The sequence below is a fragment of the Achromobacter maghribensis genome (assembly GCF_057334215.1).
On the sequence record NZ_JBHFII010000014.1, the window covers coordinates 1 to 56,484 of the forward strand.

Genomic DNA, 56,484 nt, shown 5'->3' on the forward strand with positions numbered 1-56,484 from the left:
GGCCCGAAGCAAATCGTGCGTAGCTGTGCTCTCAATTGAAATAGCCCGCCGGAGCGGGCTTAGTCGCTGTGGCGACTGGGTACTGCTGTACCACGGGGGCATAGCCGTAATGGGCGCGCTACCGACCTCGACTTACGAGCGATGTGCTCACCGGATCACCGCTGTCCCTTGGATCACGATGCCAGGCTCAACGGAGATTCCGTGTTGGGGGTATGCAGGATAAACAGGTACGGCCGGTTGAACGTAGCGAGGAGGCTTGCACTTACGCTCCTCCTTGTACTCGCCGTTCTCTTTCCACTTTCTCTCAACCTTGCAGTTTCCATCCCAGTACTCTTCTTTGTGGTCACCGCCGCCGTAATAGCCGCCATGCTGGCGCCGGCCATTGCCAGATTCGTCCTTCCAGGGGTCTGCGCTCACCCCGAAGGACATCGCAGCCAAAAGGGCAGCGCACACGCAGTAGATTTTTTTCATTTTTGATCCTCACGAGCGGAAATATCCAGATTGATCATATTCCGCCCGCCCCCTGGCAATCCCTGCGGGGCGTTACCAAAAGCTGCATCAGATGGGTCGGTAAGCCTATGGCGGCTTGGTTCCCGCGACAACTCGCAATAGGAGTTACACGCAAAAGTCGAACACCAGCACAGGCCGCCGTCCACCCGTTCCCAACCTCATCAACGGAGTTACCCATGGTCGCCATGATCATCCGTTTCATCGAAGAACTGATCGACGCCTTCAACTTCGGCAGCAGCATCAGCAAGTAGCACCAAGCCCGCCCCGCCTCACCGGGGCGGCTTTGGAGAGCGGGCCGGTAGCCCGGGAAACCTCCTGAAAGTCACTTTCAGCGCCGGTGACGTTGCGACGCCGGCCCGCTCTCCGAAGCCGCAGTACCAATGCAGATCCCGCCAAGGCAGAAAACCCGTGGCGCCTGCGACTCGCCGCCAGACGAGAGATAAAGACCTTGGCTCCGCGCCTACATAGCAGGGCTTGGCAAGCCGCGGATAAGGCCAGGAGCGGTCAGCAGCCACCTGACGCCGGATAGCGTAACCGGCGACCAGCAACCACCGCGCACCCCGCGCACATCCCCATGCCCTCAACTATCCCCGCCTTCTGGTGGGGCCTGGCCCTGCTTGCCCTGGCGGCGGTGGCGCTGGTCCCTGCCTGCGAATACCTCAACCGCCGCTATGTCGCGGCTGATCCCTGGAAAGCATCATGAACGCAATCACTGCAACCGCGCCTGCCGCGCGCCGCCGCAAGCTGCCGTCCATCACACAAGCGGCGTGCAAGCTGACCAACCTCATTGCCCCGCGTGACCACGCAGGCCAGGGAAATTGGAGCCAGGACGCGGACATTCCTCCCGTGTGGGCTTGGGCCGCCGGCATCGGCTTCGCGGCGTTCGTTCTCTTCGGACGCCAGATCCTCGGCTGGCTCCTGAGCTTCGCTATATGAACGGCATCGAATTCATTTTGCGGGATCGCGCCGCCTGGGTGCCCAAATTGCCTATCCCGCGCAGCCGATTCCGCTGGGTTGATTCGAAGCCCAAACCGCTCACCCGCTTCGAAATCGAATTCATCCGGTCGGCAAAGGGAACTCTCAACAGCGCCGACCTGGCACGGTGCTACGAGGTCACCCCGCAGACGATCCGAAACATCTGGGAAGGCCGACGCCATCCCGCTATTCCCTCTGGCAAACGGCCTGGCCGTCGACCAAAACAGCAGTAACCCAACGGAGTCCGTTATGTGGTTCAAGAACCTGAAGATCTACCGCCTGTCCGCCGCCTGGTCGTTGTTCGGCAATGACCTGGAAGCCGCCCTGGCGCGCCAGGCCTTCGCCCCCGGCAACAATCTCGAAATGCAGTCCATCGGGTGGGTTCCGCCCCGTGCGAATGGCGGTCTGGCTCACTTCGTCAACGGCCAAATCCTGCTGTCCTTGCGCGCCGAAAAGAAGCTGCTGCCCGCTTCGGTCATCAACCAGGTCGCCAAGGCCCGTGCCGAAGAAATCGAAGAACAGCAAGGCTACAAGCCCGGCCGCAAGCAGATGAAGGAAATCAAGGAGCGCGTGACCGACGAACTCCTGCCCCGCGCCTTCAGCATCTACCGCGATACACGCGTCTGGATTGACCCGCTCCATCGCTGGCTGGTGATCGACGCGGCAGCGTCCAGCAGGGCTGACGAGGTGATTGGCATCCTGGCGAAGTGCATCGACCCGTTCCCGCTGGAAAACCTGTACGTCGCACAATCGCCGACGAGCGCCATGACGGGCTGGCTGGCCGAAGACGAAGCCCCCGCCAACTTCACCATCGACCAGGACACCGAACTCCGGTCATCCGGCGAAAGTGGCGCAGCCATCCGCTACATCAAGCACTCCATCGACGCCGCGGACGTAGGCCGGCACATCCAGTCCGGCAAGCAATGTACCCGCCTCGCCATGACCTGGGCTGACCGGATCTCGTTTGTCCTGACCGAGGCACTCGACGTAAGGCGCATGCGCCCCCTGGACGTGCTGAAAGAAGGCAACGAAGGCGTCGCCGCCAACGACGACGAGAGGTTCGATTCCGACATGATGTTGATGACGGGCGAGCTGGCGAAGATGATGACCGAGCTGGTCGGCGCGCTGGGCGGTGAAAGGCGGCTCTGATCAAAGTTTCGGCCGGTTCGGCCTGTGAAGAAACTCATCTCACGCACCAACGAGAGCAGCTTCAGGTACTCCTAACTTCTGGCAACGGGCAACTGCTTGAGCCTCCATAAGCTGCGCGCTCGCATGCAGCTTTTCAAGCGTGTCAATTACGCGAGGATGATCATCCCAGAAATTGGTCGGTGTTAGATAGCTAGCCAAGCCGGCTACAACAGGACGAACGTTAGGCTTACCTTTGTGACGATCGTCGGCCTCCGCGTGAAGCAGTGTGGCGACCTCGAACAATTGACCCGCAACATAGATGCGAAGCGTTCCCGAAAGACCTGTCTTGAGCTGGCCTAACTGTTGGACATAGCTTGCGAGGATAGCCGGCTTCGGAAGCGTGCCGCCTTTCTTCCAGCGTCGAGCCAACTCTAACAGTGCGTAGCTGGTCTGTTGAACTGCTTGCGCAAGCGCGAATTCACCAATAGCTCGATCCCGGTCTAACTCTCGGCGACGATCCCAATTTTGATACAGGGGCACGGCAACTGCAGCGACGGCCGCACCCACAGTACCGAAGGCCGTCATCAAGTCCCACCATTTCGCCGCCGCCGTTGCATCCGTCACAGTAGAGAACGCCATACCCATCCAGGCGCCCAGCAACATGAGGCCGGCGCCTATGCATAGCTGTGCATGTTTCATTTTTTCTCCCCAAGCGGCAGGAATCGTACCCCATCACCGTAGGAGTGTCAGCATGACCCATCCCCCCGCATCGTTTAAGACGATGATCAAGGACGGCACGATTAAACGCGCCGACGCAATGAAAGCCCGCTACGGCGATATCCACGTGAAACCCGGCTTTAACCTCCGGGATCTGGATGAAGAGTACGAGGCCGGCGTTGAAGATTTGACTGCCTACATCATGGCCGGCGGCACGCTTCCGGCTTTGGAGGTGGTGGTGTCGCCCGATGTCTCCGGCGTTGAACTGGTGGACGGCCACCGCCGCTATGACGCCATCGGCCGTGCCATCGACCGAGGCTTCCCCATCGAATGGGTTTCCATCGTCGCGTTCCAAGGGAACGTAATCGACCGAGAGGCGCGGATCTTCACAAGCAACCGAAACGCCCCGCTGCGGCCCCTGGAAGCCGCACGCGGTTTCAAACGCTTTCGTGGTGCCGGCCTGGACAGCGCGGAAATCGCCACCATCGTCCATTGCAGCCGAACTCACGTCGAAAACTATCTTGTCTTGGCCGATGCCGAGCGCGACGTGCAAGAACTGGTGCGCTCCTGCCAGGTCGCCGCAGACGTGGCAATCGAAGCCGTCCGCAAGCTGGGCGCCAAGGCCGGAGAATTCCTAGCCGGCAAGGTCGGCCAGGCCAAAGCCGCCGGCAAGGCCAAAGTCACCGCCAGCACCGTCCACGGCCGCGCCCTGCCCCGCAAGGTCGTATCCCCGCTCATCAGCGGCGTGGACGCCTTCATCAAGGGACTAGACGCCAACCAGCGCGCAACCCTCCTAGACATCCAGGAAGGCCGCGTAGCGACCGAAACCATCACCATCCCGACCGCCGCCCTCCTGGAACTGTTCCAGGCACACAGCGCCGTCGAGACCGTCCGCGCCAAACAGGCCGATAAGCAGCGCCGCCTGGCGGAAGCCGCAGCAGCTGCCAGCCAGGCCGAAATCCCCACCGAACAGGAAGCCACCGCATGAGCGCCCTCACCGAAAACGAGTTTCTGAAAGACGTTGAACACCATGTCGTCGAAGTGATCCGCGATGACGGCCTCCACCGCCACATCAGATTCCACAAGCCCGGCACGATGTGCATGCACTTCGATCTGATCACCTGGCCGGGATATCTCTGCTACACGGGCGATAAGGGCACCTACGTGTTCAGCCGCCTCCAGGACATGTTCGAGTTCTTCCGCACAGATCGCGAATACGCCCAGCGTCGCGGCCGCCGGCTCTCGGTGAACCTGTCGTACTGGTCGGAAAAGCTTCAGGCCGTAGATGGGAGCCGCCGTAACGGGAGTGCCCAGGAGTTCAGCGAAGAAAAGATGCGCCGCGTCATCAACGGAATCCGTCTGCGGTGGATCCGAGATGCCCGCAACGAAGGCACGCTCACGAAAGACCAACGCCGCGAACTGTGGGAGGCCGTCGATGAAGATGTGTTTGCTCGCCTGAACGACGATGGCGAACACGCGGCTTACATTGCGGCCCGTGACTTCAGCTGGACTGCGGACGGCTTGCGGTCTTCCTACAGCTACGGCAAACGAGCGTGGTGCTTCGAAGACCTGTGGGACTACGACTTCACCGATTACACCCATCGCTTCCGCTGGTGCTGTTTCGCGCTGGCCTGGGGTATCGAGCAATACGACCTCAGCAAAGAGGCGGTAACAGCATGACCGAACAGAACGACGCCGCCCAGGCGGCAACCAAGGAAATCCACAAAGCATTCGAACTCAGCTACGCGGCGGACGCAGACGACCCGGCCAACGCTACCGAACTGAGCCACTTCGCCAACGGCTGGCGCGCCTGCATCATGTCCAAGCTGCGCGCGGAGGGCGTGCAGGCGGGCAAGGTTGCCGGACATTCTGAGGTCGCGCGCTGCACGGCCCCCTCGATGCGGAAGAATCACGTTGATTGTGAAGTCCCTACCATCTACCAGGATTCAAATCACGGCGACTTTTCGACCGCGGGATTCCGCAACCTGCTTTCTGGCCGCACATCGCGCTGCCTCGACATCCGGATAGACGACATGCGGTCGCGCCACGAGCTGCCATTCCGCTCCCCCAACGCTCAGATGGACAACATACCCATCACCGGTTCCCGAGGGTGCGATGCGATAAATGGAACGAACGCCATGCACGATAATAGTGCCGTCCAACATAATTGGTCCTTCGTGATCTGGAGAACTGCGGCCCCTTTGCGTGTTAAGGGTGACATCTCGCTGTTGGTTCCACAAGCCGGTAGAAATACCTACTGGTACGCCAGAGAGCTGGAATGCCTCGCGATGAAGGAGCTTCAGGCAAGCGCCCCTGTAGCCGCACCGAGCGATGAAACGCTGCGATTGGCAGGCGTCATAGCGGACAAGATTGAGGACGGCACGCTGTTTCAGGCCGGCATCTACTCGCGCCGCGAGCTGGCCGATAGGGTCCGCGCCGCCGTGGCCGCGCCCCCGACGAACAATTGACGGAGCCGACATGGCCGCACTCTACATCCTCGCCGTCCCGCTCGGGATCATCCTGGGGGCCGTTCTCGGCCTGACCCATCGACCCAAGCACCAACGCAAGGCGCCGCATCAGAGCATGTATCGATGACCGGCGCAATACGACAACCCACAAGCACTTTCTTGAAGCCCGCCTAGCCGCGGGCTTCGTTCTAGAGGGGCACATGCAAAAGCGCGGATTCAATACTCAGGAAGCCCAGGCATACCTGGGCGTGAAGCGGAAATTCTTCGACACCAATCTCGCGCCCCTACTTTCAGGCAAGGGCACGCGCGCAGGGACGGCCACGATTTATGAACGGACCGACCTGGACGCGGCCTGGGACGCATACAAGGAAGGGGCTAAACTGCTGGCGGGTAACGAGCGTCCCCCAGTTCTACAAGGAGCATCATCATGGGGCGTTCAAACAAGGCTGGCATCCAAACGGCGTCCGACGGCACGTTCGACGTCGATGCCAAGTACAGGAAGCGAAGAATTCGGAAGCGTGGTTTCGCTAGTCAGGCAGAAGCGGAAGACTTCCTGATTCAGCAGAAGGAGGCTATTCGCGTCGCCGGCACTGAGGGATTGCGCCCCAAAGTGACGTTAGCGAAAGCCGCCGCTCGATATTTGCTGGAAAAGGCCGACACACCATCGGCCGAACCTGCGTCATATGCGCTAGAACCGCTTATCGCGCAAGTTGGCTCTTTAACATTAGATCAACTCGATGACGACGCGCTCGCCGCATTCATAGACGACCGCAAGGCCTATGGCTGGGCCGACAAGACGGTCAACAACAGCCTCGAATGCGTCCGGGCGATTTGCAACCGTGCTGCAAAAAAGTGGCGATTTCCCAACCGGCTGACGTGGCTGGAGTCCGCCCCCCACATCAGCTTGCTCCGCCTTCGTGACCAGCGCCCCCCGCGGCCGATCACCTGGGCGGAACAGGAGACACTACTTACACACTGCCCGGGGTATCTCGCAAAGTTGGCCCTCTTCGACCTCAACACTGGAGTTCGAAAGAACGTTTTGGCCAATCTCCGCTGGGACTGGGAAATCCAATTGGAGATTGTCCCAGACGTCATATCCTCCATCTTCATCGTTCCACGCGAGTATGTGAAGGGCCGTAAGCACGAACGCATAATTGTCTGCAATTCGATAGCCCAAGGGATAGTGGAAAGCCAAAGGGGTAAGCATTCCGAATTGGTGTTCACTTACGTCAAGGATTTGCCCAAATGGGCACGACTGGCTAAAGGTCCCCACCGGCTAGGCTGGCAGGTGCCGGAACGCCCGCACAAGCCGCTTGCCATGCGATTTGAGTACGCATGGAACAAAGCTCGTGCCGCGGCGGGGCTTGGAGACCTGCACTTGCATGACTTGCGCCATACCGTGGGGATGCGCCTGCGGGCGGCTGGGGTCTCAGATCGGACCCAAAATGAGATCCTTTGGCACGGCGGCGGGGGCATGACCGAGCACTATGCTGTTGCTCAGTTGCGAGAGATTTACAAGGCCCTTGAGGCTATCCGTCAGCCCGGCGCAGACGGGGAATCCCTCAACCTTCTGGCGATCATGCGGGATATGCGGCAGCGTCAAGTCACCCAAAAGTCACCCACGCTTCGTATCGCCGCCTGAGGCAATTTTCCTAAGTCATTGAAATAACTGAAAGTAATGTAAAGGCATAAGGAAATCCCCATTAGGGAATTTGCTTATGCCTTTTAACTATTTGCAGCGCGCATACTTGCCGGGCAAGAATTCGTCCTGAGCATAAAGCAACGCAGATGGAATTACGTCAACTCGAGGCCTTCGCGGCCGTCATGTCTACGGGCAGCGTCACCGCTGCCGGGCGTTTGCTTGGGCGCTCGCAGCCGGCCATCAGCCGCCTGTTGCAAGAGCTGGAAGCCGAGATCGGCTATGCCTTGTTCAACCGCAGCGGACCGCGCGTCACGCCTACCGAACAGGGCTTTCTGCTGTATGACGACGTAGAACGCGCGCTGGCCGGCTTGCAGCAGATTCGCAGCCGCGCCGAAGAAATTGCGCGGGGCCAAGCCAAGCCGCTGCTGCTGGCGGCAACGTCGGCGCTGGCCGCAGGCCTGCTGCCCGACGCGCTCAAGCGCATCGAATCCCAAACGGGCGCCACGCGCGTGCAAGTGCGCAGCGCCTCGCCCGAACGCGTGGTGCACGCGGTGCTGACCGGCGCCGCGCAACTGGGCGCCACCAGTTTGCCGCTGGAACATCGCGGCCTGACGGTGCATTGGATTGCCCAAGCGCCCTGCGTCGTGGCACTGCGCGACGGCGATCCGCTAGCCGCGCACGACGTGGTGCCCGTTCATCTGCTGGCCGGCCGCCGCCTGATCACCATGGCCAACCCGTACCGGCTGCGTCGCCGCCTGGACGCCGCACTGGCGCCGGACGGCAATGCGCCGGGCACAATCGAAACCAATTCGTCCGTCAATGCCCTGGCCGCCGTGCGCGCCGGGCTGGGCGTGTCGGTGCTGGAACCGATCACCGCTTACGGCGTCCCGATGCCGGGCGTGGCGATCCGCCCCATCGACCTGGACATTCCTTTTTTCTTCGGGGTCATCACCCCGCAATCGCAACCGCAATCGCAACCGTTGACGCCCGCCTGCCAGGCCATGGCCGACGCCCTGGCCGAAGCCGCCGCCGCCCTGCTGCCCGGTTTTGTGCTGCACGACGCCTGCGAACACGCGGCGCTGTTGCAGTCGATCTACGGTGATGACGCCCCTGTTTTGGACACCCCCACACTATGAATCTGCCCATTGCCACCCCGCCGCAAGGCCTGGATGCGCTGGAAGCGCGTCTGCGGCAAGACCTGTCCTGGCTGGAAATTCCCGCCAAGAACTGGGTTGCGCCCCGTCTGGTTGATGGACAACAGGTACTGGACGTTGTCGTCATCGGCGGCGGCATGGCCGGCCTGGCCGCGGCCGCGTCGTTGACGCACCTGGGCATCACCACGCCCATCTTCGATCAGGCGCCCGAAGGCTACGAGGGCCCGTGGGCCACCACCGCCCGCATGGAAACGCTGCGTAGTCCCAAGCAGCTGACCGGCCCCGCGCTGGGCTTGCCCGCGCTGACGTTCCGCGCCTGGTTCGAAGCGCAATTCGGCACCGCCGAATGGGACGCGCTGGACAAGATTCCGCGCCTGCAATGGATGGACTACCTGCGCTGGTATCGCCGCGTGCTGAACCTGGACGTGCGCAACAAGCATCGCGTGCTGTCCGTGCAACCCCGCGCCGACCGCCTGGTGCAACTGGACATCGAATCGCCCGCCGGACGCAGCACCGTGCTGGCCCGCCGCGTCGTGCTGGCCACCGGCCGCGACGGCCTGGGCGGCGCCTATGTGCCTGACTTTGCCCAGAAACTGCCGCGTGACCGCTGGGCGCATTCGTCCGACGTGATGGACTACTCCACGCTGGCCGGCAAGCGCGTCGGCGTCGTCGGCGCGGGCGCGTCCGCCATGGACAGCGCCGGCACCGCGCTGGAAGCCGGCGCCGCCAGCGTGGACCTGCTGATCCGCCGCAACGACATCCCGCGCGTGAACAAAGGCAAAGGCGCGGGCAACCCCGGCCTGACCCACGGCCACCTGACCCTGCCCGACGAATGGAAGTGGAAGATCCGCCACTACATCAACGCCGCGCAAGTGCCGCCCCCGCGCGGCAGCACCTTGCGCGTGTCGCGCTTCCCGAACGCCCGCTTCAACCTGGGCTGTGGCGTGCAAGACCTGGCAATGGTGGGCGACGACATCCACGTCACCACGCCCAAGGGCGTGTTCGTGCTGGACTTCCTGATCTTCTCCACGGGCTTTCGTATCGACTGGACCGTGCGCCCGGAATTCGCGCCGCTGGCGCCTCACGTGCGCAACTGGGGCGACCGGTTCACCCCGCCCGCCGGCGAAGAAGACCAGGAACTGCATGACTCGCCCGACCTGGGCGCCGTCTTCGAGCTGCAAGAAAAACTGCCCGGCGCCTGCCCGGGTCTGGACCGCGTGCACTGCTTTTCCTACCCCGCCGCGCTGACCCAAGGCACGATCTCGGGCGACATCCCCGCCATCAGCGACGGCGCCAAGCGCCTGGCGCAAGGCATCGCCGGCCTGTTCTACCGCGAAGACGTCGAAACGTACTACGCGAACATGGAAGCGTTTTCCGAACCGGAAGTGTTCGGCGATGAATGGACGCCGGCCCCGCCGCCCGCGGCAATCGCCACCCCGGCCTCGCAAGCGGAGACCACGCAATGACCGGTTGGTTGATACGCCGTGTCGCGCAAGCGGCGGTGGTGGTGTTGCTGATGACGCTGATCGTCTTCGTGGGCCTGCACGCCATCGGCAACCCCGTGGACATCCTGATCGGCCAGGACGTGGACCAGGTGGACCGCGCCCGCATCATCGCGGAACTGGGCTTGGACAAACCGCTGTGGCAGCAATACCTGGGCTTTCTGAACGGGGCGCTGCATGGCAACCTGGGCAACAGCTTCGTCTACAACATTCCCGCGATTGAACTCGTCATCCAGCGCCTGCCCGCCACGCTGGAACTGGCGATCAGCGCCCTGGGCCTGGCCGTCATCATCGGCCTGCCGCTGGGCTTGATTGCCGGCCTGTACCCCGATAGCCGCTTTTCCAAAATGATCATGGCCGGCAGCATCGTCGGCTTCTCGCTGCCCACGTTCTGGGTGGCGCTGATGCTGATCATGACGTTCAGCGTGTCGCTGGGCTGGCTGCCCGCCAGCGGCCGGGGGCAGACGGTGGAATTCCTGGGCTTTCAGTGGTCGTGGCTCACCGCCGACGGCTGGCGCCATTTGATCTTGCCCGCCCTGAACCTGTCGCTGTTCAAGATTTCGCTTGTCATCCGCCTGACCCGCGCCGGCGTGCGCGACGTGATGCCGCTGGACTTCGTGAAGTTCGCCCGCGCCAAAGGCTTGTCGCCGTTTCGCGTGGTCTGTGTGCACGTGCTGCGCAACACGATGATCCCGCTGGTGACCGTGCTGGGGCTGGAGCTGGGTTCGACCATTGCGTTCGCCGTCATCACGGAAAGCATTTTCTCGTGGCCGGGCGCTGGCAAACTGATCCTGGACAGCCTGAACGCGCTGGACCGCCCCGTGATCGTGGCCTACCTGATTGTGGTCGTGTGCCTGTTCGTCACGCTGAACCTGATCGTCGACATTCTTTATAAAGTGCTGGACCCCCGGGTACGGCTGGAGGGCTCGGCATGAGCACCACTGCAACCCCCGAGAAGGTTCCCGCCCTGCGCCGCGAATCGCCCTGGCGCCGCAACCTGACCGAATTCCTGTCGTCCAAGACGGCGGTGTTCGGCCTGGCCGTGGCCACGCTGCTGATCCTGGCCGCCATCTTTGCGCCGTGGATCTCGCCGCAGAACCCGTATGACCTGCTGCAAATCGACGTGCTGGATTCCCGCATGCCGCCGGGTTCCATGAACGGCCTGGACACCTTCCACTACTGGCTGGGCACCGACGGCCAAGGGCGCGATCTGCTGTCCGGCATTCTGTACGGCCTGCGCATCAGCTTGATGGTGGGCGTGGGCTCGGCCGTTATCGCCGGCATCGTCGGCACGCTGCTGGGCCTGCTGGCCGCCTACGCGGGCGGCAAGGTCGACGCCTTCATCATGCGTTTGGTCGACCTGATCCTGTCGTTCCCGTCCATCCTGGTGGCCATGATGATCCTGGCCTTTCTGGGCAAGGGCGTGGGCAACGTGGTGCTGACGCTGGTGATTCTGGAATGGGCCTACTACGCCCGCACCGCGCGCGGCCAGGCGCTGGTGGAACGCCGCCGTGAATACGTGGAAGCCGCCCGCTGCCTGGACATTCCCAACTGGCGGATCATGTTGAAGCACATTCTGCCCAACTGCCTGCCGCCGCTGATCGTCATCGGCACCTTGCAGATTGCGCGCGCCATCACGCTGGAAGCCACCTTGAGCTTTCTGGGCCTGGGCGTGCCGGTGACCGAACCGTCGCTGGGCCTGCTGATTTCCAACGGCTTTCAATACATGCTGTCCGGCGAATACTGGATCAGCTTCTACCCCGGCATCGCGCTGCTGATCACCATCGTGGCCATCAACCTGGTGGGCGACCGCCTGCGCGACGTGCTGAACCCAAGGACTCACAAATGACCGACCGCACCGCTACCGGCGCGCCGGCCACGCTTGAAGTGCGCAACCTGCGCACGCACTTCCATACCCGCGCGGGCGTGCTGCCCGCCGTGGACGACGTGTCGTTCACGCTGGAGCGCGGCAAGATCCTGGGCCTGGTCGGAGAATCCGGCTCGGGCAAATCCGTGACGGGCTTTTCCATCATGGGTCTGGTCGACGCCCCCGGCCGCATCGTCGGCGGCGAAATCCTGTTCCAGGGCCGCGACCTGACCAAGCTGGCCCCGCGTGACTTGCGCAAGTTGCAAGGCAACCGCATCGCCATGATCTTTCAAGATCCGATGATGACGCTGAACCCGGTCCTGCGCGTTGACGTGCAGATGATCGAAACCGTGCGCGCGCATAACAAGATGAGCAAGGCACAAGCCCGCACGCTGGCCCGCGACACGCTGGGCATGATGGGCATTCCCAGCCCCGAAGAACGCTTGCTGGCCTATCCGCACCAACTGTCTGGCGGCATGCGCCAGCGCGTGGCTATCGCCATCGCCATGCTGCATCGCCCTGACCTGATCATTGCCGACGAACCCACCACCGCGCTGGACGTCACCATCCAGGCGCAGATTCTGTCTGAAGTCCAAAAGCTGGCGCAGCAGCACGGCACCAGCCTGATCTGGATTACGCATGATCTGTCCGTGGTGGCGGGCCTTGCTGATGACGTGGCCGTGATGTACGCCGGCCGCATCGTCGAACACGGCAAGGTCGACGACGTGCTTGACCGCCCGCAGCACCCCTACACCGTCGGCCTGATCGACAGCCTGCCCAGCAATAACCTGCGGGGCCAGCGCCTGCGCCAGATTCCCGGCATGACGCCCAACCTGCTGCACCTGCCCGCCGGCTGTGCGTTTTCCGCGCGCTGCTCGCGCGCCACCGCCGCCTGTGGCCAGCAACCCGGCATCACTCAAGCCCTGCCCGAACACGATGTGCGTTGCTTCCATCCGACTATCCAGATCCACAACGAGGTGACGGCATGACTGTATCCGCCGCCCCCACGCCGCTGATTGACCTTTCTCAAGTCAGCAAGCGCTTTGGTGAAAGAAAGGTCGGCGCAGCCGGCCGCGCCATGCAAAAGCTGGGCTTGTCCAAGCCGCCCGCCATCACGCGCGCGGTCGACAACGTGGACCTGATCGTGAACCCCGGCGAAGTCGTCGGCCTGGTTGGTGAATCCGGTTGCGGCAAGTCCACCCTGGGCCGCATCGCCGCAGGCTTGTTGACGCCGTCCGGCGGTGAAGTGCGCATCAACGGCGTGCGCCCGTCCGACATGAACTCGGCCGCCGCCCACGCCGCGCGCCTGACCGTGCAGATGATTTTCCAGGACCCCTACGCCAGCCTCAACCCGCGCCTGCGCGTGGACGAGATCGTGGGCGAAGCGGCCCGCATCCACGGGCTGGTCGACAACTCGGGCTTTGACGACTACGTCAGCGCCCAGCTGGAACGCGCGGGGCTGGACCCTGCCCTGCGCCAACGCTACCCGCACCAATTCAGCGGCGGCCAGCGCCAACGCATCGGCATTGCCCGCGCGCTGGCCGTGCAGCCGTCCATGCTGGTGTGCGACGAAGCCGTGGCCGCACTCGACGTGTCCATTCAAGCGCAAATCCTGAACCTTTTCATGGACCTGCGCGAAGAACTGAACCTGACGTATCTGTTCATCAGCCATGACCTGGGCGTGGTGGAACACCTGTCTGACCGCGTCGTCATCATGTACCTGGGCCGCGTCGTGGAAACGGCCACGGTGGACGAAGTGTTCCAGCGCCCCAACCACCCGTACACGCAAGCGCTGCTGGCGGAAATTCCCAGCCTGAAGTCGCGCCACAAGATCTTTACCGCGATCAAGGGCGAGATTCCCAGCCCGCTGAACCCGCCCGGCGGCTGCCATTTTCATCCGCGATGTCCGCATGCGATGCCGCACTGCAAGACCGAGGTTCCCACGTTGAAGGGAATCGCCATCAACCATTTAAGCGCCTGTCATTTGAACGACATGGCCTGAACCTAATTGGCCGCGTTGTTCTTGATGCCTTTATTGGCCTGAATGACAACGCAGCCTTCGGAACACTTAACTCGTTCCCCCCCTACCAAGGACCCCGAACATGAAACGCTTGATTCTTTCGACCCTGACCGCCGCCATCCTGGGCGCCTCTGCCGCCGCGTCCGCCGACAACCTGTCGATCGGCTTCGCCGACCCGCTATCGTCCCTGGACCCGCAGCTGAACAACCACGCCGGCGACCGCTCGGTGGCCCTGCACTTCTGGGATCTGCTGATCGAGAACAAGTGGAACAAGCTGCAACCCGGCCTGGCCGTCAGCTGGAAGCCGCTGGACCCCACCACCTGGGAATTCAAGCTGCGTGAAGGCGTCAAGTGGCAAGACGGCACGCCCTTCACCGCCGACGACCTGATCTATTCCTACACCCGCGCGCGCGCCGTGCCGGGCAGCGTGGCCACCTACGCCGGCTACCTGCGCACCATCGACACGATGACCGCCAAAGACCCGCTGACGCTCATCGTCAAGACCAAGGCGCCCAACCCCGACCTGCCGCTGAACCTGGCATCCGTGCACGTCGTCAGCAAGCACGTCGGTGAAAAGTCCACCACCGAAGATTACAACTCGGGCAAGGCCATGGTGGGCACCGGCCCGTACAAGTTCGTGTCCTACACGCCGGGCGACCGCGTCATCATGGAACGCAACGACGGCCACTGGGGCGAGAAGGCCACCTGGGACAAGGTCAATTACCGCTACATCAACAACGCCGCCTCGCGCACCGCTGCGCTGTTGGCCGGTGACGTGGACGTGATCGACAAGGTGTCGGTGTCGGACCTGGCCAAGCTGCAAAAGGCCCCGAACATCGCGGTGTACCCGTACGACGGCCTGCGCGTCATGATCCTGCAACCCAGCTTCAACCCCGCGCCCAACCAGTACATCACCGACAACAATGGCAAGCCGCTGGACAAGAACCCGCTGCTGGACCTGCGCGTGCGTCAGGCGCTGAACCTGGCCATCAACCGCAAGGCCATTTCCGACCGCATCCTGCAAGGCGCCGCCACCGAAGCCAACCAGTGGATGCCCAAGGGCACCTTCGGCTACAACCCCGACGTGAAAGACATCCCCAACGACGTCGCGCAAGCTAAGAAACTGCTGGCCGAAGCGGGCTTTCCCGACGGCTTCAAGCTGACCATGCACGTGCCGAACGACCGCTACCCGCAAGGTCCGGAAACGGCCCAGGCGGTTGCGCAGTTCTGGACCCGCGTCGGCGTGAAGACCCAAGTGGAAGTGGTGCCATGGGCCGTGTATTCGGGCCGCGCCAACAAGAACGAATTCGCCGTCAGCATGCTGGCGTGGGGCAACGGCACGGGTGAAGCCAGCTACGCGCTGGTCAACATCCTGGCCACCGTCGACGCCAAGAAGGGCCTGGGCGCGTCCAACTGGGGCCACTACACCAACCCCAAGGTAGACGCCGCGCTGGAACAGTCCACGTCGGAATTCGATGTGGCCAAGCGTGAAGCCATCCTGCGCGACTCGGTCAAGCTGGTGTCCGACGACGTCGGCATCATCCCGCTGTTCCACTACAAGAACATCTGGGCCACCAAGAAGGGCTTGAAGGTGACGCCGATGACCAGCGACCGCACGGCCGCCATGATGGTCACCAAAGAACCCGCCGCCGCTGCCGGTAAATAAGCCATGGCGCCGACCCTGACCATCACCCCCGCGGACGCCTTGATCGACGTTCCGCGCCAGATCCGGGTGGAAAACGTGGCACCCGGCCAAACGGTGCAAATCACCGCGCGCACCCGCCGCAACGGCGTGCTGTGGCAAGCCCAGGCCGCCTACACGGCGGGCGAAGACGGCGCCGTCGACCTGACCCGCGACGCGCCCGTCTCGGGCGACTACACCGGTTTGTCGCCCATGGGCCTGATCTGGTCGCAAGCCCCGGTGGACTCGCCCAGCCGCGAACACTTCAACCACCCGGTGACCGATGCGTTGGTTACCGATGTGGTTGCACGTGTGGGTGCGGTTGAACGCGGTGCTGAAGCCGGCGCTGTAGCCGACATGCAGGCACAAGCCACGTTCACGCAACGCTTGGCGCTGGACGGCGTCACGCGCCACGAGGTCCGCGAAGAAGGTCTGGTCGGCACGCTGTACCTGCCGGCAGGCAGCAAGCCCGGTTCGCACCCCGCCGTCATGATCCTGAACGGCTCGGGCGGCGGCATCAACGAACCCCGCGCGGCGCTGTACGCATCGCGCGGCTACGCCGCCTTTGCGCTGGCGTACTTCAAAGCGCCGGGCCTGTCCGACTACATCTCGAACACCCCGCTGGAATACTTCCAGACCGGCCTGCGCTGGCTGCGCAAAAAGGTCCAGCCCAAGCACGACTTCGTCGCCATCAGCGGCCAGTCGCGCGGCGGTGAACTGGTGCTGCTGCTGGGCGCAACCTTCCCCAAGGAAGTGTCCGCCGTCGTCGCCTACGTACCCGGCGCCGTCGTCCACAGCGGCCAGAACGCCTGCGACCCCAAGATCGGCCGCGAAGGCCCCACGTGGTTGCTGGGCGGCAAGCCCATCCCCCACGTCTGGGAGAACAACCGCACCGCCACCTGGGCGCCGTTTGACGAAGGCCCATCGCCGCATCGTCACGAGAAAGCCATCCTGACCGCGCTGCAAGACCCCGACGCCGTCGCCCGCGCCCGTATTCGCGTGGAAGACATCGAAGGCCCGGTCATGCTGCTGTCCGGCACCGACGACGGCTCGTGGCCGTCCAGCCTGTATTCAAAGATGGTGCAGGACAAGCTGGTCGACGTGAAACACCCCTACCCCGTCGAATGGCTCGACTACGAAAACGGCGGCCACTCGATCCTGTTCCCGTACGTGCCCACCACCCAGCTCGTCTACGCCCACCCCGTGTCGGGCAAGATCAGCACCAGCGGCGGGAATCCGAAAGACAACGCACGCGCCGACCAGGAATCGTGGGAAGGCGTGAAGAAGTTTTTGGACGCGGCGGCGAAGGCGCGTGCGGTTGCGGCTTCGGCTCCTGCACATTCGGCAAGCACTTCCGGCAACGCCGGCTGATCAGACACCAAGGAGAACATCCCCATGGCACAACAACCCATCGTCTATGACGCGGTCAATGATCTGGTCGACAAGCTCGTCGGCCTGACCCCCGGCAGCAAAACTTTTGAAGTCCGCCACCAACGCGAAAAAGTCGCCGCCGCCACGCAAGGCAGCTACGACGCCCTGTTCGACCCGGCACTCCCCGGCCTGTCGCTAGCCGAACGCCTGCTGGTCGCGCTGTACGCCACCCGCATCAGCCTGTCGCCGCTGCTGGCCTCGCACTATCGCGCACGCTTGGCGGAAACGGACGCAGCCCCCGCCGACATCGCCGTCGCGGAATCCGGCAAGCCGTCAGACGCCTCCACCCCGCGCCTGGCTGCCGTGCTGGAATTCACGCGCAAGCTGATCGAAAACCCCGTCGAAGGCGACGAAGCCGCACTGAAGACCCTGCCCGCAGCCGGCGTCACCACGCCCGCGGTGGTCACCCTGTCGCAACTGATCGCCTTCCTGTCGTACCAGACCCGTCTGGTCGCCGGCCTGGCCGCGATGAAAGACCTGGAAGGCCAAGCCCCCCGCGCCGCCGCCGTCCCGCCCGCGCCCTTCGAACCCAACACCGCCGCCACCGAACCCGGCGCCGTCATCAAGGCCCACGGCTTCACCAACGAAGTGCTGGAGTGGAAGGCATGGCTCGACGTCGTCAACGTCGACACCGCCACCCCGGAACAAGTCGCCGTCCTGGAAGAAAGCCACCCCAAGGCCAAGGTCTCGGACTACTACCTGTTCCTGGTCCACCAACCGGAAATCCTGCGCCAGCGCTCCACCGCCTTCAACGCCATCATGTACGCCCCAGGCGGCCTGTCGCGCGCCGAACGCGAGCTGGGCTCCACGGTCGTCTCGCGTGTGAACGGCTGCGTGTACTGCGCATCCGTCCACGCGCAGCGCTTCGAACAACTGGCCAAGCGTAATGAAGTGATCGCGCAAGTGTTCGAAGACCCCTACACCGCCGGCACCACGGCGCGTGAACTGGCGATTGCCCAGTTCTCAATCCAGATCACCGAAGCCCAGGCCGACGTCAACGCCAACAGCATCCAGACATTGAAGGATGCCGGCTTGAGCGAAGGCGAAGTGCTGGACCTGCTGCACTCGGACGCGATCTTCGCCTGGGCAAATCGTTTGATGCTGAACCTGGGCGAACCGGTTTTTGCCACCGTAGGCTAAGACCCGCTTTCCCGCCGCCCTGCGGCCACGTCAGCGTTTTCGTTAAACTGACGCTTTCCGCGCCACTACGCGCCCCGCCCCGTGCGGGGCGCTTTGCCTTTCCCATGTCAGAAAAAACCCACGACATCCGCCCCGGCCAGTCGATCGAACTCCTCAAAGCCCTGCACATCCTGACCCGCGACGGCAAGATGAACCAGGACAGCCGCCGTAAGCTGAAACAGGTCTATCACCTGTTTCAGTTCATCGAGCCGTTGCTGAAAGACGTCCAACAAGAACGCGGCGCGGTCACGCTTGCGGACCATGGGGCTGGTAAGTCGTATCTGGGGTTCATTCTGTATGACTTGTTCTTCAAGGAACAGAAAGACGCCGTCGGGAACGGGTCCCATATTTATGGGATCGAGACTCGCGAAGAACTGGTGAAGTCGTCAGAGGAACTGGCGAAGCGGCTCGGGTTTGGCGGGATGTCGTTCTTGAATCTGTCGGTGGCGGAGTCGATTACGTCGGATAAGTTGCCGGCGACGATTGATGTGGTGACGGCGTTGCACGCTTGTAATACGGCAACGGATGACGCGATTCACTTTGCGTTGGAGAAGAAGGCGAAGTACATCGTGGTGGTGCCTTGCTGCCAGGCGGAAGTGGCTTCGGTGCTAAGGAAGAATAAGGGCAAGGCGCTGGCTGATCCGCTGGCGGAGATTTGGCGGCATCCGCTGCATACGCGGGAGTTTGGTAGCCAGATTACGAATGTGCTGCGGTGTTTGCAGCTTGAGGCGCATGGGTATCAGGTTAGCGTGACGGAATTGGTCGGGTGGGAGCATTCGATGAAGAATGAGCTGATCGTGGCGCAGTATAAGAATCTGCCGACCAGGAAGCCTGCGGAGAGGCTGACGGAGATGTTGGAGAGGATTGGGTTGCAGGAGTTGAAGGATCGGTTTTTTGTGCCGGTGGCTGCATGAATATGACGAAGGGCTCTGCGGAGCCCTTTGTGCTTTCTGACTGTCGTTTGGGGCGAGACAAAAACGTCACTCGCATCGTTGCGGCTTACAGAGCGTTCCGCCGTATACTCGCCCTGCGGTCACACCAATGACCGTCCGGTTTGACAGCTGGAAATGACAAAAGGCGGACTGCCGCTGCAATAGCGGCATTTTTACGTCCGTAGGCCGACGCACGTCCCTGCTATGGGCGGGCCTTGGCTGGGGCACGCTCGCGTGCGCCGGTTTCTTTTGTCACCGGTCTGTCAACCCGGCCTTGCGCCCGCCCACCCCGATTGACAGCGGGGCGCGGGTCTAACGACAAAAGAGGCTGCTATGAACGATCACCCTTATACCTATGACCGCTGGGCCACGCCGGATGATCCGGAGTTTGCTGTTGTGCGGGTGGATGATTTGAGGAAGATGGAGCGGGCTTGCCAGGGGATTGGGGCTATTGCTCGGATCGTGGGAAATGGGGTGAGTGAGGCGGGGGATACGAGGGAGCACCCTATGGATACGTGGGTGATGTCGAACTTGATGGGTGGTGTTGAGGAACTTTGTGGTCATCTTGTCGGACTCGTAACCACATCGATAAATGAACCAAAGTAGAGTCCATGCAGTCGATTTAGCTTATCCAACTACCGCACTAGAAATATCATCACGTCGAGCCCACATATGCCGTGTTAGCACTTGGCGTCTATGTAATTTCCAACACAACAAGCCCTGCTGAACTAGATCCATTGAGCTTTCTCTTCGCGAAAGAATGGATCTAGTCTTTTTACCCATAGCAGAAATTCAGCGGTTGGGGCACAAGAATCCCCCCTCGGCTTGACAGTAAAAATTCAATGCAGCGATCAGTGCTCTTTACAGGGATACGCCTTGCGACTTAATCGTCCGCCTTGGAGGCGCGGCCCTTGCCATACCGATCACCACATCGGCGAGGGATCTGTAATCTCGCAATGCTCGGAAGAATGTGCAGGAAATACTATTTGGTGTTAGATCCTTACTCATATAGCTCAGAAGAAGATCACTGGCCTTCGTCCTCGCCTGATCTCTTGTCACCACATCGCCACTTCGAAATGCCGTAACTGTAAAATTTACGAGGTGTGCAATTTCATTGCGAAAGCGCTCTTGAATTCCCAGTTTTTTTATATGATCCATCACAATTTTTTGTTCTTGTGGGCATTTTCTAGCAGGCACCAAAGTTAGGGTTGCGATCGGGTCTCGAAAATCACGGGGCACTAAACGCCACACGATTCGGCTGACGAACTTATCGAAATACGGATGCAGAACTCGTTCAGGTGGCGACGAGTTTCCTTTTTTCAGCTGACACGCGACACATGCCGGCACAAGATTGAAAGAGAAAATAGAGAAGTGAGGAAACGCGTTTGCATCTTTTGGCAAATAATGATCAAGTGTGATCTTACCCGCCGGAAGGCCGCAATATGGACATACAGCTAAACTTCTGCTGGCCTTTCTGCGCAATTCTGCAATATATCCAAGGCATTTAGGCTTTTGATCGTAGAGTTTATTCAAGATCTTCACATCAGACTCATCTTGATCCGGCCTAAGCTCTCGATATTTACCCATGCCAGAAAAATCATTCAAATAGCCAAAATACTGTTCTTTGAAAAACGACATGTGTAGATTAACCGTCTTCCAATTTTCTTGTTTCCCGACAACAAAATCATTAAGGGCTGACAGATCGTCTGCAATTTTTCTAGTGGGAATTATTCTAGTTGGCATCGTCTTGATTCAAAATATTTTGCAGATAAAGCTCCCCATCATCCCCCAACGATGGAGAAACCCTTTGCGCAACCTCCCGCCTATTTTCAGAAGAACTGCTATCAAGAACCCTCTGTATAAGATCTTGATATCCAGTCCTTATCTCTCGCCCCCCAAAGACGTAATCAGATATTTTTGACACATCCCCCCCGAATGTCTGAAGAGACGTCTGGAATAAACAGGGAATTGAATCAACATCTCTATCGAGAATTTGGACAGCACATTTATCCAATTCCCGCACGACGAATGGCGAATGTGTAATAACTACTGCCCGACTCTCCATAGCAACCAATGTCGAGCGAAGTGTACGCATGAGCAACGTTACGTACTGGGGATGAAGATGATTTTCTGGCTCGTCAATCAAGACTAACGAACGTTCGCCCTCCAGGAGCAACTGCGCAGTCATTAATAGGAGGCTGCGCTGCCCGGAGCTTAGATTATATTGACCTAGTACTGAAGAATGCGCAATTATCTCGCGCATCGGATCCAGTAGACCAACCACCTCTTTTGGGGTATTGGGCAACACGGATAAAGGAAGATATGCACCATTTCGGACATTGATAACCGCCTCGTCAATTACCAAGCGTTCCACTGGAATTAGAAGCTCCCATGGATCAACAATCTTTTTTATTATCTCGATGTAAGCATTGATTTTGAAGTTGGCATCCTCAGATAAAGCCAGCCGCTGGATAGCAGGAGTTAACTGTCTCCATTCTTTTTTTCCAACCCCTAAACCAATTACGGTTACACCATTGCGGCGCCACTTTGTCCAAAGTGCAGATTCGTACGTGAAAGTCAAAATATCCGAAGGACGAACGCGCTCGTCCACTGCTCCCGGCACGGGAACGTCAGAAGTAACTTTCAGATTGCTGTCTAGAGCAGCCTTCGCTAGCGCTAGCAACAATCGAGTCTTTCCTACACCATTGGCTCCTATAATTGCATTTATAGGTTGCGTCTCGCCTAGAAGCTCCTCGTACTCAGCTTTAAACTCTAATTTCGTCGCACTTTCAATTCTCAGTTCGGCCTGCAACGATGTGACACCCGACGGCAGGCCGAAGTAATTCGGATCCTCATTCAATATCTTTTCGAACGCAAGAAAAGCGAACTGCTGCTCGCTGCTCATTAATATTCGAGGCAGCCATCCCCGCCCACGGAAGATTTTTAACACCCGGCTATTCTTGGAAAACGCCTGAAGCACAGCTAGCTCGTTAGCTTTAGACAGCAACTTCTTAGCTAGGACATGACCAGCTAGCTGGACGAGGTCGCGATAGGCACTTCGTTTCCCGAGAAAAATTGCAATATCGCAAAATTGGCCCTTAAGTTCAGAGATAGAAAAAATCCCATTGCTGCCTATTTCTAATTTTTCCTTATCGAAGGATTTCCCGAGAAGAAAAAAAATAGAGATATTTTCTACGAATATCGGCCTTTTTTTTCGATCAAACCAGTACAACATTGCAGGAATTTGCCGGTATTCCTCATCAGGAATGTGATCCACGACTATCAACAACGAATTACTAAGCGAAAAATCATTTTGCACCCCACCTGCTTGAATGCTTATATAAACACTATTAGCTATATATTTCTTCATCACATTTCTTTAGACTGCTAAAGGATTCGGCCGACGATGCTCGACTTACCATCAACAGATTCCGATCGGTCACCAAGACGAAGTCAAAGAGACCGCTCATCTTGCCCCCGCTGTTAAAGCCGAAAAAGTTGGTCTGTAGCGATTGGGGCACATCAACAAATTGATTCGTGTGAGCTGCCTCCCAAGACGTCATTGCCTGTTCGACTGCTGCTCCCGTAGATGCAACCGAGAGATCCAGGTCCGACCGGTTGCGCCTCAGCTCCGCATACATATCTTTTTTGCGGCTGCGCCGCCCACTACCTTAATGGCGTTGAAATATAGAAAAATCTTTGCTTTGACGGACAGAAATAAAGGTGCCAGACTCCAATACCGCAGTGGACTCAGATGAAATTGCAGCCTGGCACCTTAATTCCAGCTCCTATTTTTTCACTAGAGCTTCAAGACGGCGAAGGTTTTCTGGGTAGTTCACTACGTAGACTCCAAACGCATGCGTCATTGAAAAACCGTGTGCCAACCACCTCTTCAAATCCCATCCCAGGTCAATCAGGTCCGAAATTGCGAATACGAACTCTAGCGTATCAGTAATGAACGCGAATTCCGTAAAGTTGCCCTGATAGTCGAACGCACCCTCGGTTCCGTGTACATAGTGATTTCGACATAAAACTGCATGATGACATGGCAGAAGTAAGTTCGGAAACCTGCCGTCAGCCGCTGCGTTGACTTTATGAGCAAGGTGCATAACTTTGTCGCGAAGACTAGCTTTACCAACACGCCCTAAGGCAGAGAGAACAGATTGCTTACCAAAGCTAGCGGGTAGGGCCGTAAATATCTTACGACATTGAATCACTGCGTCCCTCAAGGGATCGTCGATATCCCTAGTTCTCGGTACGTGACTTTCTGGAAGTAAATCGAACATGTTGGCAGCGCCGACAATGCGGTCGATGCTATACCCACTGAAAAATGCGGTTGCAAACCGCTCCCTCGGATCACGCATGGTCGCCGAACTGTCGATCCAACGCATAGCGACCTGAGAAAACTCGTCGGGGCGCTGATCCGGAGCCAGAAGACTATCCCTTAGACTCGCCTTTGACTCACCATTCACGCGCTCATTGCACAAGCTCCAGTACAGCCTCGCCATCTGAGCTAAGTTGTGTTCAGTATCTTTCGGGGGGTGAGTCAACTCCAATTCAATCCACTGATAGCGTTGCCGATGGCCTAGGCTCAGTTCGAACAACCCATGAAGAACTCGGAGAGCATGGAGCGCCTCATTCAACGTCTTGGGCTCTATAAATTCTATATTTATGGTGACCTCGTTGCTGATACCGATCCCCGCTGCATCGCCGCTTGTTTGGGAGGTGCGGTTTGTTAGCGCGATGTTCCCAACGCTACATTGAAACGCTATTATTTCCCACAAGCCGCTGAAATAAAGTAGACGAGGGTGTTCGCCGATTTCAGGTTTGAAAGGAAATATCGACCAACCGTGCTTCTCCGCCAGCTTTTGAGAATGCCTGTGGTCCTCCTCCAGGATACGAAGTGTCTCATCTATATTGAGATCAAGGGACCGAAAAGTTTCGTATCCGCGTAATAGGCTGCTGACGTTGTCGAAGTGATAGCGTACCGCTCGGATGACATGCTCATCTGAGCGAATGAAACTTTCACCCACGACAATATAGTTCGGGAAGAATGCGCTCTCGCATTGTGAATCTTCATCAAAGCGGTGCCGTGTTTTTCCTTGAATCACACAATCCAGAAGAGACGCCTTTTTTCCGTCATTTAGCGTTCCATGGATATCTGTATATTCAACCTCGGGAGATGGCCAGAAGCTCTTTCCAATAAGCTTAACGTTGCTCTCCGCACCCGCGATCATAAGATGGCCAGCGAATTGGGGCTCAGTCGAAAGGAACACGCTATTGTATTTTTCGTGCGTCTGCATTTGTATATTAAGTTTTAACTATCCACTGACAAGGACACCCCACATCAAGTGCCATTGATTACCTAGCTTTCCATCCTTGCGCCAACGCTCAAACAGTGCCAACGGCCCAATGACACTGAAATAAAATATAGGAGTCGGACCACAGTTTCAGCAGGAACTCACAGCTTGACACCTCAACCCTCTGACGAGGCAAAAAATCATAGCGTGGCATGTATCTGAGCCTTCATATCTTAAGAGCGCCTCGCCGGGTAAGTGCACCCGCGCTGTCATGGCTTCGGCAAAAATCTCCGACAAACTAGCAAGGGTATTCGCATAATTCAGGATCAGTTTTGAAGGACTGCTATTGCCCAAAGCGGTAAATTGCTGTTCACGGAAGGATCGACTAGGGAGCCCTGACATCGTAAGTTGAATTCGGTCCACCACTCTGTACATCGCTGGTACCTCCAAGCGGTAGCCAACTCCACATCGTGAGGTTTGTATCGTCTTAAATGGCGACGTGGGCGTCACAAGATGTGAAATGGCCTGGACGAACAGTAAATCCTGCGTCAGGCTTTTCAAAATCGACTTTAAACTGGTAAGCGTTCCCTTTATAGGTCAATTCTGGCACTGCCCGATGCCAGAAGAGAGTTGCCGGTCGATTGACAAGTTCGGTAAGCCAGCACGGCGCGTCGTCCTCCTTGACAGTCAAACGCAGAGGTACCGTTATCTCTCCGTTCGCGAACTTCTTTCCGCTTTTCACAAATATCAGCTGCTTCCACCTCTCGACGCTCGCGGCACCGAAAAAGATCTGCCTGTAGGAGTCGAGCGAGGTTACGTCATCAGAAGTCTCACCAAGAAATTTGAAGGCGCTTTTGTAGGTCAGCTCGTGACTGCCAATGGTCAGCGCTCGTTGGTCTCGTTCTTTCGGCGAGAGCTGGATCCAGGCGTCAACAACTTCTTCCAGCGTGCCGGGGTGTAGCGCTGGTATATGTCTCACTGTCCGGGATAGCAACAAGAGCTCTTCCTTTGTCGGGGCGCAGGATTTTTGCTTTAGCGCAGGCAGTGGCCCCAGCAAATTAGGTATTGGCTTCTCTCGAACTTGCGCAGATCTGCGCTTCGTCGCCCCGGGTATTGTAGAGAGCTCTGTTGAAGGCGCCTCGTCAGGACATCCACTGACGTGCCTAGCGCGAGCTGCGAAATAGGTATTTTTTCGCGTCCGGGTGTGCACGCTTGTGAGGCATACCTCGTGCGGACAATAGAATACCCAGCCCTCGGCAGCCTTTACTGCATGCGCATATTCTGCCGTGATCATTTTTTCGAGTTCCCAACACAATGCCTCGGTCATCAACTCGTCACGCATAATTCCCCCAAGTCCTCAAAAATTCGAAAAGCATACGCCGCTTAAGAGATTTCCCTGTTAGGTGACACGGCAAGGCCGGACCAGACCGTAACTCTCTGCTGAGTCATCGATATGGAGGCATGGTGTCAGACTACAATTCCCTTTCCGAAACCGTAGTCCGACACCATTACTTTTTTCCTATGGATAGCCGACCTTGGGCTCCTTAGTTGGAAAAACAGCGGCTCCGACGCATTAAGGCAGTCATGTTTACGAGCATTTGAATCACTGTTCATAAGTCCGATTTCGATCCGTTCCAACCATTTCGCTTTTTTTGCAGCCCAGGTCTATTTCGCAGCATCTGCGGCTCTACCTCAGGCTAAATCGACCCCAGAATGCCGTCGTCCACGTTTGGCATTTACGTTGCTGTTGGCTGTCGCCCGCACCTGACTTGCTATCAAGTCGGCGTGAATCGGCGGTTTGAACATGTCTTAATCGACGTTCAGCCCCGGAGTAAATAGTGAAATGTTGACTCCTGATAGATCATCGGGAGGCGCTGCGGCATGACCAATACTAGTCACGAAACCTGGCGGCAAGTGCTTGTATGTGGCAGGTTCGGTGTCACAACCTCGAATGGCTGCATCGAGATTACGCACGGGAAGCTGAACACACTGAGCGGTGAAGAGTTTTCCCCCATCGACCGAATATCCAATGCGCTTGAACGCCTCGTAGTACGGTGAGACGACTAGCGAGCCGCCGAAGTATCCGGTATTGCAGACCACCACGTTACAGAAGATTGTCCTTGATAGCGAAACCGCCAACGACTCAAAGAGCTTAACGTCGCGGTTGTACGCCAGGACAAACAAATGGTGGACCCGTCCGCGATACAGGAGGGCCCGTTCAATATCCATGAAATCGTAGCAAATGCTGACGCCAATTCGTCCATAAGGTCCTGCATCGAAGACATAGACGTTGGGATCGGCGTGGAATGCCCAGGGCGGTACGTACTTCTTGAAGCCAGACGCCTCAGCCGGCGCTGGATCCCGTTTGCCGAACCAAACTCGGGCAGCATAGCGTGAAGGTGTGCGCTTCCAAAAATTTCTGGGGACGAGGACGAGACCTTCATTTTTCGCAGACTTCGTTCTATGGTCTAAACGGTAGTCAACCCCAACGATTGCTAGCACATTCATGGAACAGACAAGGCGTTCGAAGTCATCGAGTCGCGTTCTTGGGAGTGCAAGCTCAGGGAGGAGAACGATGCGAGGCTGATCATCGTGATCTGCCAATGCCCTCATCGCTCTACGAATTTCGTGCCACGCACGACTATCCTCGGCTGCGGAGATTCTAGGCTCACCACCATCGCCGTCCCACGCGGCGTTGGAATCCAAGGTCGTCTGAATTACGCCAAGAGTAAGCGCCTCAACCAATGCTAGCTTCTCGGAAATCATGCTGGCCCCATTTCAAAATACCCCTTCCAATCAACGTCGGTGAGGTGCATGAGGTTGACGGGTGTGACTTGCCTAGATTGCTGATTGAAGGTGGAGATTTGATTTTCCTCAAGTTCGTTCTGAGCAATCGAGATAACGCGCGCCAAATCCGCAGTATCGATGAGGCTTACCGGATCATGCTCGGTGTCATCATCGGCGTCCGGGCTCCAAGTGTCGTACAGGCCGGCCAGTACATTCTCGGACGCCCGGGGTTGGAGACACGCTTCTAGAATTCCGAGAGTGGCGGAGGAATAGGTGATCTCGTCTCGTAGGAGCTGAGGAAGGTATCTGAGCACGCTTTCATGCCCCGGCCCATTCCATTGCACTGGCAGCAGGAACGAGCGGGAAAGCAAGGCAAAGAGGCACAGGCCAAGGCCGCGAACTGGGTTCTGCGCGGAGCCTATTTCGCTCAATACGAGCGGCGCATACCGTCTGTCATAGATCTGATTTTGCTTAGAAACTTGCCGGAGAGCTCCAACTCCTGGCTCTCGCAACTTCTGTTTCCACTCTTGCCATGACACCGCAGGCGTGTCGATGAGATGACTCGGCAGCGCGAAGTTGAGTGGGTGAGCACAACGGGCGCGTGCATTAGTGCCTTTACTCGATGCTCGTTGCAGATAATCTTGGTCTAACGTCTCGGCGGTGGATGACAGCAGCAACGCTGCCTGCCTGACGATCTCTAGGCAGGTCCATTCGCCGAGTCGCCATTCCCTTGTGATTTGCGGATCGCGGCTACCCCAGATTTTTGTTGCCCAGACAGGCAGCGGCAGTAGTTTTCCAGTCTCCGATCCTTCGAGCGATGTCTGAACGCGGGAAGCCGCTGGTGAAAGAGCCGTTACTCGCCGGATTTCGGGGCGATCGAGGCGCCCCATCAAGGCGTCAAACCACCACCCCTCTTGACGCACTTGAGTTGGCCTAGTTTTGGACGCTATCCGTTCGAGTGGAGCGATTGGTGCATCCGCAGGGAAGAATGTCCACAGATCGTCGGACTCTGGGAGGCCATCCACTTGGGCTCCCAAGTGAATGATCAGATCGGACGCTCGGCGGACTGGTTTGCGAAGGTCGAACTTGCATCCCCACCAGGCAAGCGCAACGCGCAGGTTCGGTGGCACGTCATCGCTAGTCAGCAACGCGCGGCCTTTGTCGATAAACAGTTGACTCATCCCTTTTCCCAAGAGCTGGGACGAGACTGACGATAGTTCTAACAATACAGCGGCGCAATACACGCCGACAAAGAACTGATTTAGGCTTTTCTGTACGAACCATTGGTCTGCTTGAGGTTGTCCTCGATGGGTAAGCCTCGCAATATCCCGCAGAAATCTTAATGCGGCTGCCCGGCGCCACCCCGCCGCATTGGTGTCAACAAGTAGCTGTGCAGCTCGTACCGTTTCTGCAGCGAGCACCGCGTAAGAATTGCCAAGTATGTAGTTCGCCGCTAGTCGATTCACCGGGTCGTGGGCATGACGGTCGATGTCATCAAAGAGACGTTCCAGCCCGGTAGCGCCGAGGCGGCGCGCGATGGCCAGCGCATGCGTCCACAGACGGACACGATCAGGACGTTCGTGCAGAACTCTTCTCACCAAGCCAAACACTCTGTCAGCAATGCCGGCAAGCCGGGCTTGAATCTGAGAGTCCTTGATGCCAGTGAGAGCAGCGATCGGGTCGCTCATAGGACTCTCGCCATTGAGACTGGATGCTTGACTCCCGCTCGGTCGACTCTGCCCGAGCCCCGAACGTCGGATGTCTAATGTTTCCGGTGCTGCGAGTCTTGTTTCCGCGACGCGAGCAAGGCGAGTCGCCGCAAATGCCAGACGGGTTCGCGCTGGCATCTCTGCTTCAGGAACCTCTACGAGCAAGAGATGCTCCAACTGCTGCGAAAGAATGGAGAGTTCGTTGTCTTCGAGCGCCGTGAAATCTGTTTTGCCGATCGCCGAAACCAAAGCGATCGTCTTCGTCATTAATGGAGTTGGAAACTCGGGATCAAGGCGACACTCATCTTGAGCTCGATTCCACAGGTCTGACCCGGCAACGCGCTTGCAAACGTCGCTAGTTCCTAGCAGTTCCCCTAAGGCTTTCGGTTCAGTCTTTGCGGGGTTAATGCTTGCACCCGAGCCAAGCCTATCAATAACCTCCTTGTAGTGATCGATCCAGCTCATTAGCTCCTCAAACGTCTTGGCCAATATCACATGATCATCGACGTAGCGAAAGTGTGCGATACGGCCGCTTTGGAGTGTTCTCTGTACTTCTTGGTCGACCGGTAGGAGTGCTGCATTTGCGAGAAACCCTGACACCATGAGCCCAGTAGGAATCTTGTGGAATGTTCTTCGAGACTCATCCAGTTCGATGTGCTTCAGTTCGGTGTCTGTCCAACCATCAAGATTCAATGGCAGCCGAGTTAACGTCTTTAGCAGTCGTTGAACTTCTAGACGAAGTTCAGCCGGAACAAACTGGGAGATTGCTTCAACGCATGCAGTAAGGGGGATGGACGGGTAGAACTTCTCAAGATCTACAGAGGCCCAATAGATATCGCCCTTATTGAGGTCAGTAGGCAAGCTAGTCCAGTAGTCAGCAAGAACAAATGGACATTGATCGGCCCTGTGCATGTGATGCTGAAGTTCAAGCTCTTTTCGTTCATCGTCATCGAGGTTATCTACCTTGGAATGACCATGCACCGCTGCTGAAACCGCCAACGCGACATGACGCCTAAATAGCGGCCAGGCCTGTTGAAAAGGTCGATAAATTCGGCCTGACGAATGCCTGTACGGGCCGACTTTCCGTATCTTACTTCCGTGTACATCCTCTTCAATCCATGCAGACCGGAATAGTCTATTGCCGTAGCTCCAAACGGGCATCTGGGCGTCGACGTAGCGCCCTAAGACGTTCACTACAGCAGTCCAGGCCACTTGATCTCTGATCGTAAAGTGGAAGTATTGTCGGACCCTAGAGTTCCCATTCCCATCAGGGTTCTTTGGAAACGCCATAGGCCGAATTGGTGAAATTCGAAACCTTCCGGAGCGAAGATCGTCAGCAAGACTGCGGAGTTCGCGGCCCAAGTGAACTTCAAAATGAGCTAAGTCTGCCTCGTCGATCCAGACGTCGCCTGGAACCGACGCTCGTTTCACCTTCTCCCATGCCCAGCGCATGTTTAATTGGTCACATACCTGTGTGAGAAAACTATGCACTCTTTCCTCGCGCAATCACGTCGCTGGCATCCATGCCTATTGGTGGAACTACAAACCGGATGCTCTTGCTTCTGGACCGAAACTCATTAGAAAGGCACTTCATGAATTTCTCGCCCGCAGCATCGCCGTCAGGAACTCCCACTAGATCAAACGGGAGCAGTTTCTCAACCCATTCGGAACGAAACGAGGTAGCACCCAAAACCGCAACTGCGGCTAAACCGGCCCCCTCCATGGCAATTGCATCAGGGACGCCTTCACAAATATGTAGAAGACTGCCTGGCTGCAGGTGGCGAAGACGCTGACTGTTGAACATCGGCTTTGGAATACCACTTGGGCCGAAGAATTTTCGGAAGCTCTGAAGGCAGCGAACTTGCAAGTACTCCGTCGTGGCATCGAGCTTGAAGGGAAAAATGACGGCGTATCCAGTCCAGCTTAGTGCCCGTCGGCTCCCTGACAGTCCTGCCTCTCGGATTCGCTCGGTACCCCACTGCCTTTCTAGTTTTCGATATGCCCTCGCGGGATCTACAAGCTCTACTACACCGAACCTGAGCGCGAGATCCTCTGCAATTCCGTGGGCACGGAGGTAGTCTGCCCCCAAGGACGCGTTTACGGGTCCGCAATGCGCCATCAGCCACGCATACAACTCGGGGTCGGGACTAGTCGAGGATACAGACGGAGGACGATTAACTGGCTTGGGGCTTGTTGCTTGCAAAATTGAACGAGAGCTTCGACCGGGCGAGTCGTCGCCGCCCATGATACCGAACTGGCGGGAGAGCCATTTGCAAGCATCTCTAAACCCAAGGCCGTGAATTTTTTCGACAAGCGCGATTGAGTCACCATGCTCACCGCATCCAAAGCACCGCCAGGTATTTCTCGCCTTGCTAACAGTGAAGCTTGGACTCGCTGCATCGTGACCATTGAAGCACATTGCCTTATTGCCACGTAGAGTTATCCCTACGGCCGAAACCACATCCGCAATTGGTAACGCGCGCAGACGCGCAAGCTCCTGTTCACTCAGTAGCTTTGGCTTGGCTGGCGGTAATCTGACTTGCCGCAAAATTATCCCCCTTACGCTAGCTTCCGTTTCTTTACGCCAATTATCACACCTCAAAGCGGCGGCCAGACTCCGAGGAGGTTGCGACCGCAGGACTTTCGCGAGGAGTCTCGGGGTTGATCTATCTGTGTTCTGACATACAGGCGTCAGAACACAATTTCACTAGCCAGCATATCCCTAATCGCAGTCTGAGACTCTATTCATCTTCGCCACAAGTCTCTGCGAAAAAATTCAAAGTTCGCGATTAAAAGCTAAAACGAACCTTCACAAATTACTGTGTGTCGATGAAACGTGCGAGAGCCATCCTAACTCCTGTCACAGCCGCTGGCGCGGGTCGTCAGGACTTTCTTCCGATGTTCCTCACAAACTAAGATTTCGAAGATTTCAAGGAACAAAAATCTCAATTCCGCCTGCCATTAGGCAGATGCAAGCCCGAGCGCTTCTCTCAGTGCCACTAAAGCAGAATTCCAGTCTGGCACCATCTTTCGTTCAAATGCGGCATCCACTATGTTTGTCCCATGTCCATCTATTCACACTACACCTGTGACGTAATCCAATTGTCGTCTAACAAGCGCTTGACCATCGCCGCCGGAATTTCGCTCCAAGAAACCTTCCGCAACTCAGTCCACGCATGACTTCCGTGAATCCGACAGTGCCAAGGAGTTTTTCGAACGACCAACTTGTGTTCCCCCATTAGAAAGACTTTTAGAGGCTCGATACTCAGTGCAGCCAGACGTTTGATGCGTCTTCCCTCGACAATTAATTCAACATGAGGCGAATCGAAATTCGCGACTAGCACTCCGCTATTAGCTTTAGCAGCTCGCGTTAAAATTTCCCTTCCCGGAATCGTCAGAGGATGGTACCGAACTTTGGCTGTTTTCCAAAAGGCGGAATTACCATAAATCGCGGTGAGCCATGCCCGACCCGCTACAAGCCGATGATTGCCATTTGCGACCTGGCACAGCCCACCAATACAATTCAAATGCATTTCATACAAGCTGGACGGAGCTGGAAAACTTTTTTCCTGCAGCGGAGCATCAAAGTAATCGAAGACTGCGTCGGTCCAACTGTTGCAAGTTAGACTTTGCACCGCAGAGCGCCAAGTGTCATCAGGCTTAATGAAATCCCTTCTGCCAAGTGCAACAACCCGGTCAACCGGGACGTCTATAAATACCAGTTGACTCTTTGAGTTGTCCGCCATCAAGAAAAGGCACAAGTTGCTATCCAAGTGGATGACGTCATCCATAAAACCAACAGGCGCTTCCGCAGCCAATTTGAGAAGAACATCTTTGATGGAAACCATATATCGAGAATCAGATAACTGAATATTCATTCTATTTCTGAATCGTAACGTGTCGACCGATGTAACGTAGCTCTATTCCGCAGCGGGACCGCTGACATAAACTCTCCACTCCTGACAACCTCTAGCGTGAGTGATGAACAGACAATCTTACGCATTGAAAAAACTAGGTGGAATGGGATCTGTACTCAATTTTTTCTTTGACTATTTTGAGATAGACCTATATTCCTAGAAAAATAGGTTCCACTACGCCACTAGGTCAATCAAAATTTATTTTTGTCAGACAAGATTCTAATGAATTTGTCGAAACCTTGACGCCGACAGCCAATTACTACCAGTCAGCTGTCAGCCTCAAGCAAGTCACACAGACCGATCGCATTGCATGGAACTACGCCGCAGCATCAGCAAATTGTCGCGCTATTAGCTGAAGGGTTATTCTATTATTGAAACTAAACATAGAGACCAAAGCGAAATAGTTTTCTTCCGAGGTGTTAGAGAACTGATCGCTTATAGCATCTTCGAAAGGCCAATTCGAGCACACCCACCAGCGCAAAACATCGGGATGATTAATTTTCCGAGATTGATTGCATTGACTTTTTGAGAGTCGCACCTGCCTTTGACCAGCCGCGAACGTCGCGTTTCTCCACTACGACTCGCAGGCCTTCGATGGTGTCGCACGCCCCCCCTTTTTCCGCATCGGCACACAGCTGCACGTAATACTGACTTCCAATTCGGGAGAGAATTGTAATATTCTTGTAGGCATAACCACGGGCATCTCCCACTACGATTTCGTGAGGTACGCAGCTAGACGGCGGCGATTCGGATTGACACGCAGCACTTAATACCGCCGCTCCTGCATCGCTAACCGTCAACACAACCCCGCGAACATCACCAAGGCTTAAGATTCGAATAGCCATTCCATGCACATAACCCAAGTTCTGCGTCATGAATACCAAAATAAATACTAGGTATGCAGCGACGCCTACTATTGCAAATAAACTTGGGCGCCCCTCCTTGCCGAGGGCCGTGTTTGCAATAGACACAAGCAAACACCACACGGCAAGGAAAATCCATTGAAGCGAGTGGGAAAATTGCGAAATGCTTGATTGAGGCGCTGGATGAAAGAGAAACACCGCAATCAGGCAAACAATCCCTTGCACCCCGATCAAGAATAAATATCTTGCCCACTTTCGAGTCCAGCGCATAGTAAAAAATACCAGCGCCCCAAGAAACACCAAGGGCAGACCAAAAAAGAACCAATCTTGGTCAGCCGCGGAACCGCCCCAGAGGATTGCGATCCACGCCACCGTACTTGTCAAAACGATTACCGGTACCCCATATTTTTTCCCAACGTCAGGTTTATATAAGTTCGTGACACCAAGAAGAGTGGGAAAAAGAAGGCTTGCCCCGAGCCAAAATATTTGCACTCCCCCGAGCAGAGCTGCAATGACAAGAACTCCGGTAATACTTGGTAGATCGAACTCGGGGATGAAGCCCAATGGCAAAAAGTATGTCAGCAGCGTGAGGGCACCAAGCGCCACGGTCGCCATTCCTGCTATGCCGGGATGCTTGCAGACGAATGTCCCACTACGCTGAATGAAGCTAGCCACATCTCTGAGAACCGGGTCAACCTCCGGAGTCTTGATCTCAGGCGAGCTCATCGCAGTGTGCGTGAGCACGGAGTTTTCCGATTTAGCGACCATTTTGGAGAACGCTTCCAAATAATCAGTTATAAGATATCCGCGCCTGTGCGCGCCAGAAGCCTCCGCTGGAGGCGGCAAGAGTGTATGTCCTTCTTTCCGAAAAAAAGCCATTACGCATCTCATCGAAACCATCAGACATCAGCGCACAGATTAATATTAAATATCTAAATGATACTTTAGTTACTAAATTTAGCACACCAACTGCACTAGCGACTAGCGGAGCCATTTTTCTTCTAAGAGTCGCCTCCCCTTCGCACCCGCCCCCACCTCCCCGCAATCCCCCCCGCCGCCGCCTTCATCCTCTCGACCACCATCCCAAACCTCCCCACCCCCAACCTCTCCGCCATCGCCGTAACCGTAATCGCCCCCAGCGCCACCCCTCCTTCCGTCAACACCGGCACCGCCACCGCACTAGTCCCCGGCATCAGCCCGGCCGGCGCATGCGCAATCCCCTCCCTCCGCGCCACCTCAACCCGCGCAATCACATCCTCCACCCGCTCCCCCATCACCTCCAGCCTGGCCGCATTCCCCCGCACCAATTCCACACTCTCCTCCCTCCCCAAACTCGCCAACAACGCCACCCCCGACACCCCCACGCCCAGCGGCCGTCTAACCCCCACTTCAATCGACAGCACCTGTATCGGATGCCTGCCCGTCCGCCTTCCAATACATATCGAATCGTGCCCATGTCGAATACTCAAAAACACCGTATCCCCCACCTGATCGGCCAGCTCGCTCATATACGGGTCCGCCAGCGTCAGCAGCGGAAAGCGCCGCGTCCGCGCCAGGCCCAGCAAACTGATCTCTTGCCCGATCAAATACCGTCGCGTTTCTGAATCCTGTTCAACCGCGCCCTCTTGCACCAGCGTCTTCAGCAAGCGATGCACGGTGGGCCGATTCAAGCCGGACATGCGTTCCAGATCCACCAGCCGCACGCCGCGTTCTTGTCCGCAGGCAATCAGGCGCAGCAGCGCCAAGGCCCTGCGTACCGTCTGCGCGCCGGATGCGCTTTTGTCTTCTGATTCGGTCACGTGACCTCCGGTTTGATAATGGATTTGGGCGTCTGCTGAATACCCCGCTTGGTGACGATGGGGCCTAGCGATGCATAGTTCGGCCCGCCGATGCGGCAGATGGGGCGTAGTAGTGCCGTATCGATCTTGCCGTCTTGCAGCAGGCCATCGCGTATATGGAACATCACCACTTCGCCCACGAAGAACTCCGCGCCGGTGTCGCCAAACGGGGTGACGCTATGAAAGCGGCATTCCAGGCTGATGGGCGCGGCGGCAAGTCTGGGGGTGTCGATAACGGCGCCGGGAAGCACGCTTAAGCCCAGCACGTCGACTTCGCTGATTTCGGGCGGGTGTTCTTGGGCGCTGTCGTGCAGGGGATCAAGCAGGGTTTCGTCGCCGACGTTGACGACGAAGTGGCGGTTGGCCAGGATGTTCTCGGCGGTGTCTTTGCGTTTGCCGGCTTTGCGGCCGATGTTGACGCCGATCATGGGCGGTTTGTTTGAGACGAAGGTGTAGCAGCTGAACGGAGCCAAATTGACGCCGCCGTGGGCGTTGACGCTGCTGATCCACGCGATGGGCCGTGGCACGACGATGCCGCTCAGCAGGCGGTAGGTTTGTTCGGGGTTCAGGTCGCTGGCGGGAAAGTGCATGATGGGTCTGGCTCCGTAGTCCGGATATTGAACATTCAACAATGAAGAAAACCGCGTGCGCAATAGGCGCCCAGGCTAATTCTCCGGCGAAACAAGGTCCCACCAAAAGCCGCCCACAAAGCAACCTGCCAAAAGAGTCCAACATCCGGAACTTTTCTTGAAATTCGGATTGTTCAGCGGCGCGGTAATTTCTAGAGTGTCGTCAAACACAACAAACAAAACGTGATGACACGACCAGGAGACAAACCATGCATCGCAATGCGCTTCGCGCCTGCGCCACGGTGGCGCTGACCGTTCTGACTTCCATGGCGCACGCCGCGTGGCCCGAGAAACCCGTGAAGATCGTGGTGCCCTATCCGCCGGGCGGCAATGTGGATGTGGCGGCGCGACTGATTGCGCCGGGCTTGCAGGCGGCGTTTGGGCAGCCGTTTATTGTCGAGAACAAGCCGGGTGCGGGCGGCATGATTGCCGGCGAGCAGGTGGCGCGGTCCGAGCCCGATGGCTACACCTTGTTCATGGCGGCGAACGGGCCGCTGCTGTTCTCGCCGCTGATTTTCAAGCGGGATGCGTACAAGTGGGATCGGGACTTTGCGCCGATCAGTTCGGTGTCGTACACGCCGCTGGTGTTGCAGGTGAAGCCGAGCGTGCCGGCGCAGACGCTGGCGGAATTGCTGGCGCTGGCGAAGAAAGAGCCGGGCAAGCTGAACATGGCGTCTCCGGGTGCGGGGACCACGAATCATCTGGTCAGCGAGCTGTTGCAGTCGTTGACGGGCGCGCGTTGGACGACGGCGCAGTACAAGGGCAACGCGCCGGCCACGACCGATCTGTTGGGCGGGCAGGTGGATTTCAACTTTGATCAGATTTCGGTGGCGCTGCCGTATGTGAAGGAAGGCCGCTTGCGCGCGTTGGCGGTGACGACGGCCAAGCGCGTGCCGTCGATGCCGGACGTGCCGACGTTTGCGGAAGCGGGTGTGCAGGGCATGGAGGCGGCCACGTTTACCGGGCTGCTTGCGCCGAAGGGCACGCCGCCGGATGTGCTGAAACAGTTGAGCGAGGCGCTGACCAAGATTCTGGCGCAGCCCACGATTATTCAGCGTTTTGATGATCTGGGTGCCGAGGCGCGTGGTAGCTCGCCCGGGGAATTCACGCGCTATCTAGCTGCGGAAGACGCGCGCTGGACGCCGATCATCAAGCGCGCGGGCATCACGGCGAACTGACGCCACACATTGCGGTGACGCCCTCGCATCGCCGCTTCCATCCCGCACATTATTCATCACCCGCCCCATACGGAACCCGCCATGAGCAGACACAGCATTTACGCCGAAGGCTTCAGCCACAAGAATCCCATTCCCGCTGCGTGCCGGATTGGGCCCATGCTGTATTCGGGCAGCATTCAGGGCACCGACCCGGCCACGGGCACATATGGCGCGACGTTGGAGCGCCAGTGCGAACTGATGTTCGACCACGTGCGGCGCATTGTGGAAGCGGGCGGCGGCACGCTGGATCAGATCGCGAAGATGACGGTGTGGATGCGCGACCGTAGCCAGCGCGCGGCGCTGAATGCGGTATGGCTGCAAGCGTTTCCGGATGCGGAGAACCGGCCAGCGCGGCACACGATGCAGGCCGATCTGGATGGCGACAAGCTGATCGAATGCGATTTTGTTGCTGTGATCGGATAAGGGAGACAGACGATGGCGCAGTATCAACCCTCGCAATATCAGCCTTTCAACCCCTATCCGACCGCCCCGGCTACCCGCCTTCCGCCGCACTCCTGCGATAGCCAGTTTCACGTGTTCGGCTCCGCAGACCGTTACCCCGTGCGCCCCGGCGCGGCGTACGAGATGCCCAGCGCCACCATTGAGACCGCGCTGGGCCTGCACCGCCTGCTGGGCATCGAACGTGGCGTGATCGTGCAGGCCACGACCTATGGCGCGGATCATCAGGTAGTGCTGGACGGCCTGGCCGCCGCCGGCCCGTCGTATCGCGGTTGCGCGAATGCGGTGGTGCTGGCCGAGCGTGACGACACCTACATTCAGAAACTGCACGATGCGGGCGTGCGCGGGGCGCGGTTCACGCGCCAGGGCTTGGGCATCAGCATGGCGCCGGCCGTGTTTGACCGCGCCATTGCGCGCATTCGTGAACTGGGTTGGTACGCCAAGTTTCAGCCTGAGCCCGACGGCATGATGGCGCAGGCGGCGCAGTTTGAAGGGCTGGATATTCCGGTGCTGCTGGATCACATGGGGCGTGCCGATCCCACTGCAGGCGCGGCAGATCCGACTCGGCAGTTGCTGGAGTCGTTGCTACGTCGCGGCAACTTCTGGGTGATGTTGTCGTTGACGGAAAAGATCTCTCGCACCGGCCCGCCTTGGGACGACGTGACGCCACTTGCGCAAGCGCTGATCGCCGCCAACCCCGACCGCGTAGTGTGGGGCAGCGACTGGCCGCATCCCGTCTCCACTAAACCCACGCCCGACGAGGGCCAGTTGGTGGACCAGTTGGCGCGTTATGCGGGCGACGCCGCGACGCTAAAGAAAATCCTGGTGGACAACCCCGCTCGCTTGTTTGGATTCGACGAATGAAACTGCTGACTTATACGCATGAAGGCCGCGCGCACTTTGGCGCGCTGCGCGGCCAGGACCAGATCGTGGCACTGGATGGGCATGGTTATGACAGCCTGCGCGCCGCACTGGAAGCTAACGCCCTGCCCGCGCTGGCCAAATTGGCGGACTCGCTTCCCGCCACGCACAAGCTGAACGAGGTGCGGCTGTTGCCGCCGATCCCTTCGCCAGAAAAAATCATCTGCGTCGGCGTGAACTACGGCAAGCGCAACGAGGAATATAAAGACGGCAGCGCGCCGCCCGCCTACCCCAGCGTGTTCCCGCGCTTTCCAGGTTCGTTCGTGGGCCATGGCGAACCCTTGCTGCGCCCCCCGGAATCCGAACAACTGGATTACGAAGGCGAGATCGCCATCATCATCGGCAAGGCCGGACGCCGCATCGCTGCCGAAGACGCCTGGAGTCACATCGCGGGCCTGACCTGCCTGAACGAAGGCACGGTGCGCGACTGGCTCAAGCACGGCAAGTTCAACGTAACGCAAGGCAAGAACTTTGACGCCAGCGGCTCGATGGGGCCGTGGATGGTGACAGCCGATGAGTTTGATCCCGCCGCGCCCTTGACGGTGACCACGCGCGTGAACGGCGAACTGCGCCAGCAAGACGCTACCGACAACCTGATGTTCCCGTTCGCGGAACTGATCCGCTACATCTCCATCTGGACCACGCTGCAACCCGGCGATGTGATCTCCACCGGCACCCCCATCGGCGCGGGCGTGCGCTTTACGCCGCCGCGCTTCTTGAAGCCGGGCGACGTGGTCGAGGTCGAAGTGGCCGGCATTGGCGTGTTGTCCAACCCCGTGGCCGACGAAGTCGCCGCGCACTGATCAGGAGCCTTCCATGCTTAACGACGAAGACCGCGCCCGCGCGGCCAGCTTGCTGCTTGAAGCCGAGCGTAGCGGCGTACCACCACGCAGTTGGACCAGGCGTTTCCCGGTATTGAGATTGCCGATGCGTATGCCATTCAGCAATGCAATATCGACCAGAAGATTGCCGACGGCGCGAAGCTACGCGGCCATAAGATCGGCCTGACGTCCAAGGCCATGCAAAGCACCGTGGGCATTGACGAGCCCGACTACGGCCATTTGCTGGACACGATGTTCTTTCAAGATGGGCAGACCATCCCCACCGACAAGCTGATCGTGCCGCGCGTGGAAGTCGAACTGGCCTTCGTCCTGGGCAAGCCGCTGCAAGGGCCGGACGTCAGCTTATTCGACGTGCTGGATGCCACGGATTATGTGGTGCCCGCGCTGGAACTGATTGACGGGCGCAGCAAGTACCCGCGTCGCATCGTGGACAACATTGCCGACAACGCGGCGTGTGCCGGCATCGTGCTGGGCGGTCGCCCGGTGCGGCCGATGGATATTGATCTGCGCTGGGTTGGCGCCCTGCTTCTTAAAAATGGCGTGATCGAAGAATCAGGCGTGTCGGCGGCCGTGCTGGGGCATCCGGCGTTGGGTATTGCGTGGTTGGCGAACAAACTTGCGCAGCACGACGCCGGGCTGGAAGCCGGGCACGTCGTGCTGGCGGGGTCTTTCACCCGCACCGTTGCCGTCAAACGCGGCGACACGCTGCATGCCGACTACGGCAAGCTGGGCAGCATCTCGGTGCATTTCTCATAAGGCGGCGCGCATGGAACTCCCCATCAATACGTTCAAACGCGCCCTGCGTGAACAGCGTCATCAAACCGGGCTGTGGGTCACGCTTGGGGCTGCGAACAGTACCGAACTGGTCGCGGCCAGCGGTTTTGATTGGCTGCTGCTGGATACCGAGCACACGCCCGTGGTGCTGCCGACGGTAATGGCGCAGTTGCAGGCGGCTGGCGCGTATAAGAGCCATCCGGTGGTGCGCCCTTCTTGGAATGACAAGGTGCAGATCAAGCAGTATCTGGATATCGGCGCGCAGACGTTGTTGCTGCCGTATGTCCAGAACGCGGACGAGGCGCGAAGCGCGGTGGCCGGTATGCGTTATGCGCCGCGCGGCGTGCGCGGTGTCAGCGGCACCATGCGCGCGACGCGGTATGGGCGCGTGCCGGACTATATGCGCCGGTGCGAAGAAGAACTGTGTTTGCTGGTGCAGGCCGAGACGGGCGAAGCGCTAGAGAACCTGGACGCCATGATTGCGGTGGATGGCGTCGATGGGGTGTTTATCGGCCCCGCGGATCTGGCTGCCAGCTTGGGGTATCCGGGCGAGCCGCAGCATCCGAAGGTGGTGGCAGAGGTGGAAAACGCGATTCGCCGGGTGCGCGCCGCCGGCAAGGCGCCGGGGGTGTTGACGGGTGACGAGGCGCTGGCGCGTCGGTATATCGAAGCGGGTAGCTTGTTTACGGCTGTCGGCGTGGACGCGGCGATCCTGGTGCGATATTGCGATGCGTTGGCGGGGCGGTTTGCGGGAGTGTGACGACCTTGACTGGCCGTCTGACACACTGCCGTTCAGCTATTACCGAAAAATGCAGTCTGACGCCATATTCCGGAGATCAATTGCTTCGGCGCAACCGATCCGTCGACTGCTTGTTCAAGCGCTGCGCTTCCTCTTCCGCGTAATCTTCCTCGCCCTGCTCGTATTGGCCTTCATACATGCAGCTGCTGCGGACCAGTCCGCATTCGCCAACGATTGAAGAACACCCGGAACTCAGCGCAGCAAGAAACAGCACTACCCCGTAACGGCCCAACTTCTGCATCGACATATCGCTCCTTGATGATCCGGGTAGTGTACGGGCGAGGATGCCGCATGCGGCCGCGTGGCTCGGTAAAAAATGGTTTCAGACTGCGGGGGTGAGTTAGCGGAACCGTGATCTGGCATCATCGTCGCTTTCGACCGATAGATTCTCCATGGCCAAGCTTTTAAGCCTTCTAGACAGCATCGAAGCCATCGCTGCCTGTCACGACGATAGGGATGTATGGGACCGCTATTCCTGGGTCTACGTGACGGATGGCGTTCCGCTCGTTAAGGCGCAGATCTATTTGTCTTGCAGCGAAGACGAGATCGAGCCCGTGGTCAATGAAGAAGGCGAGGAACATCCCGCATTCGCCGTCGAGCATGGGCTGGTCACTTATCTAGAGGCCGCCACCTTCGCCGACGTGCTAAGCGTTCAGAAACGGCAGCAGCCGCTTTCACAGCTTGAAGATTATGCGGCTGCGCTTGAACACTACGCCGAGCAGGATGCATTTTTGGATCGCGGGGAGTTTTATACCGGCGACAACGAGCCGCAGCCCTTGCCCGGCATCTCGCGTGACCTTTACGCTGAGTACGATCTGCACCTGATGACGTGCCCGGCGGACCACATCGCTGCTGCGGCACGGGCGACCGCTGAACTGCTGCAGATTGGCGTAGCCGACGCGCTTGCCCGTTGTAGGCGGCTGCCATTGGTGCTTGGCGAACGCATCGATGCGCGGGAGCGCGATCGCATCGAAGCGCGATTCGCCAGCATTTCCTTGCCGCTGCAGCGCACGACCCATGTATCGTTTGCTTGGCAAACGGGCCGCTAGGGCCGCGCTATCAGCTCGGTCTGACGCCGTACCGTGCCAATCACCTGTTCCCTTTTCTCTCGGACTATCCATGGCCAATCGCTCCTATCTCTACAGCTTGAGCAATCGTCCCAGCTCCTACGCAGACCGCCCCGAGACAATTTCCGGCCTGTCCGAATGGCCTTACGCCGTGCCATTCATCTACCGCCTGCTGATGTCGGGAGATCCACAGCTTTGCGCGTCGCTCGTGGACGATGGTTTCGATAGCGACGAGTCCGACGAAAAGCCGCGCCTGTATGCGATCAGCAGCGAATTCGATGCCGGATTCCAGCGGGTGAAACGCTTCGCGGAGATTGTGCGCGCGGCGGCCCGCCTATCGGCAAGTGGGCCGCAACCTGCCGCCACATCGCAGTCGCCGTCCTTTGTCAGCCGACTGAAGCAGGTATTCTCGCCTGGCCGAGACACATCCGTGGATGCGGAGCCGGCGCCGTCTCCGGAGGTCGGCGACCTGCTCGCCGGCCTTGACGAAACCATCACGTTTCTGGATGCCCACCGCGACGTATATCTGCTATTGGAAACCTTCGAGCTGGACACCATGTCCGAATCTGAAGAGGCCCGGTTGAAGGCGCGCGTCGAGCAGGAAATTGCACGATACGTACAGGCAGGGGCGGCTGTAGACGCGCTTCCGGCCGACATCGATCAGGCAGGACGACAACTGGTGTTGGCGACCCGCCAACCCGGCACGCCCCCGCTGGACGCCTTTTTCGGCTTGCGTTTGGACGACGAATTCGACAGCACGCGCACGGGTGAAACGGAATATCCGTTGGGGTTGCAGTGGTTCGATACGTTGTGCTTGGAATTGCTCAACCGCAGCGAATTTGACGCGCAACAAGACTAGTAGGCAACGGGCGCCCTGCCGCCAGTAAGCCACTGAAATAGCGCCACATTTGTTACTCCCCGGCGACCTCCGATGGTGCAAAACTGTCTTTACATCACCGCACTTCGGAGGATTCTTAGCCATGACCACGCCTACTCCATCCAACGGCCGCGTCGGCCAGACCGCCATGCACACGCCCCCCATCGTCACCCCCGATGAATGGGAATCCGCCCGCCAGCGGCTCTTGCTGAAAGAGAAAGCCCACACCCGCGCGCGGGACGCCTTGGCCGCCGAACGCCGCCGCATGCCCTGGACGCCTGTCGACAAGGAATACGTCTTCGAAGGCGCTGACGGTTCCGTCACCCTGCGCGACCTGTTCGACGGCCGCCGCCAACTGATCGTCTACCGCGCCTTCTTCGAACCCGGCGTTTACGGCTGGCCGGAACACGCGTGCCGTGGCTGCTCGATGGTGGCCGACCAGGTCGCCCACCTGGCCCATCTAAACGCCCGGGATACCACGCTGGTTTTCGTTTCCCGCGCCCCGCAAGCCGACATCGCCCGCCTAAAGGCGAGCATGGACTGGAAGATGCCGTGGTTCACGCTGACCGACCGTTTCGATGCGGACTTTGGCGTGGACGAATGGCACGGAACGAACGTGTTCTTTCGCGACGAAGACCGCGTATTCCGAACGTACTTTTTGAATAACCGCGGCGACGAGCAGATGGGCGGAACGTGGAACTATCTGGACATCACGCCGCTGGGCCGGCAAGAGGCTTGGGAGGATTCCCCTGAAGGGTATCCCCAGACACCGGCCTACCAGTGGTGGAACTGGCACGACAGCTATGTCGCCGGTGCGCCGCCGGACCAGAAGTGGGTAGAAGTCTCTGATGCGGGCGAGAAGGCGTTCAGGGAGCATTGCGCCGGGGCTAAGCCGTCGACGTAGCCACCCCGCTTGCCGAGCACGACGCGCTGATTATTTGGCCGGCGCAAATATTATCTTGACCGGACTATCGGGCTTGTATGAGGCGGATGCAGGCCCGAACTTGGGATCAAAGCCCGGATGCCAGGCCCTAAGCTCCACGTCGGAAATCCATTCCAACTGCAGTTGGTCATCCGGCGAAAAAGAACCGAATTGCGCCAGCGCATTCACCGCGGACTGGCAGTTCTCTGATGTGCCGGACTTTAAGACCGACACCTGGGTTTTCTCAGTCCACGTCATGGCGCCCGGTTGAGGGCATTTGCGCACTTCAACGTGGTATTGGCCTTGGGGTGACGGCAGATCCACGATGATCTTGTTTGGGCCGCATCCGGCCAAAAGCGCGGTCAAAAGCGCAGCCGATGGCGCCAGGAGGGTAAGTCTGTTTCTCATCGAGCTACCTTGTGACTGCCTGGGCAGCCGGTCCGTGAACACGTCGATCGCCATGATACCCGGCGCGACGTTTCGGGACGCAGAAGACGACTTACCCCTGCTGGCTCAACGCCCTGGCGATCCGGTTCCGCGACACCGTCGTCTTTGGCACCTTGAACGGGAACCACGTCCGCACGTCTTCTTCCAGCCCGATGCCGTGCATGTAGTTGTAAATCGCCTTCTTCAGCGCTTTACCCAGCGCATCATGATCCACGCCGGTCGGGTCATGAAAACCGATATCGTTCTTGGCGAATGTCACGTCGGGCAGCGGCTGTAGCGTCACCCCGTATTCCTCGGGATTCTTCCCCACCGGCGAATGCACCGTACAGGCGAAGCGGTGAAAGAACCCGCTTTGGATACAGCCGTTTTCGAACAGTTGCCGCACATATTCCAGCGCATCCACGGTGTCTTGCACCGTTTGCGTGGGGAAACCGTACATCAGGTACGCGTGCACCAGGATGCCGGCGTCGGTGAACGCACGGGTGACGCGCGCCACCTGGTCCACCGACACGCCCTTCTTCATCAAGGTCAGCAGCCGGTCCGACGCGACTTCCAGGCCGCCTGATACGGCGATGCAGCCGCTGTCGGCCAGCAGTTCGCAGAGTTCCGGGCTGAAGGTCTTTTCGAACCGGATGTTGCCCCACCACGAAATGCCGGCGTTGCGATCGATCAGTTCCGTTGCCAGCGCCTTCAGTGATTTCGGCGGTGCGGCTTCGTCGACGAAGTGAAAGCCGGTTTGCCCGGTTTCTTGCACGATGGCTTCGATGCGGTCGGCCAGCACCGCCGCCGATGCGCCTTCGTAGCGGCCGATGTAGTCCAGGCTGACGTCGCAGAAGCTGCATTTCTTCCAGTAGCAGCCATGCGCCACGGTCAGCTTGTTCCAGCGGCCATCGCTCCACAGGCGGTTCATGGGGTTCAGCATGTCCAGCAGCGACAGGTAGCGGTCCAGCGGCAGGCCGTCCCAGGTGGGCGTGCCCACTTCGGCGAAGGCCACGTCGGGTTCGACCAGGTTCACGTACTGGACGGCGCCCGAGTCCTTGTTGCGCACGAAAGTGCGGACCAGGCGCTGGCGCGAGCGCTTGCCTTGCACGTGTTCCAGCAGCGCCAGCAAGGGGCGTTCGCCGGCGTCCAGGCAGACGAAGTCGAAGTAGTCGAACACGCGCGGATCTTTCAGTTCGCGCAGTTCTGTGTTGACGAAGCCGCCGCCCAGCACCGTGACGATACTGGGGTCTTGCGCCTTGATGGTCTGGGCGATGCGGAAGGCGGCATAGACGGCGCCGGGGAACGGCACCGACAGCAGCACCATGGTTGGCGTGTGGCGGGCCAACGCGTCAAGCGTCAGTTCGCGCAGCGTGTCGTCCACCAGCGTGGGCGGGGACGCCAGGGCGTTGGCCAAGGGATCGAAGGTGGGCTGGCTGCCGGCCAGGGATTCGGCGTAGCGCACGAATTCAAAGCGCGGGTCGATGGCGTCGCGCAGCACGTCGGCCAGGTCGTTCAGGTACAGCGTGGCCAGGTGCTTGGCGCGGTCGTGCAGGCCCAGCGCGCCAAATGCCCAGCCCAGGGGGTCGCCGCCGTCTTCGTCCAGGTAGACGTCCAACGAGCTGAAACGGGGGCCTTCGGGCAGGAAATGGCGGCCGACGATGCGGTGCGCCAAGGTGGAGTCCCGGCCTTGCAGGAACGCGATCGTCGGGCCGATGGTGGACAGGTAGCGTGACTGCATCGCCACGAACGCCTGGATGGGAGGCGTGTGTTTTGCAATGGGCATCGCCTCGATGCGTGCCGCCACGGCGCGCAGGCCGTCGGTGGACAGCAGGCGCAACACTAGCGCCAACGCCAGGTCTTCCTGGAATGCGGTGACGTCACGCGAACGCAGGAAGCCCGTCAGGTAGGCGGTGGACGGGTAAGGGGTATTAAGCTGCGTCATCGGCGGGATGACCGACAGCACGCGTACAGGCGAGGTGGACATGGGGCACGGCAGGGTTGCCGTCAAAAAGCGGGGATTAGGGGAATTATAGGCAGTGCCAGCCGACTCGCCCGCGGCCCGCTTGAAACGCGGGAGCCTGCCAATGTTGAAATTCGCCTGGAGATCTATCGATAATCGCCAGGAAACCTGTACGCTCATCCCGAACATCGAACAGAAACGCACGCCTTGCCCATGCGCAACCCAGACCTCTTCGCCCCGCCCAGAAAACAGCGCCCTGCCCGGCAGAATTCCCTGCTTTGGATTCTTGAACCGCTGGAGCGCGATGCCGAGTACGCACGCCGGAAGATGTTCGGTTGCGATGCCGCGTACCTGGACGGGCTGCTGTATCTGGTGGTGGCCGACCGTGAAGCCCCCTGGGACGGCGTCATGGTGTGCACGTCGCATGAACGCCAGGCGGCACTGATGGCCGATTTTCCAAGCCTGGTTCCTCATCCGCAACTGGGAAAGTGGCTGTACCTGCCACAGAGCGACGAAGCGTTCGAGGCGATCGCGGCCCGGCTTGTACAGCTTGCACTCGCGCGGGACCCTCGGTTCGGGGTAGTGCCTAAACCGAAGGCCCGGCGCCGCAAGCCCTGGCGGACCGACGATCACGCCGGCTGACGATAGCGTCGGTTAACGGTTACGGCGCCACGCGCACCACCAGCTTGCCGAAGTTCCGCCCGTCCAGCAGGCCGATGAACGCCTGGGGCGCCTGCTCCAGCCCATCGACCACGTCTTCGCGCCACCGCAGCTTTCCTTCTTTGATCCACTGCGCGGCTTGGCGCTGGAACTCCTGATGCTGCGCATCCGTGAAGTCAAACACCAGGAAGCCCCGCAGCGAGATCCGCCTGGCCAGGACTTCGCGCATCGTGGCGGGCAGGCGGTCCGGGCCGCTGGATGTGGCTGGGTCGTCGTTGTAGTTCGCGATCAGGCCGCACACGGGCACGCGGGCGAAGTCGTTCAGCAGCGGCAGCACGGCATCCCACACGTGGCCGCTGACGTTTTCGAAATAGACGTCGATGCCATCGGGGCAGGCTTCCGCCAATTTCTGCGCGAAATCGGGCGCGTGGTGGTCGACGACTGCGTCAAAGCCCAGTTCATTTTTCACGAAGGCGCATTTCTCGGGGCCACCTGCGATGCCCACGGCGCGTGCGCCGTGAATGCGGGCGATCTGGCCCACGATCGAGCCTACCGCACCGCTGGCGGCAGCGACGACGACGGTTTCACCGGGTTTGGGCTGGCCGATGTTGAGCAGCCCGCCGTATGCGGTGAAACCCGGCATGCCCAGTACCCCCAATGCGGTGGACGGCGGTGCAATGGCCGGGTCGAGCCGGCGCAGGCCGCTGCCGTCCGACAGCGCGTAGCGTTGCCAGCCGGATTCGGACAGCACGATCTCGCCTTCGCGCCAGTCGGGATGGCGGGACGCCTTGATCCGGGCCACCGTGCCCCCAACGATGACGTCACCGATTTCAATGGGCGGCGCGTAGGACTTGGCGGCACTGACGCGCCAGCGCATGTAGGGATCCAGGGACAAGGTCTGGATTTCCAGCAGCACCTGGCCGTCGCCGGGTTCCGGAATGGGGGCATGTTCAAAGCGGAAGTCGCTGGGCTTGGGGCGTCCGACGGGGCGGGATGCAAGGACGACGCGCAGGTTTTGATGGTCAGACATGGGAGGAATCTCCGGGGGTTCAGGTGGGCCGATTGGCAACAACTCGATCCTAGGCATCCTCGAGAGATAAAGGTAGACTGAATTCCCATAATGCAGACTTAACGGATTGATAATGTCAGGCGACTTCGACCCTGCCCTGTTGCGCACCTTTGTTGCCGTTTGCCGTCATGGCAGCCTGAGCCGCGCCGCGGACCAGGCCGGACGGGCGCAGTCGGCGCTAAGCACGCAGATACGGCGGCTGGAGGAAATGGTGGGCAAGCGGCTGCTGCACCGCACGGGGCGCGGCATGTCGCCCACGACCGAAGGCGAATTGCTGCTTAGCTACGCCAACCGCATCCTTGCGCTGGGCGAAGCGGCTGCGGCCCGGCTCCGGGAACGCGCGGTGGCGGGCAGCGTCCGGATCGGCCTGTCCGAAGACGTGGCGGTGGTTGCCCTGCCCGCCGCCCTGGGCCGGTTGAAACGTTCATGCCCCCAGCTGCATCTGGAGGTCGTGGTGGACGATGGCGAAAGACTGGCCGCGCGCTGGCAGGAAGGCACGCTGGATGTGGCCGTAGGCGTTTGCGCCGGCTTTGTGGACGAGCCCGTCGAAACATGGTCAGTGGACCTGCACTGGGTGTGCGGCATCGACGATGCGCCGGACCCCGACCAGCCGCTGGACATGATCGTGTACGCGGAACCGTGCTCGTGGCGCCGGCTGGTATTCGATGCGCTGACCGCGGCGGGACGCGACTTCCGGGTGGCGCTGACCAGCCACAATGTGGGCGCCACCATCGCGGCAGTCGAAAACGGTCTGGGCGTGGCGGTGCTGACGACCGAATGCGTGCGGCCCGACACCATGCGGATTATCTCGATCGGACCGGACGGCGCTTCGGGCCTGAGCGCGCAGTTCGGCATGTACGCGTCGAAACGGCTGAACGAAAGCGGCCGGGCCGCGGTATCGTTGCTGCGTGAAAGCCTGCGGGGCTGGACCGCGCCCAGGATTGCCGCGGAACACCCCGGCCTGGCTGGCCTGGTGGAAGCCTGAACCCGCGCCGCTTACCGGAACCGCAAATGCCGCCGCTGCAGATCCGCGACAGACCTGCAGCCCATCAGCTTCATGGCGCGTTCGATCTCGATGCGCATCAGTTCCAGCGAGCGCTCCACGCCGGGCCGTCCGGCTGCCGCCAGCGGGAACAGGTAGTAGCGGCCCAGCCCCACCGCCTTGGCACCCAGCGCCAGGGCCTTGAGCACGTGCGTGCCGCGCTGCACGCCGCCATCCATCATCACGTCGATCCGGTCGCCCACGGCGTCCACGATTTCAGCCAGCTGGTCGAAGGCGCTACGCGAACCGTCCAGTTGCCGGCCGCCGTGGTTCGATAGCACGATGCCGGTGCAGCCGATGTCGACCGCCCGTTTGGCGTCTTCCACCGACATCACGCCCTTCAGGCAAAACTGGCCGTCCCATTGCCGCACCATGTCGGCGACGTCGTCCCACGACATCGCCGGATCCAGCATTTCGGTGAAATAACGGCTGATCGACATGGCGCCCCCGCCCATGTCGACGTGGCCGTCCAGCTGCGGCAGCCGGAACCGTTCGTGCGTGACATAGTTGAGTGCCCAGGCGGGCTTGGCCGCAAACTGGGCGATGCCGGCCAGATTGAGCCGGAACGGAATGGCGAACCCGGTGCGCTTGTCGCGTTCGCGGTTGCCGCCAGTGATGCTATCCACCGTCAGCATCATGACCTGCACACCGGCGGCTTTGGCGCGCACCATCATGTCGCGGTTCAGGCCCCGGTCTTTGTGAAAATAAAATTGGTAGACCTGGGGGCCGCCGCTGATCTTGCGCGCTTCTTCCAGGCTGACGGTGCCCAAAGAGGACACGCCGAACATCGTGCCGTACTTGCCTGTGGCCGCCGCGACGGCGCGTTCGCCATCGTGATGAAACAGGCGTTGCAGGGCCGTGGGCGAACAATACACGGGCATCGCCAGCTTCTGGCCCATCACGGTCACCGACATGTCCACCTGCGCCACGCCCCGCAGCACGTCGGGCACCAGATCGCAGGCTTCGAACGCCTGGGTATTGCGGCGGTAGGTCGTTTCGTCATCCGCCGCGCCGTCGATGTAGTTGAAGATCGGGTCGGGCAACCGCTGGCGCGCCATGCGGCGAAAATCGTGGAAATTCTGGCACTGGTTCAGACGCATCGGAAGGCCCTTATCAACGCTGCACGGGTAGACACGCGTACGGACGACGGCCGCTACGCCGTCGTCATCATATCGTCAAACGACCCATCCGCCGCCGAATCAAACCGGCGCCAGCGCCGCGAACGTAGTCTTGACGCCCCGCATGCCCATGACGTTCATGTCGACGCCGGCCGGGATGGCGTCAAGCCGTGGCCAGCATCGCGATCGATCTCCCCGATCAGGCCTTCAAGCCATGCACGATGCGCGGCGAAATTACCCAGGTGCGCCTCGGCGGCATTCCTTTCGCTAAGGTAGCGGTCCAGGTACCGAAAGCCCACCGCCTGCGCGGCTTGCCGCAGCGTGTCGTCCGGCATGTCGCGTTCGTACAGGAAATCAAAACGATGCAGCCAGAACCCTTGCTCGGTGCGGGCGATCACGTCGATATCGCGCGGGCGTTCGATGCTGTAGCGGTTGAACTCCAGGCCGCCTTCGTCTTCCAGGACGGCGTAGACCATGCCGTCCTGGTCCCAAAGCGCAAGCCAGGCCGGGCCATCGGAAGCGGCGGGCCGGGGATAGGCGCGGGTGGGCGGCCCCAAGCAAACGCCGCGGAACGCCTCGTGCAGGCAGTTGCCGGATGACAGCTGAACCAGCGGCTCGGACACGCCAAGTTGCCGCAGCGCCGCCGTCCGTTGTGCCTCGCGGCGTTCAGCCATGTCAGCGACGATGCCGTCGCAATGCCGGCACACGCGTGCGTCCCGCAGGATGCGCTTGCCGCATCCCGGACAATCGATATGCGCCGCCAGGACTGGCCGCCCGGCTCGGGCCGAGCGGTCGACGATCACCCTCAGGAAGATGCCGGCCACGACCGGGCTGATCAGGCAGGCAAGCATCGTCCAACCGACTGCATTGCGCCCCCGCCCGGCTGCCAGGAACCCGACGGCAATGGACAGCGCGACCCAAACGAGGATGAGGTAAATAAGCATGGCGCGATGTTAAACCGGGAGCGGACGCGTTTTTTTTCGCGCCCGCTTCGAAAGCGCGTGCGTAGGCAGCCAGCGGGAGTAATCTTCGCCGTAGCGTCATCTCTGGCGCGACCTGATCGCTAGCAACCCAAAGGAAGCCTACATGCTCAACTCATTTTCAACCTTGCGTAAAACCGGCGTGGCGGCGTTGACGCTGGGGATAGCCAGCGTGTTCCTTGCGGGTTGCACGATGAACGGTCCGCAAGCCTCGCCGACGGCCGCGGAAAAGCGCCAGGAACTGAACACCGCCACGACCGCCACCTTGTCCAAACTGTACGAAGCCGCGCCGCAGTCCAAGCAACTGGTCGCGCAAGCCCGTGGCGTGCTGGTGTTTCCGGCCGTGTTAAGCGCCAGCTTCATCGTCGGCGCGCAGCATGGAACGGGCGAGCTTCGGGTCAACGGCCAAGACAGCGGCTACTACAGCATCACGGGCGGTTCCATCGGCTTGCAGGCCGGCGCCCAATCCAAAGCCATGGTGCTGCTGTTCATGACGGACGATGCGCTGGCCAAGTTCCGCGCCAGCAGCGGATGGACGATCGGGGCGGACGCGACCGTCGCCGTGGCGAACCTGGGCGCCAACGGCACGATTGACTCGAACACCGTGCAGCAGCCCGTCGTGGGCTTCGTCATGAACAATGGCGGCCTGATGGCCGGCGTGTCCGTGGATGGCAGCAAGATTTCGCCGCTGCTGCTGTAAATCTGCCCGCCTGAACGGCAAGGGCCCGCCGGATGGCGGGCCCTTGCTTTTTCGGCTTGGGTTCAAGTCAGCATCGGGGCCATGTCCGGGTCTCCTTTCTGCATGGCGCGGCGATACGCGTCGCGTGCGCCGATGCGCTGCAGATAGGCCAGGATGTTCGGGTACGGCGCCAAGTCGAACGGAAAGTACAGCCGCATCGTCGTCAAGGAAAACACCGCGATGATGTCCGCGGCGGTCAACGCGTTGCCCGCCAGGTAATCGTTCGCCCCCAATTGCTTGTCGATCAGGGCCAGCGCCTGTTTGCGCCGGGCGTCGGCAAACTGCGCCACCGGCTTGTCGGCCGGCACTTCGGCGCGCGCCAACACCATGCAACGCATCAGGCTGGGCTGTAGCGATCCGTTGGCGAAATGGGACCAATAGAGATAGTCCGCAAAGTTGGCGTCCGTGGGCGCCGCCGTCAGGCGGCCGTTGCCATGCTTGGCCAGCAGGTATTCGACGATGGCGGTGGATTCAGCCAGCACGGTATCGCCGTCGGTGATGATCGGCGCCGTGCCCAGCGGATGCAGGGCCTTGTACTCGGGCGGCGCCAGGCGCGTGACCGGGTCGCGGTCATAGACTTTCAGCTCATAGGGAATGGCGAGTTCTTCGCACAGCCATACGATGCGTTCGGATTGCGATTTTCCCAGATGATGGACGGTCAGCATGAGGATTTCCCGGTGTGAATGCGTCTGCTAGATACCCCCCACTCTACCCTGCTTCGCTGTCGCCGCGATATCCTTGCAGGCCTACCCGGCGGATGCCGTCTTTCATGACAAGGAGACCTTCGTGATTACCGAACAGGACAAAAAACACCTTGCGCGGTGCGTGGCGCTGGCAAAGCAGGCGTTGGACGCAGGCGACGAGCCTTTTGGTTCCATTCTGGTTTCGGCCGACGGCACGGTGCTGTTTGAAGACCATAACCACGTCGCCGGCGGCGATCACACGCAGCACCCCGAATTCGAGATCGCGCGCTGGGCCGCCAACCATGTGCCTGCCGCCGAGCGCGCCGCTTGCGTGGTCTATACCTCGGGCGAACATTGTCCGATGTGTTCGGCGGCGCATGGATGGGTGGGCCTGGGGCGCATCGTGTATGCCAGCTCGTCGGCGCAGTATTCGCAATGGATGCGCGAATGGGGCGCGCCGGCATCCCGCGTGCGGCCGCTGGCCATCGCCGAGGTCGTGGACGGCATCGAGGTCGATGGGCCAGAACCGGAATTGGCCGAGCAGGTCCGTCTGCTGCACCAGGCGAAACTTAACCAATAGATACACAACACGGAAAACCGGCAATTATTAGACGCAATTCGCATGCTAATTTAGGCGCCCGTAGCTGCCCTCGACCGAAGGCGGCGCTGTCCTTTGCCACCTTATTCATGACCATGCACACGACGCTTGATCGCGATTTGACGATTGCCAAGAGAACGAAGCGGATGTCCCGACTGATTCCGCTGGCGCTGGGCCTGGCCCTTGCCGCGGCTTCGCCCATTATCGCGGCGCAGAATGACGGCGCGCTCCGGGCTCATGGCGGGGCCCAACTAAACGCCGGCGGCGTCCAGCAGAACAACGCCCCTGTCCAGCAAAGCGGCGCCCCCGTCCAGCAAAACAGCGCGCCGGCCCAGCCGGCTGGCGCCACCGCGCTTGCGCCGGTATCCAAAACCGAAATCAAGAACCAGGCCGCCTACGAACGCCTGCTGAACAACAGCGGCGTCAGTGTGCAATGGCTTTGGTCCGCCGACCGCGGCCACCTGACCGCCAAGGACGTGAACGATGTCGTCCGCATCGACGGCACGCAGGCCAACTTCGAAGGCACGTTGAAGATCAACGGGGAAATCGTCTCGATCGACAGCGACCGCTTCACCTTCCGCGGCACCATCCTGATCCTGGACGCGCCGGACAAAGGCCGCCGCTGCGAGCGCACGGGCGACTACGAGTTCCGGGCGACGGGCAAGCGCAAGTACTGGCGCCTGCAGCAGATGGAAAGCTGCGGCCGCCTGACCGATTACGTGGACATCTATTACTAAGCCACCGGCACCGGTTCCGCTTCGGGAAACCGGTGCGCCGTCCCGCGCCCGACCTTCAACCCCGGACCCACAATGCCTCCTACCGCGATCAAATGGCTTGCCAGCATTGCCTTCGGCCTGCTGATCGGGCAAACCACCTACAGCTTGCTCAATCCGCTCTTGGTCATCGCGTTCGGGCTGAACGGGCCCGCCGCGGGCGCCGATGTCTCCGGTAGCGTGGAAAAGATGCAGATAGCGGGCGCGGTTGTCACGTTGCTGGTGACGATCGCGGTGACGGCGGCATTGGTCCGCATTCCCAACATGCGCCGCCTGATCGGCTGGGGCTGCACCCTGCTGGGGGTGGCGCTGTTGCTGACCCTGCCCGCCAGCCTGCTGTTGGTGGACCCCTCGGCGCACGAGGCCGCCACCGCAGGCGCACGCGCCGCCAATGACGCGAATACCGCGCTGTTCTTCTGGGCCCTTATCTTTGGCCTGCCTTACATTGGCGGCGGGCTGGCGCTGACGATCATGGGCATCATGCTGATCCGTAAGAACCCCGGCCCGGCGCCGATCGAACCCGCGCCCCGCTGAACGCGGATCACACCACGGGCAGCTTCAACACCTGTTCCGTCGTCAAGACATCCCCGAACGTGTCCTCGATGCTGACCAACGCCGCGCGATGCAGGCTGTCGTGGCTGACCACGCTGCCGTCGGCGCGGTCCAGATCGCGGGTGGCGCACGCGTCTTCGGCCACGATGACGCCATAGCCCAACGGCACGGCATCGCGCGCGGCGCCAGCCACGCAAGCATGCGTCATCAGGCCGGTGATCACCAGGGTCTTCACGCCGGCGGCTTTCAACTGCTGGTCCAGGTCAGTCGTGGGAAACACGCTGACCGAAGATTTGCGCACGACATGGTGGCGCGGCCCGGGCTGCAATTCGGCATGGAACGCGCCGGTCGGGCTTTGATCGGCAAAGACCGGGCTGCCTGCGGGCGTGACGTGCTGAACATGGTAGACGGGCATGCCCGCCTGGTCGGCGTGCGCGATCAGGCGTTGCGCGTTGCCCAAGGCCGTCTGTCCCGCAGGGATGGGCAACTTGCCGCTGAAATACTCGTTCTGGAAATCGATGACCAGCAACGCCGTGGTGGAGGCGTCGATGGAAGCCGGCGCGGCGGCGCCGGCCAGGGTGCGGATGGTGGGATGGTTCAAGGCTTGCCTCTTGAATGGGTAGTGGAAGAGCCACCAGTGTCCCGCCAGGCCCGCTTTCACGATAGTGGCCCGTTGGACAACAATTGCTAAAATCGGGCCAAACGGATCCTGATCCTGGAAAACCATGCATACCGTCGCCGTCATTGCCTTCGAGGGCATCAGCCCCTTTCATCTATCCGTGCCGTGCATGGTGTTTGGCGACGATCTGGCCCAATTGGGCGTGCCACGCTATCGGCTGATGATCTGCGGGGAACGGGCGGGGCTGCTCTCCACGATGTCCGGATTCAAGATCGAGGTGCCGCACGACCTGTCGGCACTGGCCCAGGCCGACACCATCATCATGCCCGCCTGGCGCGACCCCGAAGAATCCGCGCCCCCTGCCTTGCTTGAGGCGCTGCGGGCCGGTCACGCCCGGGGCGCCCGCATTGCCGGGCTGTGCCTGGGCACGTTCGTACTGGCCGAAGCCGGCTTGCTGGACGGGCGTACCGCGGCCACGCATTGGGTATGGGGCGACGACTTCGAGCGCCGGCATCCGAAGGTCCGGCTGGACCGAAAATCCCTGTATATCGACGACGGCGATATCCTCACGTCCGCCGGCACGGCCGCCGCCATCGATTGCTGCCTGCACTTGCTGCGCCGCGATCACGGCGCCGAGATCGCCAACCGCATCGCCCGCCGCATGGTCGTGGCGCCGCACCGGCACGGCGGCCAGGCCCAGTACATCGAACAACCGCTGCCTGAACGTCAGGGTGCGGACAAGCTCAGCGCCGTGCTGGATTGGGCCATTGAAAACCTGCGGCAGCCTTTGACGCTGGATATGCTGGCGGACAAGGCCGGAATGAGCCGGCGCAACTTCACGCGGCGTTTCAAGGCAAAGACGGGCGCCACGGTTTCCGGCTGGGTCCTGAACCACCGGCTGGCCTCGGCGCAACGGCTGCTGGAAACCAGCGGGCAGGCGGTGGACCTGATCGCCGAAAACGTGGGTTTCGGATCCTCGGTTTCATTCCGCCAGCACTTCACGCATGCGTTCGCGATTTCGCCGTCCGCTTACCGCAAGCAATTCAGGGCGGGCGGCGCGTAAACCGGCGGCGCGGCCGGGGCCGCCTGGCAAATGGCGCGGCCTACCGGTTCGCCATCAGCCATTCCCGTGGCG

The 56,484-nt window shown here is 59.7% G+C and carries 56 protein-coding genes; 35 read left to right on the forward strand and 21 right to left on the reverse strand.

Annotation, left to right across the window (positions count from 1 at the left end; genetic code table 11):
• Positions 1-147: 147 nt before the first annotated feature.
• Positions 148-471, reverse strand: a complete 324-nt coding sequence (locus tag ACE039_RS05065) for a hypothetical protein (RefSeq protein WP_485821814.1) — start codon at positions 469-471, stop codon at positions 148-150.
• A 613-nt stretch (positions 472-1,084) separates the two neighbouring features.
• On the opposite strand from ACE039_RS05065, the gene ACE039_RS05070 reads away from it, so the two are divergent.
• From ACE039_RS05070 to ACE039_RS05085, 4 genes are read left to right on the forward strand one after another with little or no spacing between them, the layout of a single operon-like run.
• Positions 1,085-1,213 (forward strand): hypothetical protein, encoded by a 129-nt coding sequence (locus ACE039_RS05070; protein ID WP_485821815.1) that lies wholly within the window; start codon positions 1,085-1,087, stop codon positions 1,211-1,213.
• On the forward strand, positions 1,210-1,446 hold the full coding sequence (locus ACE039_RS05075) for a hypothetical protein (RefSeq protein ID WP_485821816.1): 237 nt from the start codon (positions 1,210-1,212) through the stop codon (positions 1,444-1,446). Before ACE039_RS05070 ends, ACE039_RS05075 begins: the two co-directional genes overlap by 4 nt.
• Complete coding sequence (locus ACE039_RS05080; protein ID WP_485821817.1) at positions 1,443-1,718, forward strand: hypothetical protein; 276 nt, start codon at positions 1,443-1,445, stop codon at positions 1,716-1,718. The genes ACE039_RS05075 and ACE039_RS05080 overlap by 4 nt, the downstream gene beginning before the upstream one ends.
• Positions 1,719-1,734: 16 nt before the next feature.
• Positions 1,735-2,634: a recombination-associated protein RdgC gene (locus ACE039_RS05085; RefSeq protein WP_485821818.1), complete on the forward strand. Its 900-nt coding sequence runs from the start codon at positions 1,735-1,737 to the stop codon at positions 2,632-2,634.
• 39 nt (positions 2,635-2,673) lie between these two features.
• Here ACE039_RS05085 and ACE039_RS05090 read toward each other — a convergent pair whose 3' ends face one another.
• Entirely contained in the window at positions 2,674-3,312 is a 639-nt protein-coding gene (locus tag ACE039_RS05090; RefSeq protein ID WP_485821819.1) for a hypothetical protein, read from the reverse strand.
• Positions 3,313-3,364: 52 nt separating this feature from the next.
• Here ACE039_RS05090 and ACE039_RS05095 point away from each other — a divergent pair, with 52 nt between their 5' ends.
• The 15 genes from ACE039_RS05095 to ACE039_RS05165 all read left to right on the forward strand — a co-directional run bounded on the left by ACE039_RS05095 (position 3,365) and on the right by ACE039_RS05165 (position 19,812).
• Complete coding sequence (locus ACE039_RS05095; protein WP_485821820.1) at positions 3,365-4,318, forward strand: hypothetical protein; 954 nt, start codon at positions 3,365-3,367, stop codon at positions 4,316-4,318.
• Positions 4,315-5,010, forward strand: coding sequence for a hypothetical protein (locus ACE039_RS05100; RefSeq protein ID WP_485821821.1), 696 nt, complete (start codon positions 4,315-4,317; stop codon positions 5,008-5,010). Before ACE039_RS05095 ends, ACE039_RS05100 begins: the two co-directional genes overlap by 4 nt.
• The gene (locus tag ACE039_RS05105) at positions 5,007-5,798 is read left to right on the forward strand and encodes a hypothetical protein (RefSeq protein ID WP_485821822.1); all 792 of its coding nucleotides are present in this window, start codon (positions 5,007-5,009) and stop codon (positions 5,796-5,798) included. Before ACE039_RS05100 ends, ACE039_RS05105 begins: the two co-directional genes overlap by 4 nt.
• A gap of 427 nt (positions 5,799-6,225) precedes the next feature.
• On the forward strand, positions 6,226-7,440 hold the full coding sequence (locus ACE039_RS05110) for a tyrosine-type recombinase/integrase (protein WP_485821823.1): 1,215 nt from the start codon (positions 6,226-6,228) through the stop codon (positions 7,438-7,440).
• Between the two features lie 146 nt (positions 7,441-7,586).
• Positions 7,587-8,576 carry a LysR family transcriptional regulator gene (locus tag ACE039_RS05115; RefSeq protein WP_485811456.1) on the forward strand — a complete coding sequence of 330 codons (990 nt, stop codon included), beginning with the start codon at positions 7,587-7,589 and terminating at the stop codon, positions 8,574-8,576.
• Complete coding sequence (locus tag ACE039_RS05120) at positions 8,573-10,060, forward strand: SidA/IucD/PvdA family monooxygenase (protein ID WP_485821824.1); 1,488 nt, start codon at positions 8,573-8,575, stop codon at positions 10,058-10,060. Before ACE039_RS05115 ends, ACE039_RS05120 begins: the two co-directional genes overlap by 4 nt.
• Positions 10,057-11,031 carry an ABC transporter permease gene (locus ACE039_RS05125; protein ID WP_175169190.1) on the forward strand — a complete coding sequence of 325 codons (975 nt, stop codon included), beginning with the start codon at positions 10,057-10,059 and terminating at the stop codon, positions 11,029-11,031. The genes ACE039_RS05120 and ACE039_RS05125 overlap by 4 nt, the downstream gene beginning before the upstream one ends.
• Positions 11,028-11,945: an ABC transporter permease gene (locus ACE039_RS05130; RefSeq protein WP_050449686.1), complete on the forward strand. Its 918-nt coding sequence runs from the start codon at positions 11,028-11,030 to the stop codon at positions 11,943-11,945. Before ACE039_RS05125 ends, ACE039_RS05130 begins: the two co-directional genes overlap by 4 nt.
• Positions 11,942-12,952 (forward strand): ABC transporter ATP-binding protein, encoded by a 1,011-nt coding sequence (locus tag ACE039_RS05135; protein WP_346550359.1) that lies wholly within the window; start codon positions 11,942-11,944, stop codon positions 12,950-12,952. Before ACE039_RS05130 ends, ACE039_RS05135 begins: the two co-directional genes overlap by 4 nt.
• Positions 12,949-13,965, forward strand: coding sequence for an ABC transporter ATP-binding protein (locus ACE039_RS05140; RefSeq protein ID WP_485821825.1), 1,017 nt, complete (start codon positions 12,949-12,951; stop codon positions 13,963-13,965). Before ACE039_RS05135 ends, ACE039_RS05140 begins: the two co-directional genes overlap by 4 nt.
• Positions 13,966-14,065: 100 nt before the next feature.
• On the forward strand, positions 14,066-15,649 hold the full coding sequence (locus tag ACE039_RS05145; protein WP_485821826.1) for an ABC transporter substrate-binding protein: 1,584 nt from the start codon (positions 14,066-14,068) through the stop codon (positions 15,647-15,649).
• Positions 15,650-15,652: 3 nt separating this feature from the next.
• Positions 15,653-17,035 (forward strand): acyl-CoA thioester hydrolase/BAAT C-terminal domain-containing protein, encoded by a 1,383-nt coding sequence (locus ACE039_RS05150; protein WP_485821827.1) that lies wholly within the window; start codon positions 15,653-15,655, stop codon positions 17,033-17,035.
• A 24-nt stretch (positions 17,036-17,059) separates the two neighbouring features.
• On the forward strand, positions 17,060-18,235 hold the full coding sequence (locus ACE039_RS05155; RefSeq protein WP_485821828.1) for a CMD domain protein: 1,176 nt from the start codon (positions 17,060-17,062) through the stop codon (positions 18,233-18,235).
• 104 nt (positions 18,236-18,339) lie between these two features.
• Complete coding sequence (locus tag ACE039_RS05160; protein WP_485821829.1) at positions 18,340-19,188, forward strand: class I SAM-dependent methyltransferase; 849 nt, start codon at positions 18,340-18,342, stop codon at positions 19,186-19,188.
• Between the two features lie 351 nt (positions 19,189-19,539).
• Complete coding sequence (locus ACE039_RS05165) at positions 19,540-19,812, forward strand: hypothetical protein (protein WP_485821830.1); 273 nt, start codon at positions 19,540-19,542, stop codon at positions 19,810-19,812.
• Between the two features lie 255 nt (positions 19,813-20,067).
• On the opposite strand, the gene ACE039_RS05170 is transcribed toward ACE039_RS05165, so the two are convergent.
• The 11 genes from ACE039_RS05170 to ACE039_RS05220 all read right to left on the reverse strand — a co-directional run bounded on the left by ACE039_RS05170 (position 20,068) and on the right by ACE039_RS05220 (position 36,210).
• Entirely contained in the window at positions 20,068-20,949 is an 882-nt protein-coding gene (locus ACE039_RS05170; protein WP_485821831.1) for an HNH endonuclease signature motif containing protein, read from the reverse strand.
• Positions 20,939-22,576 (reverse strand): AAA family ATPase, encoded by a 1,638-nt coding sequence (locus ACE039_RS05175; protein ID WP_485821832.1) that lies wholly within the window; start codon positions 22,574-22,576, stop codon positions 20,939-20,941. The genes ACE039_RS05170 and ACE039_RS05175 overlap by 11 nt, the downstream gene beginning before the upstream one ends.
• Positions 22,577-22,994: 418 nt before the next feature.
• Entirely contained in the window at positions 22,995-24,509 is a 1,515-nt protein-coding gene (locus ACE039_RS05180; RefSeq protein ID WP_485821833.1) for an ApeA N-terminal domain 1-containing protein, read from the reverse strand.
• A gap of 484 nt (positions 24,510-24,993) precedes the next feature.
• A complete protein-coding gene (locus ACE039_RS05185) occupies positions 24,994-25,848 on the reverse strand; it encodes a hypothetical protein (RefSeq protein ID WP_485821834.1) in 855 nt (284 codons plus the stop codon).
• Positions 25,849-26,315: 467 nt separating this feature from the next.
• Positions 26,316-27,272 carry a carbon-nitrogen hydrolase family protein gene (locus tag ACE039_RS05190; RefSeq protein WP_485821835.1) on the reverse strand — a complete coding sequence of 319 codons (957 nt, stop codon included), beginning with the start codon at positions 27,270-27,272 and terminating at the stop codon, positions 26,316-26,318.
• Complete coding sequence (locus tag ACE039_RS05195) at positions 27,269-30,493, reverse strand: RNA-directed DNA polymerase (protein ID WP_485821836.1); 3,225 nt, start codon at positions 30,491-30,493, stop codon at positions 27,269-27,271. Before ACE039_RS05195 ends, ACE039_RS05190 begins: the two co-directional genes overlap by 4 nt.
• Complete coding sequence (locus ACE039_RS05200; RefSeq protein ID WP_485821837.1) at positions 30,486-31,463, reverse strand: CHC2 zinc finger domain-containing protein; 978 nt, start codon at positions 31,461-31,463, stop codon at positions 30,486-30,488. Before ACE039_RS05200 ends, ACE039_RS05195 begins: the two co-directional genes overlap by 8 nt.
• Positions 31,464-32,082: 619 nt before the next feature.
• Positions 32,083-32,880 (reverse strand): hypothetical protein, encoded by a 798-nt coding sequence (locus ACE039_RS05205; protein WP_485821838.1) that lies wholly within the window; start codon positions 32,878-32,880, stop codon positions 32,083-32,085.
• Between the two features lie 533 nt (positions 32,881-33,413).
• Positions 33,414-34,526, reverse strand: coding sequence for a hypothetical protein (locus tag ACE039_RS05210; RefSeq protein ID WP_485821839.1), 1,113 nt, complete (start codon positions 34,524-34,526; stop codon positions 33,414-33,416).
• 257 nt (positions 34,527-34,783) lie between these two features.
• Positions 34,784-35,581 carry an IclR family transcriptional regulator gene (locus ACE039_RS05215; RefSeq protein WP_485821840.1) on the reverse strand — a complete coding sequence of 266 codons (798 nt, stop codon included), beginning with the start codon at positions 35,579-35,581 and terminating at the stop codon, positions 34,784-34,786.
• The gene (locus ACE039_RS05220) at positions 35,578-36,210 is read right to left on the reverse strand and encodes a flavin reductase family protein (RefSeq protein ID WP_485821841.1); all 633 of its coding nucleotides are present in this window, start codon (positions 36,208-36,210) and stop codon (positions 35,578-35,580) included. The genes ACE039_RS05215 and ACE039_RS05220 overlap by 4 nt, the downstream gene beginning before the upstream one ends.
• A 248-nt stretch (positions 36,211-36,458) precedes the next feature.
• On the opposite strand from ACE039_RS05220, the gene ACE039_RS05225 reads away from it, so the two are divergent.
• The 6 genes from ACE039_RS05225 (at position 36,459) to ACE039_RS05250 (ending at position 41,222) form a co-directional block, all read left to right on the forward strand.
• The gene (locus ACE039_RS05225; RefSeq protein WP_485821842.1) at positions 36,459-37,427 is read left to right on the forward strand and encodes a Bug family tripartite tricarboxylate transporter substrate binding protein; all 969 of its coding nucleotides are present in this window, start codon (positions 36,459-36,461) and stop codon (positions 37,425-37,427) included.
• Positions 37,428-37,508: 81 nt separating this feature from the next.
• A complete protein-coding gene (locus tag ACE039_RS05230) occupies positions 37,509-37,889 on the forward strand; it encodes a RidA family protein (RefSeq protein WP_485821843.1) in 381 nt (126 codons plus the stop codon).
• A gap of 12 nt (positions 37,890-37,901) precedes the next feature.
• Positions 37,902-38,789, forward strand: a complete 888-nt coding sequence (locus ACE039_RS05235) for an amidohydrolase family protein (RefSeq protein WP_485821844.1) — start codon at positions 37,902-37,904, stop codon at positions 38,787-38,789.
• The gene (locus ACE039_RS05240) at positions 38,786-39,649 is read left to right on the forward strand and encodes a fumarylacetoacetate hydrolase family protein (RefSeq protein WP_485821845.1); all 864 of its coding nucleotides are present in this window, start codon (positions 38,786-38,788) and stop codon (positions 39,647-39,649) included. Before ACE039_RS05235 ends, ACE039_RS05240 begins: the two co-directional genes overlap by 4 nt.
• A gap of 90 nt (positions 39,650-39,739) precedes the next feature.
• The gene (gene hpaH, locus ACE039_RS05245) at positions 39,740-40,444 is read left to right on the forward strand and encodes a 2-oxo-hept-4-ene-1,7-dioate hydratase (protein WP_485821846.1); all 705 of its coding nucleotides are present in this window, start codon (positions 39,740-39,742) and stop codon (positions 40,442-40,444) included.
• A 10-nt stretch (positions 40,445-40,454) separates the two neighbouring features.
• Complete coding sequence (locus tag ACE039_RS05250; RefSeq protein WP_485821847.1) at positions 40,455-41,222, forward strand: aldolase/citrate lyase family protein; 768 nt, start codon at positions 40,455-40,457, stop codon at positions 41,220-41,222.
• A gap of 76 nt (positions 41,223-41,298) precedes the next feature.
• Here ACE039_RS05250 and ACE039_RS05255 read toward each other — a convergent pair whose 3' ends face one another.
• Positions 41,299-41,508, reverse strand: coding sequence for a hypothetical protein (locus ACE039_RS05255; protein ID WP_105557777.1), 210 nt, complete (start codon positions 41,506-41,508; stop codon positions 41,299-41,301).
• Positions 41,509-41,653: 145 nt separating this feature from the next.
• Between ACE039_RS05255 and ACE039_RS05260 the strand changes: the two genes are divergently transcribed.
• The 3 genes from ACE039_RS05260 (at position 41,654) to ACE039_RS05270 (ending at position 44,109) form a co-directional block, all read left to right on the forward strand.
• Complete coding sequence (locus tag ACE039_RS05260) at positions 41,654-42,310, forward strand: DUF7716 domain-containing protein (RefSeq protein ID WP_485821848.1); 657 nt, start codon at positions 41,654-41,656, stop codon at positions 42,308-42,310.
• 70 nt (positions 42,311-42,380) lie between these two features.
• Positions 42,381-43,187 carry a DUF7822 domain-containing protein gene (locus tag ACE039_RS05265; protein WP_485821849.1) on the forward strand — a complete coding sequence of 269 codons (807 nt, stop codon included), beginning with the start codon at positions 42,381-42,383 and terminating at the stop codon, positions 43,185-43,187.
• Positions 43,188-43,308: 121 nt separating this feature from the next.
• A complete protein-coding gene (locus ACE039_RS05270; RefSeq protein ID WP_485821850.1) occupies positions 43,309-44,109 on the forward strand; it encodes a DUF899 domain-containing protein in 801 nt (266 codons plus the stop codon).
• Positions 44,110-44,139: 30 nt separating this feature from the next.
• Here the strand turns inward: ACE039_RS05270 and ACE039_RS05275 are convergent, their stop codons facing one another.
• Positions 44,140-44,589 carry a hypothetical protein gene (locus tag ACE039_RS05275; RefSeq protein ID WP_485811434.1) on the reverse strand — a complete coding sequence of 150 codons (450 nt, stop codon included), beginning with the start codon at positions 44,587-44,589 and terminating at the stop codon, positions 44,140-44,142.
• Positions 44,590-44,626: 37 nt separating this feature from the next.
• Positions 44,627-46,540, reverse strand: coding sequence for a B12-binding domain-containing radical SAM protein (locus ACE039_RS05280; protein ID WP_485811433.1), 1,914 nt, complete (start codon positions 46,538-46,540; stop codon positions 44,627-44,629).
• A gap of 189 nt (positions 46,541-46,729) precedes the next feature.
• On the opposite strand from ACE039_RS05280, the gene ACE039_RS05285 reads away from it, so the two are divergent.
• A complete protein-coding gene (locus ACE039_RS05285; protein WP_485821851.1) occupies positions 46,730-47,158 on the forward strand; it encodes a hypothetical protein in 429 nt (142 codons plus the stop codon).
• A 19-nt stretch (positions 47,159-47,177) separates the two neighbouring features.
• Here the strand turns inward: ACE039_RS05285 and ACE039_RS05290 are convergent, their stop codons facing one another.
• The gene (locus tag ACE039_RS05290; protein ID WP_485821852.1) at positions 47,178-48,206 is read right to left on the reverse strand and encodes an NADP-dependent oxidoreductase; all 1,029 of its coding nucleotides are present in this window, start codon (positions 48,204-48,206) and stop codon (positions 47,178-47,180) included.
• Positions 48,207-48,318: 112 nt separating this feature from the next.
• Between ACE039_RS05290 and ACE039_RS05295 the strand changes: the two genes are divergently transcribed.
• Entirely contained in the window at positions 48,319-49,230 is a 912-nt protein-coding gene (locus ACE039_RS05295; protein ID WP_485821853.1) for a LysR family transcriptional regulator, read from the forward strand.
• A gap of 11 nt (positions 49,231-49,241) precedes the next feature.
• On the opposite strand, the gene ACE039_RS05300 is transcribed toward ACE039_RS05295, so the two are convergent.
• Complete coding sequence (locus tag ACE039_RS05300; RefSeq protein WP_485821854.1) at positions 49,242-50,387, reverse strand: alpha-hydroxy acid oxidase; 1,146 nt, start codon at positions 50,385-50,387, stop codon at positions 49,242-49,244.
• Between the two features lie 155 nt (positions 50,388-50,542).
• Positions 50,543-51,349, reverse strand: coding sequence for a hypothetical protein (locus ACE039_RS05305; RefSeq protein WP_485821855.1), 807 nt, complete (start codon positions 51,347-51,349; stop codon positions 50,543-50,545).
• 142 nt (positions 51,350-51,491) lie between these two features.
• On the opposite strand from ACE039_RS05305, the gene ACE039_RS05310 reads away from it, so the two are divergent.
• Positions 51,492-52,085, forward strand: coding sequence for a BPSL1445 family SYLF domain-containing lipoprotein (locus ACE039_RS05310; RefSeq protein WP_105557767.1), 594 nt, complete (start codon positions 51,492-51,494; stop codon positions 52,083-52,085).
• Positions 52,086-52,147: 62 nt separating this feature from the next.
• Here ACE039_RS05310 and ACE039_RS05315 read toward each other — a convergent pair whose 3' ends face one another.
• Positions 52,148-52,789, reverse strand: a complete 642-nt coding sequence (locus ACE039_RS05315) for a glutathione S-transferase family protein (protein ID WP_485821856.1) — start codon at positions 52,787-52,789, stop codon at positions 52,148-52,150.
• A gap of 121 nt (positions 52,790-52,910) precedes the next feature.
• Here ACE039_RS05315 and ACE039_RS05320 point away from each other — a divergent pair, with 121 nt between their 5' ends.
• The 3 genes from ACE039_RS05320 to ACE039_RS05330 all read left to right on the forward strand — a co-directional run bounded on the left by ACE039_RS05320 (position 52,911) and on the right by ACE039_RS05330 (position 54,712).
• On the forward strand, positions 52,911-53,387 hold the full coding sequence (locus tag ACE039_RS05320; protein ID WP_310029295.1) for a nucleoside deaminase: 477 nt from the start codon (positions 52,911-52,913) through the stop codon (positions 53,385-53,387).
• Between the two features lie 164 nt (positions 53,388-53,551).
• Positions 53,552-54,142: a hypothetical protein gene (locus ACE039_RS05325; RefSeq protein ID WP_485811426.1), complete on the forward strand. Its 591-nt coding sequence runs from the start codon at positions 53,552-53,554 to the stop codon at positions 54,140-54,142.
• Between the two features lie 72 nt (positions 54,143-54,214).
• Positions 54,215-54,712, forward strand: a complete 498-nt coding sequence (locus tag ACE039_RS05330) for a hypothetical protein (RefSeq protein ID WP_485821857.1) — start codon at positions 54,215-54,217, stop codon at positions 54,710-54,712.
• Positions 54,713-54,719: 7 nt separating this feature from the next.
• Here ACE039_RS05330 and ACE039_RS05335 read toward each other — a convergent pair whose 3' ends face one another.
• A complete protein-coding gene (locus ACE039_RS05335) occupies positions 54,720-55,331 on the reverse strand; it encodes a cysteine hydrolase family protein (protein WP_105557764.1) in 612 nt (203 codons plus the stop codon).
• 124 nt (positions 55,332-55,455) lie between these two features.
• Here ACE039_RS05335 and ACE039_RS05340 point away from each other — a divergent pair, with 124 nt between their 5' ends.
• On the forward strand, positions 55,456-56,412 hold the full coding sequence (locus ACE039_RS05340; protein ID WP_105557763.1) for a GlxA family transcriptional regulator: 957 nt from the start codon (positions 55,456-55,458) through the stop codon (positions 56,410-56,412).
• The last annotated feature ends 72 nt before the right edge of the window (positions 56,413-56,484 follow it).

What these genes read in the sequence shown, in the direction of transcription:
- ACE039_RS05065 (WP_485821814.1), bottom strand. Translation starts at nt 471, where the DNA reads ATGAAAAAAATCTACTGCGTGTGCGCTGCCCTTTTGGCTGCGATGTCC.
- ACE039_RS05070 (WP_485821815.1), top strand. Translation starts at nt 1,085, where the DNA reads ATGCCCTCAACTATCCCCGCCTTCTGGTGGGGCCTGGCCCTGCTTGCC.
- ACE039_RS05075 (WP_485821816.1), top strand. Translation starts at nt 1,210, where the DNA reads ATGAACGCAATCACTGCAACCGCGCCTGCCGCGCGCCGCCGCAAGCTG.
- ACE039_RS05080 (WP_485821817.1), top strand. Translation starts at nt 1,443, where the DNA reads ATGAACGGCATCGAATTCATTTTGCGGGATCGCGCCGCCTGGGTGCCC.
- ACE039_RS05085 (WP_485821818.1), top strand. Translation starts at nt 1,735, where the DNA reads ATGTGGTTCAAGAACCTGAAGATCTACCGCCTGTCCGCCGCCTGGTCG.
- ACE039_RS05090 (WP_485821819.1), bottom strand. Translation starts at nt 3,312, where the DNA reads ATGAAACATGCACAGCTATGCATAGGCGCCGGCCTCATGTTGCTGGGC.
- ACE039_RS05095 (WP_485821820.1), top strand. Translation starts at nt 3,365, where the DNA reads ATGACCCATCCCCCCGCATCGTTTAAGACGATGATCAAGGACGGCACG.
- ACE039_RS05100 (WP_485821821.1), top strand. Translation starts at nt 4,315, where the DNA reads ATGAGCGCCCTCACCGAAAACGAGTTTCTGAAAGACGTTGAACACCAT.
- ACE039_RS05105 (WP_485821822.1), top strand. Translation starts at nt 5,007, where the DNA reads ATGACCGAACAGAACGACGCCGCCCAGGCGGCAACCAAGGAAATCCAC.
- ACE039_RS05110 (WP_485821823.1), top strand. Translation starts at nt 6,226, where the DNA reads ATGGGGCGTTCAAACAAGGCTGGCATCCAAACGGCGTCCGACGGCACG.
- ACE039_RS05115 (WP_485811456.1), top strand. Translation starts at nt 7,587, where the DNA reads ATGGAATTACGTCAACTCGAGGCCTTCGCGGCCGTCATGTCTACGGGC.
- ACE039_RS05120 (WP_485821824.1), top strand. Translation starts at nt 8,573, where the DNA reads ATGAATCTGCCCATTGCCACCCCGCCGCAAGGCCTGGATGCGCTGGAA.
- ACE039_RS05125 (WP_175169190.1), top strand. Translation starts at nt 10,057, where the DNA reads ATGACCGGTTGGTTGATACGCCGTGTCGCGCAAGCGGCGGTGGTGGTG.
- ACE039_RS05130 (WP_050449686.1), top strand. Translation starts at nt 11,028, where the DNA reads ATGAGCACCACTGCAACCCCCGAGAAGGTTCCCGCCCTGCGCCGCGAA.
- ACE039_RS05135 (WP_346550359.1), top strand. Translation starts at nt 11,942, where the DNA reads ATGACCGACCGCACCGCTACCGGCGCGCCGGCCACGCTTGAAGTGCGC.
- ACE039_RS05140 (WP_485821825.1), top strand. Translation starts at nt 12,949, where the DNA reads ATGACTGTATCCGCCGCCCCCACGCCGCTGATTGACCTTTCTCAAGTC.
- ACE039_RS05145 (WP_485821826.1), top strand. Translation starts at nt 14,066, where the DNA reads ATGAAACGCTTGATTCTTTCGACCCTGACCGCCGCCATCCTGGGCGCC.
- ACE039_RS05150 (WP_485821827.1), top strand. Translation starts at nt 15,653, where the DNA reads ATGGCGCCGACCCTGACCATCACCCCCGCGGACGCCTTGATCGACGTT.
- ACE039_RS05155 (WP_485821828.1), top strand. Translation starts at nt 17,060, where the DNA reads ATGGCACAACAACCCATCGTCTATGACGCGGTCAATGATCTGGTCGAC.
- ACE039_RS05160 (WP_485821829.1), top strand. Translation starts at nt 18,340, where the DNA reads ATGTCAGAAAAAACCCACGACATCCGCCCCGGCCAGTCGATCGAACTC.
- ACE039_RS05165 (WP_485821830.1), top strand. Translation starts at nt 19,540, where the DNA reads ATGAACGATCACCCTTATACCTATGACCGCTGGGCCACGCCGGATGAT.
- ACE039_RS05170 (WP_485821831.1), bottom strand. Translation starts at nt 20,949, where the DNA reads ATGCCAACTAGAATAATTCCCACTAGAAAAATTGCAGACGATCTGTCA.
- ACE039_RS05175 (WP_485821832.1), bottom strand. Translation starts at nt 22,576, where the DNA reads ATGAAGAAATATATAGCTAATAGTGTTTATATAAGCATTCAAGCAGGT.
- ACE039_RS05180 (WP_485821833.1), bottom strand. Translation starts at nt 24,509, where the DNA reads ATGCAGACGCACGAAAAATACAATAGCGTGTTCCTTTCGACTGAGCCC.
- ACE039_RS05185 (WP_485821834.1), bottom strand. Translation starts at nt 25,848, where the DNA reads ATGCGTGACGAGTTGATGACCGAGGCATTGTGTTGGGAACTCGAAAAA.
- ACE039_RS05190 (WP_485821835.1), bottom strand. Translation starts at nt 27,272, where the DNA reads ATGATTTCCGAGAAGCTAGCATTGGTTGAGGCGCTTACTCTTGGCGTA.
- ACE039_RS05205 (WP_485821838.1), bottom strand. Translation starts at nt 32,880, where the DNA reads ATGAATATTCAGTTATCTGATTCTCGATATATGGTTTCCATCAAAGAT.
- ACE039_RS05220 (WP_485821841.1), bottom strand. Translation starts at nt 36,210, where the DNA reads ATGCACTTTCCCGCCAGCGACCTGAACCCCGAACAAACCTACCGCCTG.
- ACE039_RS05225 (WP_485821842.1), top strand. Translation starts at nt 36,459, where the DNA reads ATGCATCGCAATGCGCTTCGCGCCTGCGCCACGGTGGCGCTGACCGTT.
- ACE039_RS05230 (WP_485821843.1), top strand. Translation starts at nt 37,509, where the DNA reads ATGAGCAGACACAGCATTTACGCCGAAGGCTTCAGCCACAAGAATCCC.
- ACE039_RS05235 (WP_485821844.1), top strand. Translation starts at nt 37,902, where the DNA reads ATGGCGCAGTATCAACCCTCGCAATATCAGCCTTTCAACCCCTATCCG.
- ACE039_RS05240 (WP_485821845.1), top strand. Translation starts at nt 38,786, where the DNA reads ATGAAACTGCTGACTTATACGCATGAAGGCCGCGCGCACTTTGGCGCG.
- ACE039_RS05250 (WP_485821847.1), top strand. Translation starts at nt 40,455, where the DNA reads ATGGAACTCCCCATCAATACGTTCAAACGCGCCCTGCGTGAACAGCGT.
- ACE039_RS05255 (WP_105557777.1), bottom strand. Translation starts at nt 41,508, where the DNA reads ATGTCGATGCAGAAGTTGGGCCGTTACGGGGTAGTGCTGTTTCTTGCT.
- ACE039_RS05260 (WP_485821848.1), top strand. Translation starts at nt 41,654, where the DNA reads ATGGCCAAGCTTTTAAGCCTTCTAGACAGCATCGAAGCCATCGCTGCC.
- ACE039_RS05265 (WP_485821849.1), top strand. Translation starts at nt 42,381, where the DNA reads ATGGCCAATCGCTCCTATCTCTACAGCTTGAGCAATCGTCCCAGCTCC.
- ACE039_RS05270 (WP_485821850.1), top strand. Translation starts at nt 43,309, where the DNA reads ATGACCACGCCTACTCCATCCAACGGCCGCGTCGGCCAGACCGCCATG.
- ACE039_RS05275 (WP_485811434.1), bottom strand. Translation starts at nt 44,589, where the DNA reads ATGGCGATCGACGTGTTCACGGACCGGCTGCCCAGGCAGTCACAAGGT.
- ACE039_RS05280 (WP_485811433.1), bottom strand. Translation starts at nt 46,540, where the DNA reads ATGTCCACCTCGCCTGTACGCGTGCTGTCGGTCATCCCGCCGATGACG.
- ACE039_RS05285 (WP_485821851.1), top strand. Translation starts at nt 46,730, where the DNA reads ATGCGCAACCCAGACCTCTTCGCCCCGCCCAGAAAACAGCGCCCTGCC.
- ACE039_RS05290 (WP_485821852.1), bottom strand. Translation starts at nt 48,206, where the DNA reads ATGTCTGACCATCAAAACCTGCGCGTCGTCCTTGCATCCCGCCCCGTC.
- ACE039_RS05295 (WP_485821853.1), top strand. Translation starts at nt 48,319, where the DNA reads ATGTCAGGCGACTTCGACCCTGCCCTGTTGCGCACCTTTGTTGCCGTT.
- ACE039_RS05300 (WP_485821854.1), bottom strand. Translation starts at nt 50,387, where the DNA reads ATGCGTCTGAACCAGTGCCAGAATTTCCACGATTTTCGCCGCATGGCG.
- ACE039_RS05305 (WP_485821855.1), bottom strand. Translation starts at nt 51,349, where the DNA reads ATGCTTATTTACCTCATCCTCGTTTGGGTCGCGCTGTCCATTGCCGTC.
- ACE039_RS05310 (WP_105557767.1), top strand. Translation starts at nt 51,492, where the DNA reads ATGCTCAACTCATTTTCAACCTTGCGTAAAACCGGCGTGGCGGCGTTG.
- ACE039_RS05315 (WP_485821856.1), bottom strand. Translation starts at nt 52,789, where the DNA reads ATGCTGACCGTCCATCATCTGGGAAAATCGCAATCCGAACGCATCGTA.
- ACE039_RS05325 (WP_485811426.1), top strand. Translation starts at nt 53,552, where the DNA reads ATGTCCCGACTGATTCCGCTGGCGCTGGGCCTGGCCCTTGCCGCGGCT.
- ACE039_RS05330 (WP_485821857.1), top strand. Translation starts at nt 54,215, where the DNA reads ATGCCTCCTACCGCGATCAAATGGCTTGCCAGCATTGCCTTCGGCCTG.
- ACE039_RS05340 (WP_105557763.1), top strand. Translation starts at nt 55,456, where the DNA reads ATGCATACCGTCGCCGTCATTGCCTTCGAGGGCATCAGCCCCTTTCAT.